The sequence below is a fragment of the Bacillus sanguinis genome (assembly GCF_018332475.1).
GTDB lineage: Bacteria > Bacillota > Bacilli > Bacillales > Bacillaceae_G > Bacillus_A > Bacillus_A sanguinis.
The window spans coordinates 1-48,758 of the sequence record NZ_BOQB01000122.1 but is presented as its reverse complement, the minus strand read 5'-3'; the positions used below and the strand labels follow the sequence as shown (position 1 = coordinate 48,758).

The following is a 48,758-nucleotide window of genomic DNA, read 5'->3' as shown; positions in this document are numbered from 1 at the left end:
AAATTAAGATGGTTCAAGTAAGAGGAATACAACTTAAAGTGTTTTTTTGTTTTTTTTTTTTTTTTTTTTTGAGCTTTATCATCAACTATTTAGTGTTTCTTTAAATTAGTACATAACGTAGTTTTTTTGTACCAAGCTTTGTGAATGCAATTAGATTTATCCTTTAGTGTAGTTATATTATTAGAACATCCTGCGATATTTAGACAGAATGTAGTTAATAAAAAACATAGTATTAATTTCTTCAAATAACCACTTCTAACTCTTTTAAATTAACATTTTTTCATAAAATAAATTCCTTACTAATTTTACATTACATGAAAGGGTGGAAAATATTCTTATACTCATAATTTGTTACATTTGAGTGGGGGAGGGAGGTTTTTGCGTCGATTATTAAAAGGACTTGCTTTAGGCATAAAAATATATATCTAATGTATAAAAGTAAATCTACAATAATTCAATCCCTATTTTAACTATCTGATAACCTGTAAGCTTAGACCTTGCCCTACCGCTAAAAAGAAAAACATCCTCTGTGCAGAGGATGTTTTCTTTTTAGCGGTAGTTAATAAATTGTACGTCAATCGGTAAGTCGGCACTGCGAACTGCTGCGATAACTGCTTGTAAGTCATCACGGCTTTTCGCTGTAACACGTACTTGGTCATCTTGTACTTGTGTTTTTACTTTTAATTTCATTTCTTTAATGATGTTGTTAATTTTTTTCGCGTTATCTTTATCGATACCTTGTTGAAGCGTTGCACGTTGGCGAACAGTGTTACCAGTTGCAGCTTCAACTTTTCCGTAATCCAAGTTTTTAATTGGAACGTTACGTTTTACAAGTTTAGAAATTAGAACGTCTTTTACTTGGTCTAATTTGAACTCATCGTCAGAAGTTAAAACTAGAACTTCTTTTTCTAATTTAATATCACTTTTACTTCCTTTAAAGTCATATCGGTTTTGGATTTCCTTTAATGCGATGTTAATTGCGTTTGTTACTTCAGGTAATTCTACTTTCGAAACGATGTCAAAAGAACTATCTTTTGCCATAGTTAGCACCTCCAAATAAATTTCTAATCTTTTTATGTACTGTACATACTAAAGTATAGCTGAAAACGAGCTTAGACTTAAGTGTTTTCATACTTATAATCATGTAACCTCATTTTATTATAGTGAATTTTGGGCAGTTGGACAAATAAAGGGGAAATCGTGTTATAATTAACTTTTGTTTGGAATGATAAAAAAGATAATTTTATCCCGCATTAATGGGCATTCAGTTAGAGCAAAGAAATTAAGTGGGAGATCCACTGCCGTAAACGCCCGATTGGTGAGGGTTGACAATCAGTGGGAAGGAACAAAACCCCCACTGATTAAAGTTTCACTTTATATAGAGAAGGGAATTAAAAAATATGTATTTACAATTAGGAGCGATTGAACAGGTAACTGTTTTACGCGAAACGGAAATCGGATATATGGTTGGGAATGAAGAAGAAGAAATTTTCCTACATAAAAACGAATTAGTTGGAGAAATTGAAGAAGGCGATACGATTGATGTATTCTTATACCTTGATCATCAAAATCGTGTTTCAGCAACAATGAAGGAGCCACTTATTACAACTTTTGATTGGAACTGGGTAAAAGTTGTAGAAGTTATTCCTAGTTTAGGTGTGTTTGTTGATATTGGTGTGTCAAAAGATATACTAATCCCAGCTGATGAGTTCCCGATTTATATGCCAGTATGGCCAGAAGTTGGAGACGAATTATATTGTACGTTAAAATTAACGAATCGTGATCGCCTTATCGCTCTTCCGGCAAGAGACAGTGATATGCAAGAGATTATCGTAGATGCGACGCCATCTATGCGTAATAAAAACGTAAATGGACGTGTGTATCGTTCGCTTCAAGTTGGTTCATTCATACTAACTGATGAGCATTTCCGTGCTTTCTTACACCATACGGAAAGAAAAGAACAAGTCCGCATCGGTGAACGTGTAACGGGCCGTATTATTGACGTAAAAGATGACGGTACAATTAACATTTCACTTCTTCCTCGTAAAGAAGAAGGAATGGAAGATGATGCTGCTGTTATTTACGCATATATGGAAGAACGAGGCGGAGCAATGCCGTTTTGGGATAAGAGCCACCCAGAAGACATTAAAGAGCGCTTCAACATGAGTAAAGCTGCATTTAAGCGCGCGCTTGGTAAAATGATGAAAGAAGAGAAGATTTACCAAGAAGAAGGTTGGACGTATTTTAAGAAGTAAATGAAATAAAAAGCACCGCCTTATTTTGTCATAAAAAATAAGGCGGTGCTTTTTAATTTCCTTGCTCATGCGCAAGAGTAAACGTATCTTCCAAGTCACTATCGTTTATTTTAATATTTGCTTTTTTTAATTCGTCTTGTAATAGTTTTTTGCTGAATATAGGGTCAGCGATACGTTCTTCTTCTAAGTGTTTGCGAATAGAGTCTTTCACTTCATCATAGGGCTTTAAATCTTTTTTATCAGTTAATTTAATAATATGATAACCGTTTGGTGATTTAACGGGATTGCTAATTTGTCCGACTTTTAGTTTATAAGCAGCTGTTTCAAATTCAGGCACCATTCTGCCTGAATTGAAGTATCCAAGGTCTCCGCCTTTTTCTTTTGATAGTAGATCTTGTGATTCTTGTTTTGCTAATTCTTCAAATGAAGCACCAGCATCTAATTTTTTCTTTATTTCTTTCGCTTCGTTTTCATCGCTTACTAAAATATGACTCGCTTTAATTTCAGGTTTATAGTGGTCTTTCACGTCTTTTTCTGTAATGCTTTTCTTAATCGCTTCATTCATAGCAAGTTTAAATTTAATTTGATTTTTGAAATCAGCTTCATCTTTTAAACCATTGTTTTTCAATACGTTTTTAAATTGGTCTCCGTATTGATTTTTCGCTTTTTCTACTTCTTTATCTACATCATCGTCAGATACTTTATATTTTTTCGTGATAACGTCTTGTGCCATCATTTCGTATAGCATGTCTTTTCCGTAACGATCTTTCAACTGCTTTTCGAAGTCGCTTTTCGTAATGGTTGAGTCTGTTGCTGTAGCGACTGTAGCTGAGTTATTTTTTTGTCCGCAAGCAGCTAGCATTAATATACTTATTAGTGCAGTAATAATGAAAATGTGTTTCCCTCTCATGCCAACACCTCATCCGAATATGTTATCGCTATTGTAGAATATAGAAGTGAACATGAAGTGAATTTTTAATGTTTTTTCCCTGTAAAATGTAAAAAAAGTACATCAACAATACTGTTGATGTACGATAGAATCAAAGGTGATCGGTCTTTTTAGAATAGGCACGCTTACCTTGCTGAATATTTTTTTGTTCTTGTTCATTTTTTTGCGTACGCTTTGCATTATTATCGCGTGCTTTTTTGTCGTTATCACTCGTATGTGGCATATGTATCAACTCCATTTCTAAACGTTGTACGTTTATCATTTCCTTTTTCGTAAAGACTATGTATAGCGGTGCATTCATGAATAATAAAGGTGGATTAGAAATGGATTTGAAGTTGAATTATACCGAACTTATAAAGAAGTTAATCGTTGTAATCGTCGCAGGTTTGTTAAACGCGATTGGAATGAATTTATTTTTAACGCCAGCGAAAGTGTACGCGAGTGGCTTTGCTGGGTTGTCTCAATTGTTATCGCAAATATTAGGTGACTTTTTATCTATTCACATATCAACGGGGGTCTTATTTAGTCTGTTTAATATTCCTGTCGTTATTTTAGCATGGAAAAAGGTTGGAAAGGCTTTTACTTTCTTTAGTTTTCTTTGTGTTATATTTATGACTTTGTTTCTAGAAATTATCCCGGTTAGGGCAGTCTCGAACGACATCATATTGAATGCGATTTTTGGTGGTATTATTTCAGCAATTGGGGTAGGGATTGCGTTAAAGTGGGGGGCTTCTACAGGTGGTTTAGATATTATCGCCATGATTTTATCAAAGATGAAAGACAAGCCGGTCGGTACGTATTTTTTCTTCTTTAATGCACTTATCATTATCGCTGCTGGCTATGTGTATGGATGGGAAAAAGCATTATATACTTTGGTAACTTTGTATGTTTCAACGCGAATTATCGATGCGATTCATACGCGTCATGTGAAAATTACAGCATTAATCGTTACGAAGAATGGGGCAGATGTACGAAAGGCGATTCATTCACGCCTAGTGAGGGGGATTACAACTATCCCAGCAACAGGTGCTTATACAAATGAAAATAAAGAAATGTTAATGATTGTTATTACTCGTTATGAACTATATGAATTAGAGAGGGTTATTAAACAAGTGGACCCAGGTGCATTTACAAATGTACTGCAAACGGTCGGAGTGTTTGGGTTATTTCGAAAAGATTAAAGAGGACCAAAGCTGGTCCTCTTTTTTAATGCAAATTCGTAATGTTTTGCAACTGCTCCTGCATTTCACGTAGCTGAACTTTTTCAGCTGTTGAAGAGTTTGCATAAGCAGAGTGCAAAGCGTTTTTTGCTCTATATACGAGATCTTGTTGTTCAGCACCGCTTGAACAAGATACGGCATTTGCAACAGCATCTCTAGCTTGTTGGAATAGTAAGTTCCCCATTTAAACCCCTCCAAAAGAAGAGTTACTTCTCGCTTTTTCTGCCTCAGCTAATGTACCTCTGTACGGGAATCTTGCATCATGCTTCATTACAGCATCGGCTCCTTGTTGGATAAAACGTTTTGATTTGTTCTTTTTACCCATTCGAAAAACCCCCTTTATTTAGCTGAAAACAATCGACGCGCTGACTTTTGCGTCTAATAATAGTATGAGCGTTTGGCGAGAAACTATAAGCAGGGAATTTTTAGATTATAACCCAAGAACCTCTTCTAAATATAGCGCAATACCATCTTCTTCATTCGTTAACGTCGTATGGTTTGCGAGTGATTTTAATTCAGGGATGGCATTTCCCATTGCGATGCCGTGACCAGCAAATTCAATCATTTCAAAGTCGTTATCCTCGTCACCGAAAGCGATAATTCGCTCTTGTGGAATGTTATAATGACTAGAAATTTTTTGTAATCCGACAGCTTTATTTAACCCGCTTTTTACAATTTCAATAATCGGCCAAGGTGCGCCCCATTTTCTATGGTCGATTACTTCAGCGTGCATATCAGTTAAATGTTGACGAATTGCACTGGAATGCTCGTCATGTGCGTCAATTAATAAACAAGTTGGATGATCGTTTAAAATATTTAATAAGTCTCCTGTAAAGATCTTTGGAGAACCGAATTCGAAAATATGTTTTTTATCTTCATCAATTTCACGAACGTACACATCGTCCATTACTTCAGCGTATATATTTTTTACGCCAAACTCAAAACAAGCTCGGACAATTTCTTGTGCTGTTGCTAGCTCAAGAGGAGAGTGATGTGTTCCCCACTTTGAATCAAGAGGATGATGTACGTAAGCGCCGTTAAAGTTTACGATTGGTGTATTTAGACCAAGTTCTTTATAGTAATCAAAACTAGCGCGGAATGGACGTCCTGTTGAAATAACAACAATATGTCCTTGTTCCTTTGCCTTTGCAATTGTATGTTTTGTGCGAGTGGAAATTATTTTGTTGTCTGTTAATAAAGTGCCGTCTAAGTCTAATGCGATTAAATGTTGTTTGTTCATAATTTCACCTCTTATAATAATTTATTTTTATTTCTATCTGTATTTCCGTTTTAATATGCAGAAATAAGAGGTTAAGCTGGGTGAGACCACCAAAGATGGAAACTTCACTATATATCCATCTTACGTCGCAAAGCGATGCGGTGTCTACTATTTCTCGCTGGAAATTAAGAAAAGTCAACGTCTTTTTAGAAAGTTCAAACAATGTTTCTTTCATTATGGACAAATTGTGAAAAGGGTTACATCGCTTGCATGATGAGGCTTATAATGAACATGTAATCTTCTCGTATATGTTTGACTCTCCTTTGAAACTGGCCTATAGTAGGTTGGTTTCTTTTTTTTCTACAAATAGGAAAGAAATCACTTCCTCAGCTTGTGTCATTCATGTATATGTACAAGAACGAAATGTAGTACTTGTTTCCTAAACATGACAGAAAAGCTTTCTTTTAAAATGGATATACTAATGAGGCAAAGACGTCATGGAAGGAGAATGGAAATGGGACAAAATCGTAGGTTTCGTTCTGGACAAAAAGCGCCGAATGATGGCATTTACGTAGAAATTGGTGAAACGGGAAGTATGGTGAAAGATCCGCAGATGGTAAAGCTAACTGCTGGTGACAAGTTTCCAAATAACACGAATCATAATCGCCAGTGGACATATAAAAGAAAACCGTAACAGAAGCCGCAATCATTATTGCGGCTTTTTTGTCGTTGCATATTGTAATTTCATTTACCCCTTCTATAATGAATGTTCCTGTTTTCTTTTTCCAATAATAAGTTTGAAAATACATAAGCAAAATTATTGTATAAAAAAGTCAGTTGGCGTATAATCAAATCAAAGGTCAAAGAAAGTCAAACATTTGGAGGACTGTAAAGATGGACTTAAATCAAATGACAACAAAAACACAAGAGGCGATTATGAGTGCCCAATCTTTAGCGGTATCTCATCATCATCAAGAAGTAGATGCTGTTCATCTCTTGTTTACATTATTAGAAGAGCAAGATGGGTTAGCAGTGCGTATTTTTCAAAAAATGAAAGTCGATATAGAAGCGTTAAAACAAGGCGCTGAAAGTTTAATTAAGAAAAAGCCTTCTGTAACGGGAAGCGGTGCAGAAGCAGGAAAATTATATATAACAGGTGCTCTGCAACAACTACTTGTAAGAGCAGAAAAAGAAGCAGAGAAATTGCAAGATGACTACATTTCAGTTGAACATGTACTACTTGCTTTTTCTGAAGAAAAAGGCGATATAAATCAATTACTTACAAGATTTCATATTACGAAAGATAACTTATTACAGTCTTTAATGACAGTTCGGGGGAATCAAAGAGTGACTAGTCAAAATCCAGAAGCAACTTATGAAGCGTTAGAAAAATATGGCCGTGATTTAGTGGCGGAAGTAAGAGCGGGGAAAATTGACCCTGTTATCGGCCGCGATAGTGAAATTCGCCGCGTAATTCGCATTCTTTCACGTAAAACGAAAAATAACCCAGTTTTAATTGGTGAGCCAGGTGTTGGTAAAACAGCAATCGTTGAAGGATTAGCACAGCGTATTGTGAAAAAGGATGTACCAGAAGGGTTAAAAGATAGAACCATCTTTGCATTAGATATGAGTGCGCTTGTAGCTGGAGCGAAATTCCGTGGTGAGTTTGAAGAGCGCCTGCAAGCTGTATTAAATGAAATTAAAAAGAGTGAAGGCCGCATTTTATTATTCATTGATGAACTTCACACAATCGTCGGCGCTGGTAAAACAGAAGGTGCGATGGACGCAGGAAATATGTTGAAACCGATGCTTGCGCGTGGTGAACTGCATTGCATTGGGGCAACGACGCTCGATGAATATCGTAAATATATTGAGAAAGATCCAGCGCTAGAAAGACGTTTCCAACAAGTATTAGCAGAAGAACCAACTGTTGAAGATACAATTTCCATTTTACGTGGTTTAAAAGAGCGTTTTGAAATTTATCACGGTGTAAATATTCATGACCGCGCGATTGTAGCAGCATCTGTTTTATCAGATCGATATATTTCGGATCGTTTCTTACCAGATAAGGCAATTGATCTTGTTGACGAAGCGTGTGCAACGATTCGAACAGAGATTGATTCTATGCCAACAGAATTAGATGAAGTAACGCGCCGCATTATGCAGCTGGAAATTGAAGAAGCGGCTCTTGGAAAAGAGAAGGATTTTGGTAGCCAAGAACGCCTCAAAACGTTGCAACGTGAATTATCGGATTTAAAAGAAGTTGCAAGTGGTATGAGAGCGAAATGGGAGAAAGAAAAAGAAGATATTCACAAAGTTCGTGACTTACGTGAACATTTAGAGCGTCTGCGCCGTGAATTAGAAGAAGCAGAAGGGAATTACGATTTAAATAAAGCAGCGGAACTTCGCCATGGGAAAATTCCTGCAATTGAAAAAGAGTTAAAAGAAGCAGAAGAAATGGGCGCGCATAATAAACAAGAAAATCGTTTATTACGTGAGGAAGTAAGTGAAGAAGAGATTGCTGATATTGTTTCACGCTGGACTGGTATTCCTGTCGTAAAACTCGTTGAAGGGGAACGCGAGAAATTACTACGCTTAGAGCAAATTTTATCAGAGCGTGTCATCGGACAAGAGGAAGCGGTAAGCTTAGTATCAGACGCAGTTCTTCGTGCACGCGCTGGTATTAAAGACCCGAACCGTCCAATTGGTTCCTTCATCTTCTTAGGACCGACTGGTGTTGGTAAAACAGAACTTGCAAAAACGTTAGCGCAGTCTTTATTCGATAGTGAAGAGCAAATGATTCGTATCGATATGTCTGAGTATATGGAGAAACACGCTGTGTCACGCTTAATTGGTGCGCCTCCTGGATATGTTGGATATGAAGAGGGCGGTCAATTAACAGAAGCAGTAAGACGTAAACCGTATTCCGTTATTTTATTAGACGAAATCGAAAAAGCGCATCCAGAAGTATTCAATATTTTATTACAAATGTTAGATGACGGACGCATTACAGATTCGCAAGGACGTACAGTAGACTTTAAAAACACAGTTATTATTATGACATCAAATATTGGATCTGCTCATTTATTAGATGGATTAGAAGAAGATGGCTCCATTAAAGAAGAATCAAGAGAACTTGTCATGGGGCAATTAAGAGGACATTTCCGACCAGAGTTTTTAAACCGCGTCGACGAAATTATTTTATTCAAACCTCTTACAACGAATGAAATTAAAGGTATTGTTGATAAAATTGTAAAAGAATTACAAGGTCGTTTAGCTGACCGTCATATTACAGTACAATTAACAGACGCAGCGAAAGAATTTGTTGTAGAAGCTGGATTTGATCCGATGTACGGAGCTCGTCCACTAAAACGATATGTACAGCGTCAAGTTGAGACGAAATTAGCGAGAGAATTAATTGCAGGAACGATTACTGATAACAGTCACGTAGTTGTTGATGTAGAAAATAGCGAATTAGTCGTGCGTGTGAAATGAAAATAGGCTGTGGAGGAGGTTTTCTCCATAGCCTATTTTTGCGTCAGGACATCTAAGTTAATACATCATATTAATTAATATAATGTATTTTAAAATTACCTTAAAAGAAAGTTTATTCATTTTTTTACAAAAATTATCATGTATAATCACCTTTGTAAAGAAAAAACAAAGGAGTTAAAAAAATGAAAAGAATTTTATTTTTTATCTGTACTGTATTTTTAGTTTTTAACATTCTAACACCTTTCGCCAGCGCTCATACGGAAGAAGGAGTTGTAAAGAATGAATTAGCACATGAATTTGTGGGAGAGAACTCTTTAGAATTTGAAACGAAATTATTAGAAGTTGATAAGAAGCTTGAAGAGTATATTGATAAAATTCCATATACAGAAGAGGAATTCGAGGGTTTATCTGAGTTTGAACAAGATAGATTTATTAAAGAGTACTTCAGTACAGATGAGTATATGGCGATTCAACAAGAATATCAAAATGAGCTTTCTAATCCGCTAAATCCTGAGGTACAATATGCTTTACCTTTAGTGGTTCCAATTGCGATGATTGTTGGGCGTGAAGCACTAAAATTAGTAGCTAAAAAAGGTGTAAGTTTTGCTAAATCTTATTTAAAACCGCATATTCAAAAGCTTGGTAAGAATTATGATGTTGCATGGGATGTAAAGGGTAGAAATCATGAATTGAATAGTTTAGTTGTTGTATTTCAAAAAGCGAATGGAAAAAGGATTGGTAGGGTCTTTGCTGTAGATCATGGGCCGATCCCATTGAAACCAGGTTCAAAGCAATCAATTTGGCACTTTCATATAGCTCCGGATACTGGTATGCATAGAACATTAAAAGAGTTTATTCCTAGTGGTCATAAACCGGATACAAGAACAGTTGCATATTAAAAAAGCACTCTTAAGTGCTTTTTTTATTGTTTATAGACTCTGGTGCAACTTCATTATCGTTTTTAGTGTAGTAATTTTCATCGTGGTAGGGCAAAGCTAAGTGCTCCAATGTTTTTTCATCTTCTAGACAAATAATTTTCAATTCGTATCCTTCAAAATCGGTTGGATAGAAAACATCTTCACTTTGATTTTCAGTTAATGCTACATCAATCATATCCCTTAATTGTTCTAGTCCTTTTTTGTTACCAATAATTATAGCTTGATCATGCCACATTTGTTGGCCGTAAATATTGCAAATCTTATAATCTTTGAAATTCATAACATTACCCCTTTATATTTGGATATAGTCTTTTTTAATAAGTGAATAGTGCTTTTTGTCCTTATATTAGTTATTTAACCGTTAAAGGATGATAAAGGATTTTTTATCCGTGTTAAAAAAGAGTTCGGATAAAATCCGGACTCTTTTTTTAGTGTTGTTCTACTGGCTCGTTTGGAATTGCAGCTGAAATTGCTAGTACTAATACCGCAAGAACAACTGAGAAAATAGACGCTTGGTTAAAATCGTATGTACCGCCAGTCATAGAGCCGATTACGTAGCTCATCATATGTACAAGCGCGAACGACCAAATTAATGCCCAAATGAAACGCATATTTTACACCTCTATTCGTTCAATCTGTCCTTATTGTAACACAATTGAAAAAAGAATATAGAAAAATATTTGTAGATTTTTCAACGCAAATTTGCATTCCGTTCATACATTATAAAAGAGTACTTTTATACGTTTAGAAAATAAGGCGGGGGAAAAATGAGTATTACGGAACGTTTTTTTTATTTAGAAAAAGAACCATGTGTTATTTATTTACCGGAGAAGCCAAATGGATTTTCTGTCATGCTTCTTGGTGATTACAACTACTTTATTGAGAATGGTACAAGTTTATGGACACAGCATGCAGGTAGATCTTATTTTTTACATGGCCTTATTGAGAAAGGCTACACGGTCTTTTCTTCTAATTTATACGGAAGACATTGGGGAAACGACCAATCTGTTCGTCTAGCAAAACGCTTATATGACGTTGTTTTGAGAAAAGAGACATTAAATGCGAAAATGCACATTATGGCAGATGGTATGGGGGCACTTGTAGCGCTTGAAATGATGAACAAATACCCTGAATGTATACGCTCTGTCATTATGTTAAATCCGTGCTTAGATTTACCAGAATATGTGGAGTTTGAGAAAGAGCATAAATTTTTTTACAAAAGACTCGTGAAGGAATTAAGTTTAGCGTATGACTCCAAAGAAGAAGAATTAGAATCCAAAATAAATAAGAAATCATTTACGCTCCTTCCATCTTGTGTACCTGTTAAAGTTTTCGTATCAACACAAGAAAAAAGAGGAAGAAAACAGTTGTTACGTAAATACGAGAAAATGAGACAGTTCAATCAATGTGATACTTCAGTCTTATTCCATCTGCAAGATGTGAAATATAAAATGGTTAGGCAAACGACTGATTTCTTTAAAAAATATGAAGAAGAATTGTGAGGCTCCCATATACATAAATGAGGAGCTATTTGTTTCAAGGAGAAAGGGTTGGTGGTATGGAGCGCGTGCTAATTATAGGTGCACTTACGTTTGTAGGTTATCACCTTGTGAATAAAATGATTGCAGAGGAAGTAGAAGTGTATGGTCTTGATTTTGATGAATTCGATAATATGACAAAAATTAATGAAGAGAAGTTATTGTTAATTGGGCGAAATGCGTTATTTACGTATTATTCGATAAGAGATGAAGATGGATGGAAATCAGTAGAAGCAGAGAAGTTCGATACGGTTTACTTTTGCCTGTATGAGCCAAATCAACAAAGTGGCTTTCGGAATGAACGGGTCATATTACAGTATTTAAAGCGGATTATAAGATTGTGTGCAGAACATAAAGTGAAGTTAAATCTAATTTCTTCTATTGAAGCAGGAAACGCAGATGAATCCGAAAATAAACGTTTATTTTCGAAAGTGGAAGAAGGATTGAAAAAAGGAGAGGTGCAGTATAGTGTATTTCGAGTTCCTACATTATATGGGCCGTGGCAACCATCTTTTATGATGTATCACCAGCTCATTTTATCGGAATTGGGTGAGAAAGAGTGCCATTATGCCAGTGAGGAAAACGGAAGGGATCTACTGTATGTGGAAGATGTATGTGAATACTTATGGGAAAATCGAATGAACGAGGGGCATCTCGGTATATACAATTTACTTAGTGGCAAAAAATCATTATGGAAAAAAGGTATGAACCTTTTACGTGCAGAGGATAAAGTAAATAAAGAGAATGAGGAAGAAAGAGATGAAGCTGTAGAGGTGATTTCGATAAAAAGAAATACTCCGTTAGAATACGGTTTAAATAAACAATTGGCACATATGAAAAAATATAAAGAGTTATACGAAGGGTAACGAGCGTGTTACACTATGTATGTGAAAGTTTTAATGGAGAGGAAGAACGTAATATGAATGAGAAAAGCATGCAATTTTTACAAATCGCAATGAAGCATTTACCAGAAGCAAAGGCCATTTTAGATGATAATGGAATTGCGCTTGATATGGAGAAAGCACAACCAGTATTAGAGTTATTGATGAAAGTTATGAACGAAGCATATGAGCTTGGGAAAGCAGATCAAGAATAAAAAGCATTTTTTTAGATGGAAAAGAGGCTCGAACCGTGGATAGAAGCGGTTCGGGCCTTTTTATATTTCGAAAGAAACAGGGAAAGGTATGTTTCTGTTTCTTTTCATAAACAATAAGGTGAATAATGTGCTCGCTTTATGTTTTAGCTGAAATATATTCTAGACAAAAATACATTTATGTTTTAAAATTAGTACCAAGTCATAATAATTGATATAAAACGGAGGGCTGCGATGTGAACGTGGGCATTTTAGGGATCGGAAGATATGTGCCGGAAAAAGTAGTCACAAATCACGATTTAGAGAAAATAATGGATACATCAGATGAGTGGATTCGTACGAGAACAGGGATTGCGGAAAGACGCATTGCCGATGATACAATAGATACTTCATATATGGCCGTAGAGGCTTCTAAAAAAGCGCTTGAAGATGCAGGGATTAGTGGAGAGGATATCGATCTTATTTTAGTAGCGACAGTAACGCCAGATCGTGCTTTCCCAGCAGTTGCTTGTGTCATTCAAGAAGCAATTGGCGCAAAACATGCAGCTGCAATGGATTTAAGTGCAGCATGTGCTGGTTTTATGTACGGAATGATTACAGCGCAGCAATTTATTCAAACGGGAACTTATAAAAATGTATTAGTAGTGGGTAGTGATAAACTATCTAAAATTGTAGACTGGAATGATCGAAATACAGCGGTACTATTTGGAGACGGAGCAGGTGCTATCGTAATGGGAGCTGTTTCAGAAGGGAAAGGCGTTCTATCTTTCGAATTAGGAGCAGACGGAAGTGGCGGTAAGCATCTTTATCAAGACGAGTATGTTATGATGAATGGCAGAGAAGTCTTTAAATTTGCTGTTCGTCAACTTGGAGATTCTTGTCTTCGTGTTTTAGATAAAGCTGGTTTTACGAAAGAAGATGTAGATTTCTTAGTACCGCATCAAGCGAATATTCGTATTATGGAATCTGCAAGAGAAAGATTAAATTTACCACAAGAAAAAATGAGTATGACAATTGAGAAGTTCGGTAATACATCAGCTTCTTCAATTCCAATTGCAATGGTAGAGGAATTGCAAAACGGACGTATTCAAGATGGTGATTTAATTATACTTGTTGGTTTTGGCGGTGGATTAACATGGGGAGCAGTCGCTCTTCGTTGGGGTAAATAAGGACTGAGAGAAAAAAGGAGTGTATTTTGTATGGAAAAAAAGAGGGTCGTAATTACAGGACTAGGAGCTGTTACACCGATCGGTACAGATGTTGAAACAGCGTGGGAAAACATTAAAAAGGGCGTATCTGGAATCGGACGACTTACAAGAATTGATCCGGAACTATTTCCAGCAAAAGTAGCAGCAGAAATTAACGACTTTGAAGTCGAGAAATATATTGATAAAAAAGAAGCGCGCCGTATGGATCGCTTTACACAATATGCAGTAGCAGCAGCGAAAATGGCAGTTGCGGATGCAAAGCTTGAAATTACAGAAGAAAACGGACCTCGAATTGGCGTTTGGATTGGTTCTGGTATTGGCGGTATGGAAACATACGAAGAACAATTTAAGATTTTTACTGAGAAAGGCCCGCGCCGCGTGAGTCCATTCTTCGTACCGATGATGATTCCAGATATGGCAGCAGGTCAAGTATCGATTGCAACAGGGGCAAAAGGAATTAACACTTGTTCAGTAACAGCTTGTGCATCTGGTGCAAACTCGATTGGTGATGCATTTAAAGCGATTCAGCGCGGTGATGCGGATGCAATGATTACAGGCGGAGCAGAGGCGCCATTAACAAGTATGGCATTCGCAGGATTTAGCTCAGCGAAAGCATTAACATTCAATGAAGATCCAGCAACTGCTTGTCGTCCATTCGATAAAAACCGTAGCGGTTTCGTAATGGGTGAAGGCTCAGGTATTGTAATTCTTGAAGAATTAGAGCACGCATTAGCTCGTGGTGCTCACATTTACGCGGAAATCGCTGGTTACGGTGCAACTGGTGATGCGTTCCATATTACAATGCCAGCTCCTGGCGGTGAAGGCGGCGTGCGTGCAATGCGTCAAGCTTTAGCAGATGCAGGTCTACAGCCAGAAGATATTGATTACATTAATGCGCACGGTACAAGTACGGATGCGAATGAAAAGTATGAAACGATGGCAATTAAAGAAACGTTCGGTGAGCACGCGTATAAAGTAGCGATTAGCTCAACGAAATCAATGACAGGTCACTTATTAGGAGCAGCCGGTGCTGTTGAAGCGATCTTCTCGATTAAATCAATTACAGACGGAGTAATTCCTCCAACAATTAACTATGAAACACCAGATCCAGAATGTGACTTAGATTACGTACCGAATAATGCGAGACATCAAGAAGTAAACGCCGTGTTAAGTAATTCACTAGGATTCGGTGGTCATAACGCAGTATTAGTATTTAAATCGTATAAATAATAGATGAAGTAAGGAGTTTTTTCGTAGCATATTGCGAAAAAACTCCTTATTTATTTTTACGCCTTTTTCTCCTTTTGCATATACATAAGAAAAAGGAGGGATAAAGATGGGGATTGTTGAAACAGCCGAGTGGTTACATCTATATTATGGACGACCAGAAAAGCTGTGTGAGAAGTTTACGAAGTATATCCCGCTGCCAAAAGAAAGATTGTATCGCTTTTTAATTTCTAAAGGTATGTATCGCCCGGTTATGCGAGGAGAAAAAGAAATTAAAGAGTTAGAAAAAAAGGAAGTTTGGAAAGAATTACGTACGGAGTATGAGAAGTTGAAAACTTGGTTAAAAGGTCCGGATGTCCCTGTCTTTATTTTATTATCAGATTCCTATAATCGCACTGTACAAGAGGAGTATAACGGCAGGGCTGGATTATCTATGCGTCACGTTATTTTCTTATTCGTATGCGGGCGGAATTCGGTGGAAGAGTTAAAAGTGTTATTGGCGCATGAATATCATCATATATGCAGGTTACATCAAATTGAGACGAAAGAAACAGAGTATACATTACTTGATACGATGATTATGGAAGGGCTAGCTGAGCAAGCAGTAACGGAAAGATATTCAGAAAAAAACAATGCACCGTGGACGACGTATCTTTCAAAAGAAGAGGCTATTTATTATTGGAAAAACGTTGTACATGAAAGAATAAGTATAAAGCGAGGAACAAGGGAGCACGACATCTTATTAAATGGATTTCACTCTTATCCGAAGATGCTTGGCTATGCGCTTGGATTTCATATTGTTAAAGAAAGTGTAACTTTGCAAGGAGAAGATACACTTTCTTTATTACCTATAGATGCGAAAGAAATATTGAATAAAGCCAATACATTTCATATATAAAAAAACAGGAGCTTTAGTTCCTGTTTTTTTAGTATTAATAGAAGAAAAAATAATAATTAGAATATATTTCCTTAGGTGGAATAAAGTTAAGAAAAATTGAACATAATGATTGATACAAACAGTAGTGAAGTGAGGGGTAGTGAATGTTATATCTACATGATGTATGGGTAAATTGGTTTGAAGGTGAAGAGAATGGGTATAACGTTTGTCATTTTTACGAATGGCGAAAAGATGATACGATTGAGCTATTAGATCAAGTGCCATTATTAAAAGTAGATTCCACATTATATCATTACATCGAGGACGAATTGTTAGAGCTTCCGCAAAAATTGTTGGAAGACGTACATCATAAGGCTTATATTCGTAAAAATCATGAACGTTTGCAGCAAGAGTATTGCTTTGTAGTTACAGATGGAAAAGGAATTATTGCGATCGACACAATTGGTTACAATGTACCGATTCGAAAAAGTAGACTTATACCGCGCCAAGAGCAGATGGTATATGAGATGGTAGAAAATGTACAAGCAGAAAAGTATGAGTTCCAAGTAGAAGAAATGGAAAAAGAACATCATATTTTATCGCCATCACCTTTCATTATGAATGGCTTAACTCGTAAAGAAAGACAGCTTAAACAATTATTGTTTATGGCGTTAGATCAATTACATACAACGAAAAATACAGCAGAAATTCGCTATTGGTTCACAGAGTGGGATCCATCAGCATATGGAATGGTTCAACATATGGAATTTGAAGATATTTGGGCTAAGCTGTATGATGAAGCGAAAACAGGTTGGTCTGAGAAGCACGAACAATTATGCGAGCGTCTCGTAAAAGGACAGCCATTTTTTGAAAAGTTATGGGAAATGGAAAATGAGCAGAAGGTAAATTAAAAAAACCGCCGATTGGCGGTTTTTTTAATTTGTTCTAACTTAGCTCCAGCGGCAAGAATGTTCGGTGGCTTCGCGCCTTCCTGCGAGGCAAAAAGCACCTCTACGTCAGGAGCTCCATCCCCCTCACATTCTAAGCAAGCCGCCTCCGCTTTATAAGTTACCTACGTTTTCTACTTAACCCCATTGCGTTTTCTACTTTGCGTAGTTGTTTGAATGCAACGCGGTTTGCTTTTTCGGCACCTTTGTCTAGAATTTCGTCTAGTTCTGGTGAGTTGATTAGTTCGTTATATTTGTCTTGGATTGGACGAATTGCTTCTACGACTACTTGTGCTAGGTCGCCTTTGAAGTCTCCGTATCCTTTTCCTTCGTACATTGCTTCGATTTCTTCTACTGTTTTTCCTGAGAATGAAGAGTAGATTGTTAATAAGTTAGAGATTCCAGGTTTGTTTTCTTTATCAAATTTCACGATACCTTCAGAGTCAGTTACAGCACTCTTAATTTTCTTTTCAATTGTTTTTGGTTCATCAAGCATACTGATCATTGATTTTGGATTCGGATCAGATTTACTCATTTTCTTCGTAGGCTCTGTTAATGACATAACGCGAGCTCCTACTTTTGGAATGCGAATTTCAGGAACAGTGAACACTTCACGGAAGCGTTTGTTGAAACGCTCTGCTAGGTCACGAGTTAATTCCATATGTTGTTTTTGATCATCACCAACAGGCACGATTTCAGTGTTGTAAAGTAAAATATCAGCAGCCATTAATGGTGGGTAAGTTAGTAATCCAGCTGGAACTGAATCTCTACCTGATGCTTTATCTTTATATTGCGTCATACGCTCTAATTCTCCAACGTAAGTAACGGATTGCATAATCCATCCTAGTTGAGCGTGTGCTGGTACTTCTGACTGTACAAATAAAGTAGCTTTTTCAGGGTCGATACCGCATGCTACATAAAGTGCAGCAAGACTGCGGATGTTTTTACGAAGTTGTACGGGATCTTGAGGTACTGTAATCGCATGTTGATTTACAATACAGAAATAACAGTCGTGTTCGTTCTGAAGCTCTGTAAATTGCTTCATAGCTCCTAAATAGTTTCCGAGTGTAATCGTTCCACTCGGCTGAATACCAGAAAAGATAACTGACATAAGTAATTCCTCCTAAAGTTGAATGCGTGATAGGGGAGAGAGGGCAAACAAAAAAGCCCATTCATCCCAAAAAACTATAGGGACGAATGGACCGCGGTACCACCCTAATTATTTCACTACTGTGAAATCTCTCTAATCCATAATAACGTTTGGATATAACGCCAAAGCCTACTACTTTCGGTTCGGTTTGGTGCTCAAAAGCCCATTCCATACTGCACAATTACTTGTTCACACCAGCCACAAGCTCTCTGAAATTGCCTCAATATGTACTCTTCTTTATCATCGCATACATATAAATTTATTTATTGTTACCTGAGCTCTTTAATATGAAAGAACTAAAGTTTTATAACAAAATGTTTTGCTGATTATTATATCATATGGGATAGTGTTTGCAAACTACATCAAAATAGTAAAGCTAATGAGGGTCGAGAACAACCCAAGAACGATACCTGTAATACAAATTGGATACGTCCATTTGAATGAATATGTTTTATAAATACGTTCTTTCTTATCGACAGGTTCCTCTACCTCTTCAATTAAAGACTCAATTTTTTTGTTCGTACCAAACACTCTTTGGAAGGCGTAAATTGTTACGTTAAAAAATCCATTTTGAAATATGAATAAAAACCCACCTATAAGAATAAAAAATAGTGCGATATAAAACGAGATGTTGACAAAATTCAACAAAAATTGCGATGAAACGAGGAATGCGCCAATACTGGAAGCGATTACCGCTATGAAAATTAGTATACAAGTATGAAAAAAAACTTTATTCAAAATGTTCCCCTCCGTCAAAATATTACTAGAATTATTATACTATAAAAGCTATAATATGTACTAGAATTAATTTTTTGAAAATTATACGCAATTAAAGGTCTGATTTCAAGATGATGGTAGCAATGTTAACGTATCCCTTTACAAAAAATATAAAAAATAAACATTTTATTAAAAATTTTAACAAAAAAACAAAAAACTATATTCACAATTGTTATATTATATGTATAATGAAAATTGTAGAAACTTGGAGATTATTCTTTCAATTCTACTTTTTTACAAGTGAGGGTACAGGAAGTGCAATTAGGGGAGGCAACACAACATGAAGAAAAAGATACCGTTATTACTTGCATCGACTTTAACTGCAAGTATGTTGCTTGGTGCGTGTAGCTATCAGAAAGATGACGCAAAAGCAAAAGGGAAAGAAAACGCTACGAGTAGTAGTAACGGAAAGCAGATTCTTAATTTAACAGAGTTATCTGAAATTCCGTCAATGGATGCATCATTAGCATCTGACTCTGCATCTTCTACAGCATTAAATAATACGATGGAAGGTTTATATCGTATCGGCAAAGATCAAAAGAGAGTGCCTGGAATTGCTGAAGATGTTCAGAAGCTAGACGATGGAAAGAAATACATATTTAAATTAAGAAAAGATGCGAAGTGGTCGAATGGGGAACCTGTAACAGCAAAAGACTTTGTGTATTCCTGGAAAAGAGCAGTAAATCCAGATACAAAAGCGACGTATTCGTACATTATGTTCGATATTAAAAATGCAGAGAAAATTCATAAAAAAGAATTACCTGCTGACCAATTAGGTGTAAAAGCGATTGATGACTATACATTAGAAGTGGAATTAGACAATCCCGTTCCTTACTTTGTTGATTTAACGGTTTATCCAGTATTTTACCCGCTCAATGAGGACTTTGTAAAAGCACAAGGTGATAAGTTTGGGTTAGAGGCAAATACAACATTATATAATGGGCCATTTGTTATGAGTGATTGGAAACATGAGCAAAGCTTCCAGTTTAAGAAGAACCCATCATATTGGGATAATAAAACGGTTAAAATCGAAGAAATTAACTTTAATATTGTTAAAAATACGTCAACTGATGTAAATTTATATGAGACAAGCTCAATTGATCGTGCGGCTCTATCTTCAGAATTTGTTGATAAGTTTAGACAAAGCCCAGAATTCCACACAAGAAAAGAAGCCGGGGTTGCTTACCTAAGATTTAATCAAAGTAATCAATACTTAAGCAATAAAAACTTAAGAAAAGCAATTTCAATGTCCTTTGACCGTGATAACATTGCGAAGGTTATTTTAAATAATGGTGCAATTGGAGCTTATGGATTTGTTGGAAAAGATTTCGCTGAAGGTCCGAATAAAAAAGATTTCCGAGCTGAAAATGGGAATTTAGTTGAAACAAATCCAAAAGAAGCGAAAAAATTGTGGGAAACAGCGAAGAAAGAGCTTGGCACTGATAAAATCGAACTAGAATTCTTAAACTTCGATAATGAAGATGCGAAAAAAGTTGGTGAATTCTTAAAAGGTGAGATGGAAAAGAACTTACCAGGTTTATCTATTAAAATTAAACAGCAGCCATTCGCACAAAAAAATAAATTAGAAGATTCTCAGCAATATGATATTGCGTTTGGTATTTGGGGACCAGATTTCCCAGATCCAATCTCATATTTAGATATGTTTGTTACAAATGGTTCTCAAAATAAAACAGGCTATTCTAATCAGAAATATGATGAGTTAATTCTAAAAGCTAAAACAGATACAAAAGATTTACAGGCACGCTGGGACAACCTATTAGAAGTAGAGAAGATGTTAATTAAAGAGGATGCAGTTATCACTCCAATCTTCCAAAAAGGTTCAGCGTATGTAGTAAAAGGTGCTGTGAAAGATATTATCCCAATTAACTATGGTGGTAAATTAACTTACAAATGGGCATCTGTTGAACAAAAATAATCTTTTTTCCATCGTTTACTAGGGTATATGCCTATGATGGGCATATGCTCTTATTTTAAAAAAATAAAAGTAAGAATATTTTAAACTATCTTATTGCTTTTGAGAAAAACGGGGAGGTGCTTGACTATGGGACGTTATGTATTAAAACGTTTCGTGTACATGGCTTTGACATTATTTTTAATTACTACACTGACTTTCTTTTTGATGAAATTACTTCCGGGTTCTCCGCTTAAAAACCAGGAGAAACTATCACCGGCACAAAAAGAAATCATTCTTGAAAAATATGGTTTAAATGATCCAGTACCAGTTCAATATGCACGTTACTTAGGTAACTTAGCAAAAGGTGATTTAGGGGTATCATTCCAATATGATAACCGTCCAGTAACAGATATGATTGTGGATCGTATTGGACCATCAGCACAACTTGGTTTACAAGCGATTATATTAGGAACATTTATCGGTTTAATTTTAGGAATCGTTGCGGCACTTCGTAACAATACGTGGGTCGATTATGGAGCGACAATTATTTCCGTACTCGGGATGTCAGTACCATCGTTCGTATTCGCCGCATTACTACAATATTTCGTAGGGGTAAAACTCGGGTGGTTCCCAGTAGCATTCTGGAAAGGACCAGAGTTTACGGTAATGCCTACAATCGCTTTATCGATGGCAGTTATCGCGACAATCGCTCGTTTCGCTCGTGCAGAGTTAATTGAAGTTATGCAAGCTGACTACATTTTAACAGCGAAAGCGAAAGGAATTAGCCAAGGTGTTATCATTATTAAACACGCACTTCGTAACGCGTTAATTCCAGTTGTAACAATTTTAGGACCAATGGTTGCAGGATTAATTACAGGTACATTAGTTATTGAGCAAATCTATGCTGTACCAGGACTAGGGGAACAGTTCGTTAAATCTATTACAGTGAATGACTATACAGTTATTATGGGAACTACAATTTTCTATAGTGCAATCTTCATCTTAGTTATTTTCATTGTTGATATTTTATACGGAATTATTGATCCTCGAATTCGTTTAGCGGGAGGGAAAAAATGATGAAAGATGTACAAAAATTATCTCCAGATTTATTTCAACAAGCCAATCAAAATAATGTGGATAATGAAGTCATTGCCCGTCCAAGCTTAACGTTTTGGCAAGATGTAAGAAGACGTTTGTTCCAACATAAAGGAGCAATGTTCGGTTTAGTTTTATTAACAATTATTATATTACTAGCAATTTTAGGACCGATGGTAAGTAAACACTCGTATAAAGAACAAGATTTAGGACGTGCGAAATTACCACCGAAAATTCCAGTTATTGAAAATGTTCATTGGTTACCATTTGACGGTACAGATCAATATGGTGTTGACCAATATGAAAAACGTGATATTAAAGAGTATTTCTGGTTTGGTACAGATGATCTTGGCCGCGATTTATGGACAAGAACATGGGAAGGTACGCGTGTATCATTATATATCGCTCTTTTAGCAGCAGCAATTGACTTAGTAATTGGGGTTGCATATGGAGGTATTTCAGCGTTTTATGGCGGTAGAGTAGATAACATTATGCAACGTATTATGGAGATTATTAACGGTATTCCATACTTAATCATCGTTATTTTAATGGTAATCATTATGGGATCTGGTATATGGTCAATTACACTCGCAATGGCAATTACAGGTTGGATAGGGATGTCGCGTATCGTTCGTGGACAAATCCTAAAATTAAAAAATCAAGAATACGTATTAGCATCTCGTACATTAGGTGCAACAAATACACAATTAATTGTAAAACACTTAATCCCGAACGTAATGGGACCAATTATCGTAATGACAATGTTTACAATCCCAACAGCGGTGTTTGGTGAGGCGTTCTTAAGCTTCATCGGTTTAGGTATTCAGCCACCATTCGCATCACTTGGTTCTCTTGTAAATGACGGTTATAAATCAATCCAAACGTATCCGCATATGATGTTCATCCCTGCGGTTGTTATCAGTATATTAATCTTAGCGTTTAACTTAATGGCAGACGGATTACGCGACGCGTTAGATCCAAAAATGCGTAAGTAAAAGAGGGGAGAGGCAAAGATGAAAACATTGTTAGAGGTAAAAGATTTACAAGTCTCCTTTGATACACATGCAGGTGAAGTACAAGCTGTCCGCGGCGTTACTTTTGATTTGAAAAAAGGAGAAACATTAGCGATTGTAGGAGAATCTGGTTCTGGGAAATCAGTTACTTCTAAAGCGTTAATGGGATTAATTCCGAATCCTCCTGGACGCATTAAAAATGGTGAAATCGTATTTGAAGGTCGTGACTTAACGAAATTAACAGAAAAAGAAATGCAACAAGTACGTGGTAAAGATATCGCGATGATTTTCCAAGATCCAATGACATCATTAAACCCAACGATGACAATTGGAAATCAAATTATGGAAGGTCTTATTAAACACCAAGGGATGAGTAAAGCAGATGCACGTAAAGTTGCTTTAGAATTAATCGACCTTGTAGGTATTCCAAATCCAGAAGCTCGCTTAAAACAATATCCGCACCAATTCTCTGGTGGTATGAGACAGCGTGTAGTTATTGCGATGGCGTTAGCTTGTAACCCAAAATTATTGATTGCCGATGAGCCGACAACAGCGCTAGACGTTACAATTCAGGCGCAAATTTTAGAGCTTATGAAGGACATTCAGCAAAAAACAGAAGCAGCAATCATTTTTATTACGCATGACTTAGGTGTAGTAGCAAATGTTGCGGACCGCGTAGCAGTTATGTACGCTGGTAAAGTTGTTGAAATCGGAACTGTAGATGAAATTTTCTATAATCCAAAACATCCGTATACTTGGGGCTTAATCGCATCTATGCCAAGTTTAGATGGTTCAGAGGAAGAGTTATACGCAATTCCTGGAACGCCTCCAGATTTATTGAAGCCGCCAAAGGGAGATGCTTTTGCGCCACGTAACCCACAGGCACTGAAAATTGACTTTGAAATGGATCCACCTTTATTTAAAGTAAGTGATACACACTATGCGGCAACTTGGTTACTTCATGAGCAAGCTCCAGAAGTAAAACCGCCGGCAGTCGTTGAAAAACGCATTCTTCAAATGAAAGCAGGTGAACAACATGACTAAACAACGTGAGAAATTAATTGAAGTAAAAAATGTAAAGCAGCACTTCGACGTGAGTGGTGGTGTTGTCAAAGCGGTTAATGATATTTCATTTGATATTTACCGCGGAGAAACATTTGGTCTTGTAGGAGAATCAGGTTGTGGTAAATCAACAACTGGAAGAACGATTATTCGTTTATATGATGCAACTGCTGGTGAAGTATTGTTCGATGGTGAAAATGTACATGGTAAAAAATCACGCGCAGAGCTGAAGAAATTCAACCGTAAAATGCAAATGATTTTCCAAGATCCATATGCATCATTAAACCCACGTATGACAGTAGGGGATATTATTGCAGAGGGTATTGATATTCACGGGCTAGCAAAAAATAAAAAAGAGCGTATGGATCGTGTTCATGAATTATTAAACACAGTTGGTTTAAATAAAGAGCACGCAAACCGTTTCCCGCATGAATTCTCAGGTGGACAACGTCAACGTATCGGTATCGCTCGTGCACTTGCTGTAGAACCTGAATTTATCATTGCCGATGAGCCAATCTCAGCACTTGACGTATCAATCCAGGCGCAAGTTGTAAACTTACTGAAAAAGTTACAAAAAGAAAAAGGTTTAACATACTTATTCATTGCCCATGATTTATCAATGGTAAAATACATTAGTGACCGCATCGGTGTAATGTACCGTGGTCAAATCGTTGAGCTAACAACAAGTGAAGAGTTATATGCGAATCCAATTCATCCATATACAAAATCACTATTATCAGCAATTCCGCTTCCAGACCCAGATTATGAGCGCAATCGTAAACGTATCGTATACGATCCATCTCAGCATAATTACGGTAGTGAAGCACCAACAATGCGTGAAATTCGCCCAGGACATTTCGTACTATGTTCTGAAGCGGAGTATAAGAAATATAAAGAGATTTATCAATAATAAAAAAGGCCATTCTTCTATTACTGAAGAATGGCTTTTTTCTACTATATAAAAGAGTTATCAATATTTCTCGGTAAGTCGATATATTTAAAGAATCGCAAATATAAGTTTCCTATGCTAATGACTACACCTTAATTAAACGAGTATTATTGCGCCTGAACAGAAACAATCTCCTCTTGTTCTTCCGGTTTAACGAGTGCATAACGTTCCCACGCTCTACTTTTCCAGCGGAAGAACATAATAATGGCACGCGTCCATTCATCAATAGCAATCGCTAACCAAATACCAACGAGCCCCATATCTAAATGGAAGGCGAAAAAGTAACCGAGTGGTAAACTCATTAACACCATAGAGAATGCGCCAATTAAAACTGGGTACTTTGCATCGCCAGCTGCGCGAAGTGAATTGATAATGACGATGTTCATCGTACGCCCTGTTTCCAGTAGTACACTTAGTAAAAGAACGCTTGCGCCTAACGCAATAATGTGCGGATTATCTGTAAATAGTCCCATTAATTGTGTGCGGAACGTAATAACGAGAGCAACCATACATAAAGTGACGCCAATTGCCCATTTGACACTTTTCCATACTCGTTCATACGCTTCGTCTTTTTCACCACCGCCAACGAGGCGCCCGATAATAATGGCTGTTCCCATACCGATTGCAATCGCGAATAAATAAGTGAACATAGAAATGTTCGTAGCGTATTGTCTAGCCGCTAATGATTCCGTTCCTAAGTACGTTGCATAGTATAAGAAGACAATTTGGCAAGCTTGATACATAACCTGCTCAAATGCAGATGGAATCCCGATTTTTAAAATTTTCCCGATATATTCTTTTGATAAGGTGAAGTAGTATTGTAATTTCACACGGTACTCCATAACGCGGTACAGTAACCAGAAGAAAACGATAAGCGCTATAAGTCGGCTGACAGCAGAAGAAATGGCAGCCCCTTGTACACCAAGCTCTGGAAAACCAAATTTTCCGAAAATAAGTACGTAGTTTCCAGCGATATGAATAATGTTCATTCCAAGTGAAATAAACATCGCTTGCTTTGTGAAGCCATGTACGCGGATAATTGCGGCTAATGAATTAATAATAGCTTGAAGGAAAATAGCCCCTCCGACGATGGATAAATAGCTTTGTGCATACATAAGTACATCGCCCTGTAAGTTCATTGCCATCATCATATGTTTTGAAAATAATAGAAAACCAGCGCTTATAACGAGTCCGACCACTAAATTTAATGTGACGGCTAAAGCTGATATTTTTGATGCTTCCATAAAACGTTTGGAACCGAGGTATTGAGATACGACGATAGCTGCGCCGTTCCCGATCACTTCTAGTACCAAAATAGCGATATGGAGATATTGATTCGCTGCACCAACCCCAGATACAGCATCGTCTGATAATGCACTTAACATGAAAGTATCAGCGATCCCCATTAACATAAATAGAAAAACTTCTAGAAAAATAGGCCATGTTAATAAGAATAAACTTAATTTCTCAGTAGGCCCGTTTTTTGCCTGAATTGCTGTCATGTCCGTCCCCTCTTTACCGATATCTATTTTTAGCAAAGTGTATCGTAACATACTTTCTTAACCTTTGCACTCATTTTAACCTACATATCTTTATTATGAAGGTAGTGCTATTTTATGATAAAAAGAGAAGGATAATTATGCGCAAAGTATTATAAGATATAAAAATCATTTTTCTCTGATAATTTAGAAAAATATAAAAATAATTATTTTTAACACTTTAGTAAGGAAAATAGGCACTATGAAACGTTTACAAAGGTTTATTTTTAAACAGAAAATTTTAATAAAATAGAAATATAAATATACAAAAAATATATTTGTGTGTATAATATGAATTATTAGAACATATATATATTTCTATTTGTTTGAAAATGAAAGGGCTAACATTTTTGTGGAGGGTGGAAGTATGAAAAAAAAGATGCCAGTTTTTGTAGTATCAACAGTAGCGATGAGCATGATGTTAGGGGCATGTAGCTACCAAAAAGATGAGCCGCAAGCGAACGCAAAAGGGGATAGCGGGAAAAGCGGTGCGAAGCAAGTTATTAACTTAATTGAAACGCAAGAAATTCCAACGATGGATCCAGCGCTATCAGCTGATGCAGTTTCTTCAAGAGTAATGACGAATACGATGGAAGGCCTATACAGTTTAGGGAAAGATGATAAGCTAGTTCCAGGTGTAGCGAAGGAATTTAAGAAGTCAGAAGACGGTAAAAAATATACATTTACATTACGTGAAGACGCAAAATGGTCAAATGGTGAGCCTGTGACGGCGAAAGATTTCGTATACGCATGGCAAAGAGCAATTAACCCAGATACAGCTGCGAAATCAGCGTACATTATGTATGATATAAAAAATGCAGAGAAAATTAATAAAAAAGAGATGAGTCCGGATCAATTAGGTGTAAAAGCGATTGATGATCATACATTAGAAGTGGAATTAGACAATTCAATTCCATACCTTGTAGATTTAATGGTATATCCAATCTTCTATCCTGTGAATGAAAAGTTTGTGAAAGAGCAAGGTACGAAGTTTGGCTTAGAAGCGAATACAACACTTTATAACGGACCATTTACATTAAGTGATTGGCAACATGAACGTAGCTTTAAAATGACAAAGAGCACGTCATATTGGGACAATAAAGAAGTGAAGATTGAGGAAGTAAACTTTAATATTGTAAAAGATACGTCTACGCCAATTAATTTATATGAAACAAACGCAGTCGATCGAGCGACGTTATTAGCAGAGTTCATCGATAAATATAAAGGAAAACCAGATTTCCAAACAGTAGAAGATACATCTGTATTCTTCCTTCGTTTAAATCAAAAAGACCCAGCTTTAGCAAATAAAAATATTCGTAAAGCAATTTCACTTGCTTTTGAACGTAAGCCGTTCGTTGATACATTATTAAATAACGGTTCTAAGCCAGCGACAGGATTAATTCCTGATAACTTCATTAAAGGGCCAGATAAGAAAGATTTCCGTGCTGTAAATGGAGATATTGTAAAGCCTAACGTGAAAGAAGCGAAGAAATATTGGGAAGCTGGTAAAAAAGAACTTGGTAAAAATGAAATCGAATTAGAACTATTAAATGAAGACGTTGAATTATCGAAGAAAACAGGTGAATATTTAAAAGGTGAATTAGAAAAGAATTTACCAGGTTTAACAGTGAAAATTAAACAGCAACCATTCGCGCAAAAACTAAAACTAGAAGATGCGGGCGATTATGTCATGTCATTCTCTGGATGGAGTGCAGACTTCCCAGATCCAGTTACATACCTTGATATGTTTGTAACGGACGGATCGCAAAATAAAATGAAATATTCTAATCCGAAATATGATGAAATTATCATGAAAGCGAAGAAAGATGGAAGCGATGTAAACGCTCGTTGGAAAAACTTATTAGAAGCAGAGAAAATGTTACTTGATGACGCAGCGATTGTTCCAGTATATCAACGTGGTAGAGCATACTTACAAAGAGAATCAATTAAAAATATGTACAACCATAAATATGGCGGCGATTTAAGCTTTAAATGGGCGTCAGTAGAGAAATAAGAAAAAAAGCAGGTGATTACCTGCTTTTTTTAATACGTACGTTTCTTATAAATACCCTTCCCGCCGACCTTGTTCCATCCAGATTGAACATCCAAACTTTTATTAACAAACTTCATCTTTTCTTTTCCGCCAAAGAGTTTTTCACCAATGCTATTTGTAATGACACCAATCAATGCTGTTATTCCGATGATGAGGGCAGCAACCGTGACAAAATCAATAAAAAAAGCAATCATATGCAAATTCCCCCTTTGCCTGTCTGTATTTTTATTGTATGAGATAAAAGGTGAAAAAGAAAGAAATGTCAGAAAAATAATTGATTTATTTTAAAAATCGTATAGACATGAATGAGAATGTTTGTTAAAATAATAACAAACGTTCCTTTTTGTTCTCAATTGTATAGTCTTACATTTCTTAATTGATTTATCAAGAAAAGGTAAGAAAACGTTCTCTTTTTTATAGGAAAGATTCTGGGAAAATAACTATATATCATATGAATAATCTATGAAAAGCAAGCTTTAAGAGGGTTGAAGATATTGTTAAAGTACAGATGAATCGAGTGTGATCATGTTACATAGCAGTGGAATACACGGAAGAGTTTTCTCAATTAGAAGGAAATTTACTGTATATTTCTTGCAAAATCTATTGTATAATGATTATAGAAGTTACTTATTAAAAGTAATTGTTGTTTGCTAAAAGTTGTTGCTTACATGAAATGCGATTTTTGCACCTTATTTTAAGACAAGGTATCGCGAAAAATTGCTGAATTTAGAAATTTAAACTGTAATTAGTACAGAATTTGTACTCTTTAAGGAGAGTGAGCTTTGTATGGTAACATTATATAGTTCTCCAAGCTGTACGTCTTGTAGAAAGGCGAAATTATGGCTAGAGGAAAATCATATTCCTTATACAGAACGTAATATTTTCTCAGATCCATTAACGATTGAGGAAATTAAAGAGATTTTACGTATGACAGAAAGCGGAACGGATGAGATTATTTCTACTCGTTCGAAAGTTTTCCAAGAATTAAATGTAAACTTAGAGTCTTTACCACTTCAAGATTTATATAAGATGATTCGTGACTATCCAGGGATTTTACGTCGTCCAATTATGATTGACGAGAAACGCCTTCAAGTAGGTTACAATGAAGACGAAATCCGCCGTTTCTTACCACGCACAGTAAGAACGTTCCAATTACGTGAAGCACAGCGTCTTGTAAATTAATTATAATAATATGAAAACCTTCTACTTATTATATAGTAGAAGGTTTTTTTTTAATGTTTCGCATTCCGTAATCGAACTTGTTGCACGATAATACCGATGCATAAAATGGTGAAAATAAATAAGTAAGGAATGCTTGTGGTGAAACTTGGATTGTTATGAAAGAAGGGTGCAAGCCTGTCTTCATGTGTAACCATTTTTCCTGCTGTATAGGCGAGAATCGCTGATCCGCAATAAATGAGGAATGGAAAGCGTTCCATAAGTATTAAAATAAGTTTGCTGCCCCAAATAATAATTGGGATAGAAATGAGTAAGCCGATTATTACGAGTAAAAATCTTCCGTGAGCTGCACCTGCAATGGCAATAACATTGTCAAACCCCATAACGAGATCCGCGAATACAATTGTACGCACAGCTTGAAATAAAGTTGTTTTCCCCTGAATAGCAGAAAGATCGTTGCTATTATCAGTTAGTAAATTTACTGCAATTAATGTAAGTAAAAGGCCTCCGATAAGTTGCAGAAATGGAATGTCGAGTAAATAGACAGCTAGTATAGTAAGGACAATTCTTAGTACGATTGCTAAAAGAGTACCAATCAAAATGGCTTTATTTCGTTTCGATTCAGGTAAATTTCGGCTAGCTAGTGCGATGACGATTGCGTTGTCACCACCTAATACAACATCGATACCGACAATCATTAGTACAGATGTTAAAAACTCTAAGTCCATTCGTCTGCCTCCATTTATGATGTTTTAATAAGCGAACTATATGTATGCGGTGAAGAGAGAGACTACATCATCTTCTCTAATAAAAGTTTCACTTTATTACAGTGTACGGGGGAAGGTGGAAATGTATGTCCAAATTTTTTGTGAGTGAGAAATCGCTATAATGATATATTTGTGTAGGTGGTCAAATGAAGATAGGCATATAACTATTTTTGTAAAATAAATCGATTTTATTTCCATTCTGGAGAATCTTATCATAAAATGAGAGTACAAGAATCTATTGATTTGTCATATGAGTGGGGAATCCCTTCATAACAATTCTAAGCAGGAAGGGAGAGTTGTATTTTGGATATTGAAAGAATTAATGACCATACGATGAAATTTTTTATTACGTACATTGATATAGAGGACAGAGGCTTTAATCGTGAAGAAATTTGGTATGACCGCGAAAGAAGCGAAGAGCTCTTTTGGGAAATGATGGACGAAGCTCGTGATCATGATGATTTCTTTATTGATGGACCGTTATGGATTCAAGTGCAAGCAGTCGATAAAGGGATTGAAGTACTTGTAACGAAAGCAGAGCTTTCAAAGGATGGACAAAAGCTAGAACTACCAATAGGGGTAGATAAAATTATAGACATTCCTCTAGATGAAGGCATTGAATCATTATTCCAGCAAGAATTAGTGGAAGAGGTAGAGGAACAAGCAGGAACAAACTTTAACGAAGATGGTACGTTCGGCTTTTTAATTAAATTTAGTGATTTTGAAGATGTCATTTCATTAAGCCACCGTCTTATCTTTGAAGATATAAAAGATGAGCTGTATTCATTTGAGAACCGCTATTATGTATATGTGGAATTCGATGAAGTGCTACATGATGAAGAAGAAATTGATCGTATTTTAAGTATTGTTTTAGAGTACGGAGAAGAATCAACTTTAACAATTCATCGTGTAAGTGAGTATGGGAAACAAATTGTGAAAGAGCATGCGCTTGAAACAATTCGCAATAATTTTCCTGCTAAAACGTAGGCCGATTTCTGTAGTATGAAATCGGCTTTTTATATGAAGAATAGGAAAGCTTTCTTAGTAAGGAGGTAAGAGATGAAAAATACGTTAAAGTTGATTTTCTTTGTTTTACTATTGTTCGCATTATTTGTTTCGTTACGTATGTTTATTGATGTAGCATTTTATTCGGATGTAATTGGGATAAAAGATGTGTCGATTCTAGGTATTATTAGTATTTTATTTACAGTATCTGCATTTTTAATTGGCTGCGTAATTTTCTTAGAGAACCGACATCCGTCAAAAACACTTACATGGCTCATTGTGTTAGGTATTTTTCCGGTATTTGGATTCTTCGCTTATTTATTATTCGGACAGAACTTTCGGAGGAAGAGAATGTTCCAAAAGAAGGCGTTGCTCGATGAACAAGCGTTTTTACAATATAAGGGGCATGAAGATTACGAAGAACGAATTTTGCGTAATCATAAGCATCAAGAGCTGTTATTTCGTTTAGCGGATCGCCTAGGCGCTTTAAATATTTCATTTCAAACTGAAACGAGAACATTAACAAATGGAGATGAAACGTTTCAGGCCATTTTAGATGGATTAAAACGAGCGAAACATCACATTCATATGGAATATTACATTGTGCGTGATGATAAGCTTGGAACAGAAATTAAAGATATTTTAATACAAAAATCAAAAGAAGGCGTAGTTGTTCGTTTTTTATATGATGCGGTTGGAAGTTTTAGATTATCGAATTCATATATTGAAGAATTAAACGACGCAGGTGTTGAAATGATTCCGTTTTTCCCTGTGCGTTTTCCGATTTTAAACGATAAGATTAATTATCGAAATCATCGAAAAATCGTTATTATTGATGGGAATGAAGGATTTGTAGGTGGATTGAATATTGGTGATGAATATTTAGGGAAGGATAAGTACTTTGGCTTTTGGCGAGACACACATTTATATTTGCGTGGTGAAGCTGTTCAAAGCTTGCAACTGATTTTCCTTCAAGATTGGTTTTATATGACTGGTGAGGCTGTGCTAGCCCCTGAATATTTACAAGCGAAAGCAGTTGAGGGGGAGCATTGGGGAGGCGTGCAACTCGTTGCAGGTGGACCGGATAATAAATGGGAAACAATTAAACATTTATATTTTGCCATGATTTCTTCTGCGCGGAAATCCATTTGGATTGCGACCCCGTATTTCATTCCGGATGATGACATTTTATCTGCATTAAAGGTAGCGGCACTTGCTGGTATTGATGTTCGTTTGTTAATGCCGAGTAAGCCTGATAAGCGCACTGTCTTTTACGCGTCGAGATCGTACTTCCCAGAGCTTTTAGATGCCGGGGTAAAGATATATGAATACGAAAAAGGTTTTCTTCATAGTAAAGTTGTCATTGTCGATTCTGATTTAGCTTCAATTGGGACAGCTAATATGGATATGAGAAGTTTTCATTTGAATTTTGAAGTAAATGCCTTTTTATATGATACAGATAGCATTCGAAAACTTGTTCAAGATTTTAAAGAGGATATAGAAGAATCAAGTGAAATTCATGTCGATCGTTTTCATAAAAGGCGTCTTCATAGACGAATCGTGGAATCAACGTATCGGTTATTATCACCATTATTATAAAAAGAGATGTCCGAAATTGGGACATCTCTTTTTTTAAAAGGAATTTGTAATAAATTGTAGAATATAAGGAGCTGAAAGGGTGTGATTACGATGTTTATCGCCAAAAGAGAAAACGGAGAAAAAATTCACCTACTCTATCATCATGATGAAGAGCTTTTACACCGTATGCGTAAAATGGAAAGTTTCTTTTGCATAGCTTGCGGGAAGGAAGTGCAAATGAAATTAGGAAAACAAAAAAGCTGGCATTTTGCTCATAAGAAAATGGATGCGTGCCTTGCCTTTTATGAAGCAGAATCTATGTATCATAGGCACGGTAAAGAATTACTATATAGATGGTTCAAACATCAAAATTTTCATGTAGATATAGAGCATTATTTGCCAAAGATTCAGCAACGACCAGATATTTTCATAGAGAGAGCAGGGAGAAAAATTGCGATTGAATACCAATGCGCAAATCTCCCTATAGAACAGCTGTACAAACGAACCTATTCGTATTGGCGTGCTGGTATACAGGTCATTTGGATCATTGGTGGAAATCAATTGAAAAAGCAATCAGCGTATTGGATGAAATTCTCCTCCCTTATGGCTTTCTCCTTACAATCTTATCCTCAGCCATTTCTTATTTTCTTCTGTTCGAAACAAAAATCATTTATGAAATGCGCGTTTCTCACTTCATTTTTTACAAGCGTCTCTTTCTCACATATTATATATTTGCCAATTGAAACGACTACTTTTGAAACGCTCTTTTCCCCTGTTACTTTCCAAAAAGAAACATTAGACCGAGAATGGAAGCAGCGAAAGGACTATTTTCGAAAAAATGCGTTGCCTATTTGGAATTATAATCATAAGTCACTATTACGCCTCTTATATCAATATAAATGTACCCCAGCAAATTTCCCTTCTGAAATTGGTGTGCCGCTCCCGTCCTCATTCGCTTTTCAAACAAATCCATTTATATGGCAAGCTTTTCTATATATGAAGTGTATAGGTAAGCTTGCAGTAGGGGAGTGTATTTCCCTCGAGTATGCGTGTAGCTATGTGAAAAAGTATACGAAAAGGCGGATGCTCCCGTACTTTTCACCACATATATGGAAAGTAGCAGTTACTGAGTATATGACATTTTTATGTTATGCAGGTGTATTACGTAAAGTAGGGACTTATAAATACCGGAAAATAAGGGGGATAGCTATGTTAAAAACTGAAGAGGAAGTTATAAAATATGATGCAATTTGCTTAGCGTATGCCTTATCTTTATTTGAGGCAAAGTACAACATGAGAGAAGGAAAAGGGGATATAATAAAGACTGATCGTGAAGGAATTACATAAGAAAAATCGAATTGTATGTAAGTAGAGATATTTAAAGGAGGGCTTAAAGGATGTCTGAACAAAACACAGCAAAAACATTACCGGATCGCAACGAGATTGAAGAATCAAGTACGTGGCGATTAGAAGATATTTTCCAAACAGATGCAGAATGGGAAAAAGAATTCCAAGCTATTAAAGAGCTATTACCGAAGTTAACTGAATTTAAAGGGAAACTTGGTGACTCTGCGAACAATTTACTTGAAGCATTGCAATATGAAGATGAAATTTCAATGCGATTAGGTAAGTTATATACATATGCACATATGCGTTACGATCAAGATACAACGAACTCTGTGTATCAAGCATTAAATGACCGCGCAACAAATTTATATTCACAAGTATCTAGTAGCACAGCATATATTGTGCCTGAAATTTTATCGATTTCAGAAGATACACTGCAAACATTCTTGAAAGAGAATAGAGACTTAAGTGTATATGAGCATGCGTTAGAAGAAATTACGCGTCAACGCCCTCACGTATTATCTGAAGCAGAAGAAGCTTTATTAGCAGAAGCATCTGAAGTAATGAGTGCATCAAGTAATACATTTGGTATGTTGAATAATGCGGATTTGAAATTCCCATCTATTAAAGGTGAGGATGGAGAAGAAGTGGAAATTACACATGGTCGTTACATTCAGTTTTTAGAAAGTGATGATCGTCGTGTGCGCGAAGATGCATTCAAAGCTGTATATGAAACGTATGGAAAATATAAGAACACATTTGCAAGCACGTTAAGCGGAGCTGTGAAGCGTAATAATTTCAATGCGCGTGTTCGTAAATATGATTCTGCACGTCAAGCGGCATTAAGTAATAATAACATTCCTGAAGCGGTGTATGATCAACTTGTTGAATCTGTAAATGATAATTTACACTTGCTACATCGTTACATTGATATTCGTAAGCGTGCACTAGGTCTTGATGAGCTTCATATGTATGATTTATATACACCACTTGTACCAGAAGTGAAAATGAACGTGAAATATGAAGAAGCACAAGACATGTTATTAAAATCTTTAAACGTACTTGGTGATGAGTATGTTGACATTTTAAAAGAAGCATATGAAAATCGCTGGGTAGATGTATATGAGAATAAAGGAAAACGAAGCGGAGCATATTCATCTGGTGCATATGGGACAAATCCGTATATTTTAATGAACTGGCATGATAATGTAAATAATTTATATACACTTGCTCATGAGTTCGGTCATTCCGTGCATAGTTACTATACAAGAAAGACACAGCCGCACGTATACGGTGATTATTCAATCTTCGTTGCGGAAGTAGCATCAACTTGTAATGAAGCGCTTTTAAATGATTATTTATTAAAAACGACAGAAGATAAGAAAGAGCGTCTATACTTATTAAATCATTATTTAGAAGGATTCCGTGGTACTGTATTCCGTCAAACGATGTTCGCAGAGTTTGAGCATATTATTCATAAGAAAGTACAAGAGGGACATGCGGTTACGCCAGACATGTTAACGGAGATCTACTATGATTTAAATAAGAAATATTTTGGTGATGCTTTAGTAATCGATGAAGAAATTGGTTTAGAGTGGTCTCGTATTCCGCACTTCTACTACAACTATTATGTATACCAATACGCAACAGGATTTAGTGCAGCAACGGCTCTATCTAAACAAATTTTAGAAGAAGGGCAACCAGCAGTAGAACGTTACATTAATGAGTTCTTAAAAGCAGGAAGCTCAGATTATCCAATTGAAGTGTTGAAAAAAGCGGGAGTAGATATGGCATCTCCAGAACCGGTAAAAGAGGCATTGCAAGTATTTGAAGAGAAATTAAATGAATTAGAAGCATTATTATTTGAAGAGAAGTAATAGAAAAGACGAGGAATTTACCTCGTCTTTTTTGTTTTAAATCTTTTTTGTCGATATTTGTCGAAAAAATAAAGTGAATGTCCTTCTTTTTTCTAAAGTAGAAGGCAGTTTTACAGTGAATTAAAATCCTTTAAATCGTTTTTTATGGTTGAAATAAGAGAGAGCGATGACGATGACTCCGAATAAAAGAGGGAAAGCAATAATTTTAGGAAAAGCTTGTAGTAGAGAGAGGATGTACAAGAAAAAAGAAACGATGACAGCTAGAATGATCAGTAAAATATACGTTTTTTTCATACAGAACACCTCCAAAATAGCTTTTTTATAGCTTATTCAGAAATGAAAACGTTTAGAATGTGACAAAAGTGTGAAATTCGACAAAAGGGGTTGTCATCTGACGTCGAATCTTGTAATATAATAAGCGTGAACGAATTCACATACAAACATATACCCCTTTGTTTGAACGTGAAAATTTCTCCCATCCCCTTTAATATTTTTATAAGCCGTAAAGAAAAAGACCTGGTGTTTACACCAGGTCTTTTTCTTTTGCTATCCATTTCCAATAACGCTCACATTTTACGTCAAGCATTTGTACTTTTCGTTTCAGTTGTAATTTTTTCAGTTCACGCTCGATTTCTTGCTGCGAGCAGTCATATATAAATGCTACTTCTTTTGAAGATATAAATTGCGTTGCTTCTAATAACACTTCTAAAGGTGGTAATGGTTCTGGCTCGATTTCACATTTTACAAGTTCTTTCAATAATTGTACGTATACGTCGTAGGAATAAGTTCCAGCGATTTTAATACCTTCTTCATCTGAATTCGCATGAAAAAATACGAGAGAAGGTATTTCTGTAATATGCATCTCATTTGTGAATTTCAAGTCACATTGGAAAGCTTTTTTTGCGCTAGCGGAATGTAGGTCTTTTTTAAATTCTTCTACATCAATATCACTATCTCTTGCGCATGCAAGTAATAATTCGCAGTCAGGGTTTGATACATTTTCAAGGAAGATGTATTCTTGGAGTTTTCGCAAAAACTTCGAACCTGCTTTTCGGCCCTGCAACTCCGCTGCCTTAATTGCCATCGAAACTAAATATGGTGTTGACGATGCCTCTTGCATATGTACTTTTCCATCACATGAAAAACCTTGTAAACTTGTTGTCTTTTCCCACACAAATCGAATATTAGCAGGTTTATTCCATTTGTGTGAGGAAGCGTTCGTTCCGTCCACTTTTCCTGTTACGATATGACGAATAGAGAAGTATTTCCCATATTCAAGCCATAGTTTAATAATAAAGGGCTCGATTTCCCAGCAATCTTTACAAAGTGGATCAATAAATAAATATGCTTCTACAGACTTATGCTCACATGCGGAAGGAGATGGCATATTTATATGCTTTGCTTCCTGCTTATCCATTACACTTCACCTGTTTCATTTGGAGTATTAACCATATGCTGAGCAGTTAATGCTAAACGTTCAAAAACGAACTCTCTTATATGACCGTGCACTCCTGTGTCATCCATTGCTTGCTCCATACATGATAGCCAAGCCTCTGCTCGTTTTGGCGTAATCTCAAACGGGAGATGGCGTGCTCTTAACATAGGATGACCATGTTCTTCAGTGTACAAATTAGGACCACCTAAATACTGTGTTAAAAATTGTTTCTGCTTCCTAGCGGTTTCTGTTAAATCATCCGGGAAGATGGGAGATAGGTCAGGGTGCTTACTGACATAGGAATAAAATGTATCTACTAATATTGCAATGCATTGTTCACCGCCAATTGCTTCAAATGGTGTCATCGGTTGCTTGCTCATCCTTTATAAACTCCTTTTTCCATGAAATGTATATCTATTGTAGCAATGGAATGTTAGGGAGGGCAAATAAATAGCCTTCATAACGCTCTTTGCTTCTTCTACAGATGTAAATGAATCTTTTCCTTTTCAAAAGTGAGATGTATCCACTAGTAAAACGTATTCACTAGTGGAATTTTCACTTTAGCGTGCTTTGTTTTGTTTGGCAAGGAAAAAGCGTTTTACTTTATTATTTGTATGACGGATTGGTATGTCGTATTGCTTTAATAAATGCATAAATGCAGCTTTGCCTGTTTCTTCATCTTGCACTTCAAATTCAATTTCATAATCATCGTGATTGTAATAGAAACTATGGTCAAAGACAAGCGTTCCGCCTTCAAATAACGTTTCGGCTCTTTCAGTTGTTAAACTACCCATATAAGTTAAAGCAGAAACAGGAATTTGTAATTTGTGTAGTTGATCCATTACAGCCCCTTGGATGATTACGTTTGTTTCCATCATCATTTTTGCTTCGTCTTCTGTTACGACTTGATGTGTTTCTAACAAGCCGACTTCAGCAGGTTGTTTCAATGTTAATGTATAAGTTTCTCTTTTATGACGAATACGAAGTGCAGAGCCAGCTTCTTTTAACGAGAAGTTCGGTGTTTCAAAGTAATGATTCACCTGTTTCGTAAATACTTCAATAGAGAATGATTTACATAATGTACCGAATTCTTCTTCTGTAACAATATTTTTAAATTCAATTTCAATTTCTTGTGTCATTGTATGCGCTCCTTTTGAAAAATAATTCTTTACACATTATCGCTTTTTCACAAATTTGGTTCAATGTTTTATTTGTTTGCGTCCATGTTATGATACAATAATACTGTTAAGTAAGACAGGAAGTTGAGATGGAGGAGTTAGAGCATGCAAAATAAAATCCAAGTTAAGAGCGTAGAAAAGAGAGAGAATGCTCTTATTTTTTGTGCGGAAAATAGTGAAATAGAGGTAAAGGAGTTAAGTGCACGTAATCACGTACTTGTAGACTCAGACAATTTATCATTTTTATATATCTTAGAAAACGAATCATCTTTCATTTATGTAAGTATTCCGCACACATGCTGGGAAGCAATGCATGAAGCGATGAATAACGATGTGGTTATGTTCGTTCGCGTGAATGACATTGAAATGGAATTAGAAGGATTAAAAGAAGAAGTAGAATATTTAGTTGAAAATATTGAAGGTAATGCAAATTACGGAGAAGAACTAGTAACTGCTGTAGAAAAAGTATTTCTATAAGCAAATGGATTGATTTTGGTGGTGGTTGAAATGAATCGAAATTGGGAAGAATTTTTAGCACCTTACCACCAAGCGGTGGCAGAGCTGAAAGTGAAACTAAAAGGAATGCGTACTCAATTTGCAATGTTAACAGAGCATTCTCCAATTGAGTTTGTAACAGGAAGGGTAAAGTCGGTTGCAAGTATTATTGATAAAGCGGAGAAGAGAAATGTACCGCTAGACCGGTTAAGAGAAGATATGCAAGATATCGCGGGCCTTCGTATGATGTGTCAATTTGTTGATGAGATTAAGCCTGTTGTAGAATATCTTCGAAAACGAAATGACTTTGAAATCGTGGAAGAACGTGATTATGTCACGCAAAAGAAAGATAGCGGTTATCGTTCTTATCACGTTGTCATTAGTTACCCAGTTCAAACGATTCAGGGTGAAAAAAAAGTATTGGTAGAAATCCAAATACGCACGCTAGCAATGAACTTTTGGGCAACAATTGAGCATTCTTTAAATTATAAATATAGTGGACGTTTTCCTGAAGATATTAAAATACGCTTGCAACGTGCAGCGGAAGCAGCATTTTTATTAGATGAAGAAATGTCTTCTATCCGTCTTGAAATTCAAGAAGCGCAGAAAGCTTTTTCAAGAAAGCAAGAAACGAAAGATTCCGAATCATAAACTAAAGGGTGTTGGGCGATGAAATTTACAATTATGTCAAAGGGAGATCAATCATCAGATGCACTGGCAAGCACGATGAAAGAATACTTGCTAGATTTCGGATTTATAATGGATGAAAAGGAACCCGATATTGTAATTTCTGTTGGGGGAGATGGAACGCTTTTATATGCGTTTCATCGTTATTACAATCGATTGGCTGAAACGGCATTTGTTGGTGTACATACAGGGCATTTAGGTTTCTATGCAGATTGGTTACCGACAGAAGTAGAGAAATTAGTAATTGCAATTGCTAAAACGCCATTCCAAGTGGTGGAATATCCGCTTTTAGAAGTGATTATTCGCTATGTGAATGGGAGTAAAGAGTCGCAGTATTTAGCGATGAATGAAGCGACTGTGAAAAGTGCAGAAGGTACATTAGTAACAGAAGTGGAAATACGCGGAGAGTACTTTGAAACGTTCCGTGGGGATGGCCTTTGTATTTCTACTCCTTCGGGAAGTACTGCGTATAATAAGGCGCTTGGCGGAGCAATTATTCACCCTTCTATTGAAGCGATTCAAATTGCAGAAATGGCATCTATTAATAATCGTGTGTTTCGTACGGTAGGTTCGCCGCTCGTACTGCCGAAGCATCATACATGTGTGTTGAAGCCGGCTGCAGGAATGAACTTACAAATTACGGTGGACCATTTAACGATGGTTCATCAAGATGTGAAATCAATCCAGTATCGCGTTGCAAACGAAAAAGTACGATTTGTTCGTTTCCGTCCATTCCCGTTCTGGAAACGAGTACGTGACTCGTTTGTTGCAGATAAATAGAAAGGGTTTATATATTTGAACAGATTTACATTGAAATGGGATATAGAATCAGCTGAAGAGGGAGCTTTAGTTAGAGAGTTTTTAAAAACAAAAGGGATTTCTAAAGCTGCATTAACGGATATAAAGTTTCACGGTGGAGCTATTGAAGTAAATGGTCAACACGTGAGCGTTCGTTATCAGTTGCAAGCTGGTGAGGAAATACGTGTCTTTTTTCCAGTGGAGGAAAGAAGTGAAGGGATGATTGCAGAAGATATCCCTTTATGCATTGTATATGAAGATGATGCGGTTCTTGTCATAAACAAAGAGGCAAACATGTCAACGATTCCGTCTAGAGAACATCCAGCAGGGAGTGTTGCGAATGCGCTCTTATCTCATTATGATAAGCAACATCTTGCAAGTACAGTGCACATCGTAACAAGGTTAGATCGTGATACTTCAGGGCTTATGCTGATTGCAAAAAATCGTTTCGTGCATCATCTTTTATCGAAACAGCATCAACAAAAAGCGGTGAAAAGAACATATGAAGCGATCGTTCATGGTGAGATGATTGAACGAGAGGGAACGATTGACGCACCGATTGGACGAAAATCGGATAGCATTATTGAGCGAACCGTTTGTGAGGAGGGGCAAAGAGCAGTTACTCATTTTAGAGTGATTGATAGCGCGAATCATAAGACGCATGTATCGCTTGAGCTTGAAACAGGAAGAACGCATCAAATTCGTGTACATATGGCCCATATAGGATATCCGTTACTTGGCGATACTTTATATGGTGGGAAAAGGGATGAAATGAAACGACAAGCGCTTCACAGTACATCATTGACGTTTTATCATCCTATTTTAGAGACAGAAATGTCTTTCACTACAACGATTCCAAGCGATATGCAAAAAGTAGTAAGGCATACTTAAAAAGGGAACAAAATTCTTATGTAATGAAGAATTTTGTTCCCTTTTTCTTAGCGGAATAATATTAAAATTTGATTTTCACCCGTGCGCTTTATAACGAAAAATCCACTTTCGGATTTTGTAGCAATGCCATCGTTATTTGGACGACAATATCCATGCGTTTCGCAAGTACCGTCATCACGTACTAACATTTGTCCAATTAATCCGACAGGAAGCCACTCGGTACGATCTTTTCTTGCTATATATTTGCAAGCTGGATCCCATTCTGTATTTAAAAGAGGTTGTATGTCTTGTGATTCCGTACGTACATATTGGCGTTTTCCAAAGCTATCTGTTTTATATCTTTTCTGCCAACTTAAAGCACCGCTATTTCCTATAAGGGCAGGGGTTGCACTAGATATTCCTAAAATGAATGAATCGTTTGAAGTAGCGATTCGAATTTTTTCTTCGCTACTAAATGTAACGAAATAACCTACATCAATAAAATTATTGTCTGCTGTTTCAAACATTTGTGCAAAATCAGTTCCACTTGCATTGTAAGAAGCACCATCAATATACATTTCCCCATTATGAGCAAGCCACTTTGCACCGATATTATGGTCAGTTTCATTTGTACCATTTGCAATAAACCAAGAATAAGATTCTTCTGCTGTGCCGAAGCGCCCCATAATATGGCTACCTGCAAAATGAGCTGTTGATGTATGATTACCTTCCGCATGAGAAGAGAATCCGTTAGCGATAGTCGCGGTTCCTTCTGCATGAGCTGCTTCGCCTAAAGCGATTGTATGTTTACCTTCCGCATGAGAATAAGAGCCGCCTGCTGTCGTTTCACTTCCTTCACTATGGGAACTATGTCCAGTTGCTTTCGTTTTTGATCCTTCTGCATGAGAGAAAGAAGCTTTTGCATGTGTAAGCAGCCCTTCTGCATGTGAAGCTGTACCCTCTGCATTAGAGTGAAGCCCCTCTGCATGTGCATACCGCCCACCTTTTTTTACTTTTGTATTTTCAGGTGTAGGGGTTTGAATTATGATCGTTTTTTCTGTTTGTATATCACCTGATGGTGCTAAAGCTTCTTTTATTTTCTTCACTTGATTGATAATAGCAGTTGGAATTTCTGCTTCCACCTTTTTATTTATTACTACAGGTATATTTTCTTCTATATTTTTCTTTGTTTGCTCAGAAGGCACAACCTGTTCATTCTGAGTAGAGAGAGGTTTATTTTTTTGCTGCATCTTTGTTTTTCTATTATCAATTATGCGGCTCATTACAGCATTTTCTAAAGAGACATATTTAGGCCTAGCTTTGTTTTTGGGGGATGCCTCTTGTCCTTCCAGTTCTTCTAAAGCTGCAGCTCGAATGCTGCACCAGTTGTTAATTCCGTACATGGGCAGATAAAAAGGCGGGCATTTTCTTTTTTGTTTAGAAGATTTTTTCTTCATACGGTCACCTCCTGCGACAGTATATGCCGTGTAATGAAAAAAAGATGCACTTTATTGCATCTTTTTTTCATTACTTTACCTAGTTTTTATAGGAGAGCCGCCTAAATGATATGATAATCTCTCGTAAGTTTTAAATGAGGATTATGAAATTGGGCGAAATTTCTCAGGGACAAAAGGTAGGGAGGAAGGGACGGAAACAGCCTCCATTTCAGGATAACGTAGTCCGGTTAGTTTGCCACCAAATACAGCGCCAGTGTCAATATTGACTGTATGATTTACAAAACGAGGTTCTTTTACGGGTGTATGTCCATATACAATCCAAGTTGTTCCTTTATATTCCTTCGCCCAGTCGCGACGGACAGGAGAGCCGTCAGCATGTTTTTCTCCTGTAATATCTCCATATAATACAAAGGTTTGTACTTTTTTATCTTGTCTTCCTATGTAATCTTGCCGAATGCCGGCGTGACATACAATTAACTTTTTCTCGTCGAGTACGTGATAAAAAGGAGAATGCTCGTAAAGGGTGATGAATTTTTCTTTTATCATGTTTTGTTTATGAGAAGGCAGTGCTTCATATTCGGCGACAGTTGTTTCGAGTCCATGAGCGATTGTCACATTACGCCCAAGGAAAAAACGGTATAGTTTATTACAGTGATTTCCCGGAGCGTAATAAGCTACTTTTTTATTTATAACAAGTTCCCATACAATTTCAATCATACGTAATGAATGAGGGCCGCGATCTGTAATATCACCAACAAATGCAAGCTTACGTTGGTCAGGGTGAATCGGCAGGTCACTATTCCAGTTATATCCGAGTTTCGTCGTTAAATCTTGAAACTCTTGAAAGCATCCATGAATATCCCCTATAATGTCATATTTCATATTTAAACCTCCACCATATTTTTCATTAGTATATCTAAAAAAGGATAGAGATAAAAATATACTGTTTTTGTTCGTCATTTAAACATAAAGAATTTCGTTCTTGAGCGAACGTTTAAAACGAATCCAATCGCTATCATGTATGTGAGTAAGGAACTTCCTCCGTAGCTCATAAGGGGTAATGTGATTCCTGTAATAGGAAGTAATCCGATGGTCATCCCGATATTTTGAAATACTTGAAAAGTAAACATTCCGATTGTACCAGCGCAGATGTAACTACCGAAAGGGTCATTACTTTCTAAAGCGATATGAATCATGCGGAAAATAAGTAGGAAAAAAAGTGAAATAATGACACTTGCGCCTAAAAAGCCGAATTGTTCAGCGACATTGGTGAAAATAAAATCTGTATGTGGTTCTGGAAAGTATACTTGTCCATTTTCCCAACCTTTTCCTTGCATTTCCCCTGATCCAGTAGCTAAGAAAGCTTGTCTTAATTGATAGCCTTGTGCATCATATTTGTATGGCGCTAACCAGCCGTAGAAGCGATTTAGTTGATATTCTTGTAAAATGTGTGCTTTAAAGAATTTTGTATGAGTAAAAAAAATATACGTTAATGTAACGCCAGCTGCAAAAATGCCAGAAACTAATCCGAAAATAAAACGCCAACGTATACCAGAAACTAGTATCATTGCTGCGAGCATAGCTGAAATTACCATCGTGTTTCCTAAATCAGGTTCCTTTGCAATAAGTAGCAGAGGTGGTAAACTTGTTGCACATATTTTTCCGAGTAATAAAAAATCGTCGTGTATTGTTCGAAAAAAATATTTCTCATTGTGATTTGCTATAATTCGTCCGGTGACGAGAATTAAAAACAATTTCATAATTTCAGAAGGCTGGAAATTTCCGATGCCTGGGAGCCTGTACCAAGCGGTAGCACCTTTAATTGTAACGGCACCTGGTACTTGAAGTTCTAGTCCAATGAGTAGTACCAGTGCAAAGCTATATAAATACCAAGCAATTTTTTGATAACGATCGAAATCAATAATCATAATGACACCGATGGCTATAAATCCAATGAAGTACCATTGAATTTGCTTTAATACAAAATTTACGCTTTGTAAAAATGGTGGTAAAGAGGCTTGTGCACTTGCAATTGCAAAGCAACTAACAGTCCCAATGGCAAATAAGATGAATAGTAATACGTAGTCTATTTGATATTGAGAATTTGGATCTTTCAATGTATGTATTCCTTTCTATCGCCTAGTAAGTATATGGATCATGTCATGATAAAAATAATATACAAGCAGACTATGCATACATTTATTCCACTATTTGTGGGAAGTCATACATCACGAGGAAGGAATAGCTCCTCCCTTGTGATGGGCTATATTGCATGGAGCTCTTTTGTAATGATATTTAAACAATAAGAAAGACGTGCATGTGTATTTATATCTGGAATGAGGTGTGGAAATAAATCATAAAATTTGACCGCATTTTTATACCATCCGTAAGCTCTTATCAAACCTTTTTTATAATATTTAGTGTCTTGTAAGAAACCATACTTTTTCGAGGTTAAAACGAGTTGAGAAAAATCTTCACAGCCCTCAAGGAATTTGTGACGTACTTGCTGTCCAGTATGAAGGCGGAATGAGCTTAAAGGCTCAGTGATATACATCGCATCACCTTTTGAAAGTAAACTTATCCATGAGGCCATATCAACACTACAACCATATTTTCTGCCATTTAAAGTGCCGAAAGGTTCCATTAATAAGCTTTTTCTAAAGAGTACGATTGTAGGCTCACCGATAATATTTTGTCCTGCCATAAGCATACGGTTTCCAAAATCTTTCCCATTTAGTAGCGTATCTTCATCGTATAATTTTTTCATGGAGGGATGTTGTTCAATTATATCTCCATTATCATCAATCCAAGTGCGATAAGATGTGATAAGTGCGAGATTCTTATTTAAGTCTTGTTGGAAATGAAACATCATTTTTTCGATTTTATTATTATAAAATACATCATCGTCCATTAAGAAATTTATGTACTCGCCATTTGACTGTTCTAAGAGCATAAGGGCGTTATGAAATTGTCCTAGAGTAGAGCTATTTCGAATGTATGTTATATGTTTATGCTTATGTAAATAATGTCTGTATATTAATTTTTCTGTTTCATTATTTGTACTATCGTCTCCTACAATGATTTCAATATTTGAATACGTTTGTGCTAATGCACTTTCTAGAGCAAGTTTAAAATAATGTGGTCGATTATAGGTGGGAATAAGAATGGAAACGAGAGGTGGATTTTTTATATTATTCATATACAACTACCTTTCAGAAGTTTTTTGTGTAAGAATAATATCTTGATAACTTGTGTGTTCAGTTCTGCTACACCATGAGCCATAATGGGGCGGGGTCTGTACCTCTAACCCATATTTATTTAATAGAGTACGAATATCTTCTTCAGGATAGGCAACTGCGAAATTAGGGATATCTTTATTTAGAACATAACAATTGTCAATTTGGTGATAAAAACTTAACGTACTTAGTCCTGTATTTAAGTAATAGGATGATTCAGGGTTAATTAAAAAGAAAGTAATAAAACATCTACCATCTTTTTTCAGAACTCGTGCAATCTCGCATACGTAATGTTCTAATTCTTTCGGAAGGAGATGGGTAAATACAGACGTTAAAAAAATAAAATCGAATGATTCATCTTCATATGGAAACTTGTATTGGGAGGCATCTTCTTTTCCATCGGGATTGTAGAATTGATTATATATATCGACATGTTCAAAATGGAAATTGTTACGGCGTGTAGAAATGTTATTTTTGCACCATGTAATTCCTGCATCGAATAAGTCAAATCCATAATAAGTACCATCATCGCTTAAATAATCCATTAATGGAACCGCCATTCGGCCGATACCACAGCCTACATCTAACACTGTTTCATTTGATTTTAAATTGCCAATTTCAATAAAATACTGCAAAAACTCTTTTCCAACTTCTTCAAAGTCACCACCTACATATCGAACGAGTTCTGGGGGTGGAATTAATGTGATTTTTTTCTCATTTTCGTTCATACATTCACTCCGTCCTTGTAGTAAAGTAAGAGATTTTTATTGCATATATAAGTTAAGCGTTTATAGTGAGGGGAACTTTACACGATTGGTTCTTACGAATCAGTAGTGTGATAGAACCCCTCAAAAGAATAAAATTGTATTCTATTCTTTTCGCCAATAAATACCGAAATCATCAATTTGAGTCATAGGAGCTTTTATGTTTCTTTCGCTTCTGAAATCTGTTACAGCCTCTGCGCATGTTACCAATCCGTAATCATCAATAATAATATAGCCACCTGTTGAAACTTTATCGTATAAGTTTACAAGACTATCCATCGTTGATTCATACATATCACCATCAAGGCGAGCAATTGCAATTTTTTCTACCGGTGCTGAAGGCAGGGTATCTTTAAACCAACCCTTTAAAAATTTCACTTGATCATTTAATAAATCGTATTTTCTAAAGTTTTCTTGCACAGTTTCTAAAGAAACTCGTAAGTAATCGAATGTGTGTAAATAATCACCGTAATCTTTCGGATATTGTTCTAAGTTAGGTGCCGGCAGACCTTCAAATGAATCGGCAACCCACACAGTACGATCCGTAATGTTGTTTGCTTGTAAAAACCCGTTCATAAAAATGCATGATCCTCCGCGCCATACACCAGTTTCAATAAAATCACCTTCTATATTTTCCCTGACAACAGTTTCCATAGCCTCTTGTAATTGATTCATACGCTTTCGACCAACCATACTGTGTGCAGCTCTTGGCCAATCCTTGCCACCTTGACGCTCATTGTTTGAAACGTTAGGATTAACGATTTTTAAATTGTGATTTTCTACATACTGCTTAAGAAATAAAGGAAGTGGAACCGTAACTGGTTCATATGATAGTTCTTTAGATATATGTAACGAAGCAGGTAAGTATGGTTCGTATTCTAACCATATTTCAAATAAAATTGTTTTCTTTAGTAACTCAAGATAAAGCTGGACAGCCGATTTATTTTCCATATAAGTGCCTCCTGCGGAATGTCATACAACATTATGACTATGTAGAAAAGGAAGATTTAATGATTGAATTTAAAAATGAAAAAGCAGTAAAACTGATATCAGTTTTACTGCTAAGTAAAAAATTAAGCAACTTTTTCAATAATAATAGATGCACTCGTACCAAGAGCTAATGATAATCCAAGTCCTGTAACAATTACTTCAACTAATGATGGAGTTGTCGTAATTTGCGTAATTGCTTGAACAACGATAGGTGCTCCAACTGAGATTAAAGTCATTCCAGTACCAGGTACAGGTAGCCCGTTTACTTGGATTGTAAGGCCTCCTAATAGACTTACGGCTGCAGTATATACGATGACAGTGATTTTATAGAATCCAGTTTCACTAATTACGAAAGTATCGGCATCTAATTGAGAAATTGCTGTGCCAAACTGAGATCCAACAGTATTAAATGGTACTGGGTCATTAATTCCAAGATCTAAAGAAATCCCAGCGGAGTTAAATGCATACAATCCTGCTGGAAGTCCTAGTCCGGATGGTCCAGTCGGCCCAGTCAGTCCGGTAGCACCAGTAGGTCCAGTCGGCCCAGTCAGTCCGGTAGCACCAGTAGGTCCAGTAG

Annotated in this window: 50 protein-coding genes, 1 pseudogene and 1 other annotated feature; of the genes and pseudogenes, 27 read left to right on the top strand and 24 right to left on the bottom strand. The window is 36.3% G+C overall.

Going from position 1 to position 48,758, the window contains the following annotated elements; all coding sequences use genetic code 11:
• Window positions 1-549 precede the first annotated feature (549 nt).
• Window positions 550-1,041 carry a YajQ family cyclic di-GMP-binding protein gene (locus KI369_RS14725; protein WP_001040146.1) on the bottom strand — a complete coding sequence of 164 codons (492 nt, stop codon included), beginning with the start codon at window positions 1,039-1,041 and terminating at the stop codon, window positions 550-552.
• Window positions 1,042-1,400: 359 nt separating this feature from the next.
• Between KI369_RS14725 and KI369_RS14720 the strand changes: the two genes are divergently transcribed.
• Window positions 1,401-2,255 carry a CvfB family protein gene (locus KI369_RS14720; RefSeq protein WP_212956461.1) on the top strand — a complete coding sequence of 285 codons (855 nt, stop codon included), beginning with the start codon at window positions 1,401-1,403 and terminating at the stop codon, window positions 2,253-2,255.
• Between the two features lie 52 nt (window positions 2,256-2,307).
• Here KI369_RS14720 and prsA read toward each other — a convergent pair whose 3' ends face one another.
• Window positions 2,308-3,165, bottom strand: coding sequence for a peptidylprolyl isomerase PrsA (gene prsA / locus KI369_RS14715; protein ID WP_212956460.1), 858 nt, complete (start codon window positions 3,163-3,165; stop codon window positions 2,308-2,310).
• 130 nt (window positions 3,166-3,295) lie between these two features.
• Window positions 3,296-3,427: a DUF3941 domain-containing protein gene (locus KI369_RS14710; RefSeq protein WP_001120851.1), complete on the bottom strand. Its 132-nt coding sequence runs from the start codon at window positions 3,425-3,427 to the stop codon at window positions 3,296-3,298.
• A 100-nt stretch (window positions 3,428-3,527) separates the two neighbouring features.
• Between KI369_RS14710 and KI369_RS14705 the strand changes: the two genes are divergently transcribed.
• On the top strand, window positions 3,528-4,385 hold the full coding sequence (locus tag KI369_RS14705) for a YitT family protein (RefSeq protein WP_212956459.1): 858 nt from the start codon (window positions 3,528-3,530) through the stop codon (window positions 4,383-4,385).
• 25 nt (window positions 4,386-4,410) lie between these two features.
• Here KI369_RS14705 and KI369_RS14700 read toward each other — a convergent pair whose 3' ends face one another.
• From KI369_RS14700 to KI369_RS14690, 3 genes are all read right to left on the bottom strand, one after another.
• Window positions 4,411-4,608, bottom strand: a complete 198-nt coding sequence (locus KI369_RS14700; RefSeq protein ID WP_000527393.1) for a DUF3813 domain-containing protein — start codon at window positions 4,606-4,608, stop codon at window positions 4,411-4,413.
• A complete protein-coding gene (locus tag KI369_RS14695; RefSeq protein ID WP_000516816.1) occupies window positions 4,609-4,749 on the bottom strand; it encodes a hypothetical protein in 141 nt (46 codons plus the stop codon).
• A 105-nt stretch (window positions 4,750-4,854) separates the two neighbouring features.
• Window positions 4,855-5,664, bottom strand: a complete 810-nt coding sequence (locus KI369_RS14690) for a Cof-type HAD-IIB family hydrolase (RefSeq protein ID WP_212956458.1) — start codon at window positions 5,662-5,664, stop codon at window positions 4,855-4,857.
• A gap of 493 nt (window positions 5,665-6,157) precedes the next feature.
• Here KI369_RS14690 and KI369_RS14685 point away from each other — a divergent pair, with 493 nt between their 5' ends.
• The 3 genes from KI369_RS14685 to KI369_RS14675 all read left to right on the top strand — a co-directional run bounded on the left by KI369_RS14685 (window position 6,158) and on the right by KI369_RS14675 (window position 10,037).
• Window positions 6,158-6,337, top strand: coding sequence for a YjzC family protein (locus KI369_RS14685; RefSeq protein ID WP_212956457.1), 180 nt, complete (start codon window positions 6,158-6,160; stop codon window positions 6,335-6,337).
• Between the two features lie 200 nt (window positions 6,338-6,537).
• Window positions 6,538-9,138 carry an ATP-dependent chaperone ClpB gene (gene clpB, locus KI369_RS14680; protein WP_212956456.1) on the top strand — a complete coding sequence of 867 codons (2,601 nt, stop codon included), beginning with the start codon at window positions 6,538-6,540 and terminating at the stop codon, window positions 9,136-9,138.
• A gap of 182 nt (window positions 9,139-9,320) precedes the next feature.
• Entirely contained in the window at window positions 9,321-10,037 is a 717-nt protein-coding gene (locus tag KI369_RS14675) for a hypothetical protein (RefSeq protein WP_212956455.1), read from the top strand.
• A gap of 10 nt (window positions 10,038-10,047) precedes the next feature.
• Here the strand turns inward: KI369_RS14675 and KI369_RS14670 are convergent, their stop codons facing one another.
• Entirely contained in the window at window positions 10,048-10,356 is a 309-nt protein-coding gene (locus KI369_RS14670; protein WP_212956454.1) for a hypothetical protein, read from the bottom strand.
• Window positions 10,357-10,504: 148 nt separating this feature from the next.
• Window positions 10,505-10,687 (bottom strand): YjzD family protein, encoded by a 183-nt coding sequence (locus KI369_RS14665; protein WP_001211112.1) that lies wholly within the window; start codon window positions 10,685-10,687, stop codon window positions 10,505-10,507.
• 156 nt (window positions 10,688-10,843) lie between these two features.
• On the opposite strand from KI369_RS14665, the gene KI369_RS14660 reads away from it, so the two are divergent.
• From KI369_RS14660 to KI369_RS14630, 7 genes are all read left to right on the top strand, one after another.
• Entirely contained in the window at window positions 10,844-11,578 is a 735-nt protein-coding gene (locus KI369_RS14660; protein ID WP_147807464.1) for a lipase family protein, read from the top strand.
• 29 nt (window positions 11,579-11,607) lie between these two features.
• Window positions 11,608-12,480 carry an NAD-dependent epimerase/dehydratase family protein gene (locus KI369_RS14655; RefSeq protein WP_212956453.1) on the top strand — a complete coding sequence of 291 codons (873 nt, stop codon included), beginning with the start codon at window positions 11,608-11,610 and terminating at the stop codon, window positions 12,478-12,480.
• 53 nt (window positions 12,481-12,533) lie between these two features.
• Window positions 12,534-12,710 (top strand): ComZ family protein, encoded by a 177-nt coding sequence (locus tag KI369_RS14650; protein WP_009879752.1) that lies wholly within the window; start codon window positions 12,534-12,536, stop codon window positions 12,708-12,710.
• Between the two features lie 233 nt (window positions 12,711-12,943).
• Window positions 12,944-13,876, top strand: a complete 933-nt coding sequence (fabH, locus tag KI369_RS14645; RefSeq protein WP_212956452.1) for a beta-ketoacyl-ACP synthase III — start codon at window positions 12,944-12,946, stop codon at window positions 13,874-13,876.
• Between the two features lie 30 nt (window positions 13,877-13,906).
• Window positions 13,907-15,145 (top strand): beta-ketoacyl-ACP synthase II, encoded by a 1,239-nt coding sequence (gene fabF, locus KI369_RS14640; RefSeq protein WP_212956451.1) that lies wholly within the window; start codon window positions 13,907-13,909, stop codon window positions 15,143-15,145.
• A 106-nt stretch (window positions 15,146-15,251) separates the two neighbouring features.
• Complete coding sequence (locus KI369_RS14635; protein ID WP_212956450.1) at window positions 15,252-16,040, top strand: DUF2268 domain-containing putative Zn-dependent protease; 789 nt, start codon at window positions 15,252-15,254, stop codon at window positions 16,038-16,040.
• A 143-nt stretch (window positions 16,041-16,183) separates the two neighbouring features.
• Complete coding sequence (locus KI369_RS14630; RefSeq protein ID WP_071721621.1) at window positions 16,184-16,930, top strand: YjbA family protein; 747 nt, start codon at window positions 16,184-16,186, stop codon at window positions 16,928-16,930.
• A gap of 157 nt (window positions 16,931-17,087) precedes the next feature.
• On the opposite strand, the gene trpS is transcribed toward KI369_RS14630, so the two are convergent.
• Both trpS and KI369_RS14620 read right to left on the bottom strand, forming a co-directional pair.
• Window positions 17,088-18,077, bottom strand: a complete 990-nt coding sequence (gene trpS, locus KI369_RS14625; protein ID WP_212956449.1) for a tryptophan--tRNA ligase — start codon at window positions 18,075-18,077, stop codon at window positions 17,088-17,090.
• Between the two features lie 75 nt (window positions 18,078-18,152).
• Window positions 18,153-18,369 (bottom strand) — a binding site (T-box leader).
• A gap of 104 nt (window positions 18,370-18,473) precedes the next feature.
• Entirely contained in the window at window positions 18,474-18,854 is a 381-nt protein-coding gene (locus tag KI369_RS14620) for a DUF3899 domain-containing protein (protein ID WP_212956448.1), read from the bottom strand.
• A gap of 319 nt (window positions 18,855-19,173) precedes the next feature.
• Between KI369_RS14620 and KI369_RS14615 the strand changes: the two genes are divergently transcribed.
• The 5 genes from KI369_RS14615 (at window position 19,174) to KI369_RS14595 (ending at window position 24,888) form a co-directional block, all read left to right on the top strand.
• Window positions 19,174-20,829, top strand: coding sequence for a peptide ABC transporter substrate-binding protein (locus KI369_RS14615; protein WP_212956447.1), 1,656 nt, complete (start codon window positions 19,174-19,176; stop codon window positions 20,827-20,829).
• A 126-nt stretch (window positions 20,830-20,955) separates the two neighbouring features.
• The gene (gene opp3b / locus KI369_RS14610; protein WP_000534165.1) at window positions 20,956-21,885 is read left to right on the top strand and encodes an oligopeptide ABC transporter permease; all 930 of its coding nucleotides are present in this window, start codon (window positions 20,956-20,958) and stop codon (window positions 21,883-21,885) included.
• Entirely contained in the window at window positions 21,882-22,898 is a 1,017-nt protein-coding gene (opp3C, locus tag KI369_RS14605; RefSeq protein WP_212956446.1) for an oligopeptide ABC transporter permease, read from the top strand. The genes opp3b and opp3C overlap by 4 nt, the downstream gene beginning before the upstream one ends.
• An 18-nt stretch (window positions 22,899-22,916) precedes the next feature.
• A complete protein-coding gene (locus KI369_RS14600; RefSeq protein ID WP_000854346.1) occupies window positions 22,917-23,960 on the top strand; it encodes an ABC transporter ATP-binding protein in 1,044 nt (347 codons plus the stop codon).
• Entirely contained in the window at window positions 23,953-24,888 is a 936-nt protein-coding gene (locus tag KI369_RS14595) for an ABC transporter ATP-binding protein (protein ID WP_212956445.1), read from the top strand. Before KI369_RS14600 ends, KI369_RS14595 begins: the two co-directional genes overlap by 8 nt.
• Before the next feature lie 146 nt (window positions 24,889-25,034).
• On the opposite strand, the gene KI369_RS14590 is transcribed toward KI369_RS14595, so the two are convergent.
• Window positions 25,035-26,480: an MATE family efflux transporter gene (locus KI369_RS14590; RefSeq protein ID WP_002035938.1), complete on the bottom strand. Its 1,446-nt coding sequence runs from the start codon at window positions 26,478-26,480 to the stop codon at window positions 25,035-25,037.
• A 352-nt stretch (window positions 26,481-26,832) separates the two neighbouring features.
• Here KI369_RS14590 and KI369_RS14585 point away from each other — a divergent pair, with 352 nt between their 5' ends.
• Window positions 26,833-28,479 carry a peptide ABC transporter substrate-binding protein gene (locus KI369_RS14585; RefSeq protein ID WP_212956444.1) on the top strand — a complete coding sequence of 549 codons (1,647 nt, stop codon included), beginning with the start codon at window positions 26,833-26,835 and terminating at the stop codon, window positions 28,477-28,479.
• A gap of 29 nt (window positions 28,480-28,508) precedes the next feature.
• Here KI369_RS14585 and KI369_RS14580 read toward each other — a convergent pair whose 3' ends face one another.
• Window positions 28,509-28,712, bottom strand: a complete 204-nt coding sequence (locus tag KI369_RS14580; protein ID WP_000559977.1) for a hypothetical protein — start codon at window positions 28,710-28,712, stop codon at window positions 28,509-28,511.
• A gap of 592 nt (window positions 28,713-29,304) precedes the next feature.
• Between KI369_RS14580 and spx the strand changes: the two genes are divergently transcribed.
• Window positions 29,305-29,700 carry a transcriptional regulator Spx gene (gene spx / locus KI369_RS14575; RefSeq protein WP_000258267.1) on the top strand — a complete coding sequence of 132 codons (396 nt, stop codon included), beginning with the start codon at window positions 29,305-29,307 and terminating at the stop codon, window positions 29,698-29,700.
• A gap of 50 nt (window positions 29,701-29,750) precedes the next feature.
• Here the strand turns inward: spx and KI369_RS14570 are convergent, their stop codons facing one another.
• Complete coding sequence (locus KI369_RS14570; RefSeq protein ID WP_212956443.1) at window positions 29,751-30,425, bottom strand: TerC family protein; 675 nt, start codon at window positions 30,423-30,425, stop codon at window positions 29,751-29,753.
• Window positions 30,426-30,767: 342 nt separating this feature from the next.
• Here KI369_RS14570 and mecA point away from each other — a divergent pair, with 342 nt between their 5' ends.
• From mecA to pepF, 4 genes are all read left to right on the top strand, one after another.
• Complete coding sequence (gene mecA, locus KI369_RS14565) at window positions 30,768-31,451, top strand: adaptor protein MecA (protein WP_144613533.1); 684 nt, start codon at window positions 30,768-30,770, stop codon at window positions 31,449-31,451.
• A 72-nt stretch (window positions 31,452-31,523) separates the two neighbouring features.
• Entirely contained in the window at window positions 31,524-33,068 is a 1,545-nt protein-coding gene (locus KI369_RS14560) for a cardiolipin synthase (RefSeq protein ID WP_212956442.1), read from the top strand.
• Between the two features lie 81 nt (window positions 33,069-33,149).
• Window positions 33,150-34,394 carry a competence protein CoiA gene (locus tag KI369_RS14555; protein WP_212956441.1) on the top strand — a complete coding sequence of 415 codons (1,245 nt, stop codon included), beginning with the start codon at window positions 33,150-33,152 and terminating at the stop codon, window positions 34,392-34,394.
• Between the two features lie 50 nt (window positions 34,395-34,444).
• Entirely contained in the window at window positions 34,445-36,271 is a 1,827-nt protein-coding gene (pepF, locus tag KI369_RS14550; RefSeq protein WP_212956440.1) for an oligoendopeptidase F, read from the top strand.
• Window positions 36,272-36,391: 120 nt separating this feature from the next.
• Here the strand turns inward: pepF and KI369_RS14545 are convergent, their stop codons facing one another.
• The 4 genes from KI369_RS14545 to KI369_RS14530 form a co-directional block, all read right to left on the bottom strand.
• Window positions 36,392-36,565: a hypothetical protein gene (locus KI369_RS14545; RefSeq protein WP_002051510.1), complete on the bottom strand. Its 174-nt coding sequence runs from the start codon at window positions 36,563-36,565 to the stop codon at window positions 36,392-36,394.
• A 229-nt stretch (window positions 36,566-36,794) separates the two neighbouring features.
• On the bottom strand, window positions 36,795-37,688 hold the full coding sequence (locus KI369_RS14540) for a ClpXP adapter SpxH family protein (protein WP_212956439.1): 894 nt from the start codon (window positions 37,686-37,688) through the stop codon (window positions 36,795-36,797).
• Window positions 37,688-38,086 (bottom strand): globin domain-containing protein, encoded by a 399-nt coding sequence (locus KI369_RS14535; protein ID WP_000043382.1) that lies wholly within the window; start codon window positions 38,084-38,086, stop codon window positions 37,688-37,690. Before KI369_RS14535 ends, KI369_RS14540 begins: the two co-directional genes overlap by 1 nt.
• Before the next feature lie 180 nt (window positions 38,087-38,266).
• Window positions 38,267-38,845 carry a CYTH domain-containing protein gene (locus KI369_RS14530; protein WP_212956438.1) on the bottom strand — a complete coding sequence of 193 codons (579 nt, stop codon included), beginning with the start codon at window positions 38,843-38,845 and terminating at the stop codon, window positions 38,267-38,269.
• Window positions 38,846-38,989: 144 nt separating this feature from the next.
• On the opposite strand from KI369_RS14530, the gene KI369_RS14525 reads away from it, so the two are divergent.
• From KI369_RS14525 to KI369_RS14510, 4 genes are read left to right on the top strand one after another with little or no spacing between them, the layout of a single operon-like run.
• Window positions 38,990-39,361, top strand: a complete 372-nt coding sequence (locus tag KI369_RS14525) for a UPF0738 family protein (RefSeq protein WP_001180003.1) — start codon at window positions 38,990-38,992, stop codon at window positions 39,359-39,361.
• Between the two features lie 30 nt (window positions 39,362-39,391).
• Window positions 39,392-40,030 (top strand): GTP diphosphokinase, encoded by a 639-nt coding sequence (yjbM, locus tag KI369_RS14520; RefSeq protein WP_001081480.1) that lies wholly within the window; start codon window positions 39,392-39,394, stop codon window positions 40,028-40,030.
• 18 nt (window positions 40,031-40,048) lie between these two features.
• Complete coding sequence (locus KI369_RS14515; protein ID WP_212956437.1) at window positions 40,049-40,846, top strand: NAD kinase; 798 nt, start codon at window positions 40,049-40,051, stop codon at window positions 40,844-40,846.
• A 15-nt stretch (window positions 40,847-40,861) separates the two neighbouring features.
• Window positions 40,862-41,755: an RluA family pseudouridine synthase gene (locus KI369_RS14510; RefSeq protein ID WP_212956436.1), complete on the top strand. Its 894-nt coding sequence runs from the start codon at window positions 40,862-40,864 to the stop codon at window positions 41,753-41,755.
• A 47-nt stretch (window positions 41,756-41,802) separates the two neighbouring features.
• Here the strand turns inward: KI369_RS14510 and KI369_RS14505 are convergent, their stop codons facing one another.
• The 7 genes and pseudogenes from KI369_RS14505 to bclA all read right to left on the bottom strand — a co-directional run.
• On the bottom strand, window positions 41,803-43,191 hold the full coding sequence (locus KI369_RS14505) for a peptidase G2 autoproteolytic cleavage domain-containing protein (protein WP_212956435.1): 1,389 nt from the start codon (window positions 43,189-43,191) through the stop codon (window positions 41,803-41,805).
• A gap of 141 nt (window positions 43,192-43,332) precedes the next feature.
• A complete protein-coding gene (gene prpE, locus KI369_RS14500; RefSeq protein ID WP_212956434.1) occupies window positions 43,333-44,073 on the bottom strand; it encodes a bis(5'-nucleosyl)-tetraphosphatase PrpE in 741 nt (246 codons plus the stop codon).
• A 74-nt stretch (window positions 44,074-44,147) separates the two neighbouring features.
• Window positions 44,148-45,308 carry an FtsW/RodA/SpoVE family cell cycle protein gene (locus tag KI369_RS14495; RefSeq protein ID WP_212956433.1) on the bottom strand — a complete coding sequence of 387 codons (1,161 nt, stop codon included), beginning with the start codon at window positions 45,306-45,308 and terminating at the stop codon, window positions 44,148-44,150.
• Window positions 45,309-45,454: 146 nt separating this feature from the next.
• Complete coding sequence (locus KI369_RS14490) at window positions 45,455-46,390, bottom strand: glycosyltransferase family 2 protein (protein WP_212956432.1); 936 nt, start codon at window positions 46,388-46,390, stop codon at window positions 45,455-45,457.
• Window positions 46,391-46,396: 6 nt separating this feature from the next.
• On the bottom strand, window positions 46,397-47,155 hold the full coding sequence (locus tag KI369_RS14485; RefSeq protein WP_212956431.1) for a class I SAM-dependent methyltransferase: 759 nt from the start codon (window positions 47,153-47,155) through the stop codon (window positions 46,397-46,399).
• A gap of 141 nt (window positions 47,156-47,296) precedes the next feature.
• The gene (locus tag KI369_RS14480) at window positions 47,297-48,142 is read right to left on the bottom strand and encodes a TylF/MycF family methyltransferase (protein ID WP_212956430.1); all 846 of its coding nucleotides are present in this window, start codon (window positions 48,140-48,142) and stop codon (window positions 47,297-47,299) included.
• Between the two features lie 122 nt (window positions 48,143-48,264).
• Window positions 48,265-48,758 (bottom strand): annotated as a pseudogene (gene bclA / locus KI369_RS14475) (collagen-like exosporium glycoprotein BclA); the annotation flags it as partial.

Coding starts and splice junctions, on each gene's coding strand:
- KI369_RS14675 (WP_212956455.1), top strand. CDS start 9,321: ATGAAAAGAATTTTATTTTTTATCTGTACTGTATTTTTAGTTTTTAAC.
- KI369_RS14705 (WP_212956459.1), top strand. CDS start 3,528: ATGGATTTGAAGTTGAATTATACCGAACTTATAAAGAAGTTAATCGTT.
- KI369_RS14710 (WP_001120851.1), bottom strand. CDS start 3,427: ATGCCACATACGAGTGATAACGACAAAAAAGCACGCGATAATAATGCA.
- KI369_RS14480 (WP_212956430.1), bottom strand. CDS start 48,142: ATGGAAAATAAATCGGCTGTCCAGCTTTATCTTGAGTTACTAAAGAAA.
- KI369_RS14720 (WP_212956461.1), top strand. CDS start 1,401: ATGTATTTACAATTAGGAGCGATTGAACAGGTAACTGTTTTACGCGAA.
- KI369_RS14685 (WP_212956457.1), top strand. CDS start 6,158: ATGGGACAAAATCGTAGGTTTCGTTCTGGACAAAAAGCGCCGAATGAT.
- KI369_RS14600 (WP_000854346.1), top strand. CDS start 22,917: ATGAAAACATTGTTAGAGGTAAAAGATTTACAAGTCTCCTTTGATACA.
- KI369_RS14585 (WP_212956444.1), top strand. CDS start 26,833: ATGAAAAAAAAGATGCCAGTTTTTGTAGTATCAACAGTAGCGATGAGC.
- KI369_RS14630 (WP_071721621.1), top strand. CDS start 16,184: ATGTTATATCTACATGATGTATGGGTAAATTGGTTTGAAGGTGAAGAG.
- KI369_RS14485 (WP_212956431.1), bottom strand. CDS start 47,155: ATGAACGAAAATGAGAAAAAAATCACATTAATTCCACCCCCAGAACTC.
- KI369_RS14580 (WP_000559977.1), bottom strand. CDS start 28,712: ATGATTGCTTTTTTTATTGATTTTGTCACGGTTGCTGCCCTCATCATC.
- KI369_RS14695 (WP_000516816.1), bottom strand. CDS start 4,749: ATGGGTAAAAAGAACAAATCAAAACGTTTTATCCAACAAGGAGCCGAT.
- prpE (WP_212956434.1), bottom strand. CDS start 44,073: ATGAAATATGACATTATAGGGGATATTCATGGATGCTTTCAAGAGTTT.
- pepF (WP_212956440.1), top strand. CDS start 34,445: ATGTCTGAACAAAACACAGCAAAAACATTACCGGATCGCAACGAGATT.
- clpB (WP_212956456.1), top strand. CDS start 6,538: ATGGACTTAAATCAAATGACAACAAAAACACAAGAGGCGATTATGAGT.
- KI369_RS14650 (WP_009879752.1), top strand. CDS start 12,534: ATGAATGAGAAAAGCATGCAATTTTTACAAATCGCAATGAAGCATTTA.
- KI369_RS14505 (WP_212956435.1), bottom strand. CDS start 43,191: ATGAAGAAAAAATCTTCTAAACAAAAAAGAAAATGCCCGCCTTTTTAT.
- KI369_RS14635 (WP_212956450.1), top strand. CDS start 15,252: ATGGGGATTGTTGAAACAGCCGAGTGGTTACATCTATATTATGGACGA.
- KI369_RS14700 (WP_000527393.1), bottom strand. CDS start 4,608: ATGGGGAACTTACTATTCCAACAAGCTAGAGATGCTGTTGCAAATGCC.
- KI369_RS14490 (WP_212956432.1), bottom strand. CDS start 46,390: ATGAATAATATAAAAAATCCACCTCTCGTTTCCATTCTTATTCCCACC.
- KI369_RS14665 (WP_001211112.1), bottom strand. CDS start 10,687: ATGCGTTTCATTTGGGCATTAATTTGGTCGTTCGCGCTTGTACATATG.
- KI369_RS14525 (WP_001180003.1), top strand. CDS start 38,990: ATGCAAAATAAAATCCAAGTTAAGAGCGTAGAAAAGAGAGAGAATGCT.
- KI369_RS14590 (WP_002035938.1), bottom strand. CDS start 26,480: ATGTTACGATACACTTTGCTAAAAATAGATATCGGTAAAGAGGGGACG.
- KI369_RS14530 (WP_212956438.1), bottom strand. CDS start 38,845: ATGACACAAGAAATTGAAATTGAATTTAAAAATATTGTTACAGAAGAA.
- KI369_RS14660 (WP_147807464.1), top strand. CDS start 10,844: ATGAGTATTACGGAACGTTTTTTTTATTTAGAAAAAGAACCATGTGTT.
- KI369_RS14515 (WP_212956437.1), top strand. CDS start 40,049: ATGAAATTTACAATTATGTCAAAGGGAGATCAATCATCAGATGCACTG.
- KI369_RS14560 (WP_212956442.1), top strand. CDS start 31,524: ATGAAAAATACGTTAAAGTTGATTTTCTTTGTTTTACTATTGTTCGCA.
- KI369_RS14725 (WP_001040146.1), bottom strand. CDS start 1,041: ATGGCAAAAGATAGTTCTTTTGACATCGTTTCGAAAGTAGAATTACCT.
- spx (WP_000258267.1), top strand. CDS start 29,305: ATGGTAACATTATATAGTTCTCCAAGCTGTACGTCTTGTAGAAAGGCG.
- KI369_RS14595 (WP_212956445.1), top strand. CDS start 23,953: ATGACTAAACAACGTGAGAAATTAATTGAAGTAAAAAATGTAAAGCAG.
- KI369_RS14535 (WP_000043382.1), bottom strand. CDS start 38,086: ATGAGCAAGCAACCGATGACACCATTTGAAGCAATTGGCGGTGAACAA.
- fabF (WP_212956451.1), top strand. CDS start 13,907: ATGGAAAAAAAGAGGGTCGTAATTACAGGACTAGGAGCTGTTACACCG.
- KI369_RS14615 (WP_212956447.1), top strand. CDS start 19,174: ATGAAGAAAAAGATACCGTTATTACTTGCATCGACTTTAACTGCAAGT.
- opp3C (WP_212956446.1), top strand. CDS start 21,882: ATGATGAAAGATGTACAAAAATTATCTCCAGATTTATTTCAACAAGCC.
- opp3b (WP_000534165.1), top strand. CDS start 20,956: ATGGGACGTTATGTATTAAAACGTTTCGTGTACATGGCTTTGACATTA.
- KI369_RS14570 (WP_212956443.1), bottom strand. CDS start 30,425: ATGGACTTAGAGTTTTTAACATCTGTACTAATGATTGTCGGTATCGAT.
- KI369_RS14545 (WP_002051510.1), bottom strand. CDS start 36,565: ATGAAAAAAACGTATATTTTACTGATCATTCTAGCTGTCATCGTTTCT.
- KI369_RS14670 (WP_212956454.1), bottom strand. CDS start 10,356: ATGAATTTCAAAGATTATAAGATTTGCAATATTTACGGCCAACAAATG.
- trpS (WP_212956449.1), bottom strand. CDS start 18,077: ATGTCAGTTATCTTTTCTGGTATTCAGCCGAGTGGAACGATTACACTC.
- prsA (WP_212956460.1), bottom strand. CDS start 3,165: ATGAGAGGGAAACACATTTTCATTATTACTGCACTAATAAGTATATTA.
- KI369_RS14690 (WP_212956458.1), bottom strand. CDS start 5,664: ATGAACAAACAACATTTAATCGCATTAGACTTAGACGGCACTTTATTA.
- KI369_RS14540 (WP_212956439.1), bottom strand. CDS start 37,688: ATGGATAAGCAGGAAGCAAAGCATATAAATATGCCATCTCCTTCCGCA.
- yjbM (WP_001081480.1), top strand. CDS start 39,392: ATGAATCGAAATTGGGAAGAATTTTTAGCACCTTACCACCAAGCGGTG.